Origin of the sequence: Oceaniferula marina, assembly GCF_013391475.1 — a bacterium.
In the GTDB taxonomy this organism is placed as follows: Bacteria; Verrucomicrobiota; Verrucomicrobiia; order Verrucomicrobiales; family Akkermansiaceae; genus Oceaniferula; species Oceaniferula marina.
Genome location: NZ_JACBAZ010000013.1, coordinates 1 through 57,671, shown reverse-complemented (window position 1 = coordinate 57,671; position 57,671 = coordinate 1). Strand labels below are relative to the sequence as shown.

Below are 57,671 nucleotides of genomic sequence, written 5' to 3'. Positions count from 1 at the left end.
TGGTGTCAATGTCTTCAAAACGCAGCAAAAACGAACCGCCGTGCTCGCGAGCCAAGTCGAATGCAAACTTGGCGGCATAGACATGCCCGAGGTGCAAAAGACCGGTGGGGGATGGAGCAAAGCGCGTTTTCATTCTGCCAATCTCAGAGCCCTAGGATAAGCGTTCAAACACCCCGCCACCCAGCAAGGTGCCGCCCTCGTAAAAAGCACAGATTTGCCCGGCGGTCACCGCCCGTTGGGGCCGCACAAACTCGACATCCAGCTTACCGTCATCCCGGGGAGTCACCATCACCGGCTCACTCTTCGCCCGGTAACGCGGCTGGGCCTCGATCTTACGCGGCGATGTCACCGCTTTGTTGACCCATGACACAGTGCCAACAACGCAGCTCTTGGTATAGAGCCCCGGTGTGTCCTGCTGATCCCAGCCGACAATGAGCTGATTGTTTTCGGCGTCCTTACCGACCACCACATAGGCCATTCCCTCACGCGGAGAGGCCACGCCGTGACCTTTCCGCTGGCCCAGGGTGTAGAGGTGCAGCCCCTTGTGCCGTCCCAGCACCTTGCCATCGAGATCGACAATCTCACCCGGGCTATCCGGCACATAATGGCGAAGAAAATCGCTCATCTTGACATTGCCGATAAAACAAATCCCCTGGCTGTCTTTTTTCCCTGCCACCGGCAAATCGAAGCGCCGGGCGACATCGCGCACTTCTGGCTTGAGCATTTCCCCACACGGGAATCGGGCGTGCCAGGCCTGACGTTGCTCCATCAACGACAAAAAATAACTCTGGTCCTTATTCGGGTCCGCACCACGCAAAATATCCGCCGTGCCGTCAGCCCGCTCCCGCCTCCGGGCATAATGCCCCGTGCCCACCGCCTCAAAGCCCTGCGACAAGGCATAATCGAGAAACACACCAAATTTCATCTCGCGGTTACAATACACGTCCGGATTCGGCGTAATCCCACTGCGGTATCCCTCAAGCATATAATCGACGATACGCCCACGATACTGGTCAATTAAATCCACCACCCGGAATTCGATACCCAGCTTCTTGGCCACGGCATGAGCATCCTCCACATCCTGCTCCCATGGGCACTCACCGGCAATCTCATCTTCGTTGATCCAGTTTTTCATGTATCCCCCGGCTACCTCATGCCCTTGCTCAAGCAACAACGCAGCTGCAACAGCGGAATCCACCCCCCCGGAAAGGCCAACAAGAATCTTCGACATGCCGAACTCATAAGCCCGAACACTCAAATGCCAACCCCGAATTTTCACGCTGACCCAATAATTCCTGAAAAATCCTGTGAATTTCTCAAAAAAAAGCATAACTCCCCTGCATGTCCAATTCCCAGCCGACCGGCACTGAGCCTCAAGCACTTGACGATCAGGATCAGCAGCCAGAAAACGATCCGACCAAGGGAAAATTTTCCCCCTTTGCCGGCTGCTCGATCTTTATCATCGCCGGGACCATCGCCCTAGGCATGGTGACCTTCCTGATCTGGTCCTACTTCCAGACCCGGGACATGGTGGAGTCCTTCACGGATGAAAAACCAAAATCCATCGAGATGGTTGACACCTCAGGCAGGGAAAGCGAACAGGTCGAACTCAAAAGCAAGCTGGTCGGATTCCGCCACAACGTCGAAGCCCGACACCAAGCCGAGATGCGCCTCACCGCCGAAGAGATGAACCTCGCCATCGCCACCTTTGAAATCCTGAAACCACACCAAGGAAAACTCTACATCCGCGAAATCACCGAGTCGGGCATCATCGCCGATATTTCATTTCCAACCAAATCGCGCATGCGCAGTGATGAAAATCGCTACATCAATGCCACCCTGACTATTCAGCCCGAACTCGTCGACGGTGCCCCATTCCCCAAAATCACCGCAATCCAATCCGATAACGCCGGTGAGGTTCACGAACAATTCAAACAATTCATCTCCGAGACCCTACTCAAACCGGTCTACGACGACCCCGAAATCGGACCGGTTTTTCAAGGTCTCTCGGGCGTTGAGATCAATGAGGCATGTGTCTTGCTCAAAACCGACCCCGGTTATCAGGCACCCGCAAGCCAACCGGAAGAAAGCACCGAACTCATCATCGACCGACTACTGAAAGGCTTTGCCATCATCGCCGTAGTTTTTCTTGCCATTACCACTACAATCATCATCCTTGCCCGCCGTAAAACCAAGCGCTAAGGCACGCTCCATTTATTACCAATCACAAATCACAAATCACAAATTTCCATCACCCATCACCCATTTTAATCCCATGACCATCAACGAAAACTTCCTCAAGCTGAAAGCCGGGTATCTCTTCCCGGAAATCGCCCGCCGCGTCAACAACTGGACTGAAGCCAACCCGGACAAAACCGGCGACCTCATCCGCTGTGGCATCGGTGACGTTACCGAACCCCTGCCCCAGGCCGTGCGTGACGCCATGAAAACGGCCGTCGACGAACAAGGGGTCGCTGAAACCTTCCACGGCTACGGCCCGGAACAAGGCTATGGCTTCCTGCGCGATGCCATCATCGAAAACCAGTTCGCAGGGCTCAATATTTCCGCCGATGAGGTGTTTGTCTCGGACGGATCCAAGTGCGACACAGGCAACATCCTCGACATCTTCGGCCCAGGCAACAAAATCGCCATCACCGACCCCGTCTACCCGGTTTACGTCGACACCAACGTCATGGCCGGCAACACCGGTGAAGCCGATGAAAATGGAGCCTACGACGGGCTTGTCTACCTCCCCTGCACCGCCGACAACCAGTTCACCCCGGCCATTCCAGAAGAAAAAGTCGACCTCATCTACCTCTGCTACCCAAATAACCCGACCGGAACCACTGCCACCAAAGAGCAACTTCAAGCCTGGGTCGATTACGCCAAGGAAAACGGCTCGATCATTCTCTTCGATGCAGCCTACGAAGCCTTCATCCAGGATCCGGCCATCCCTCACTCGATCTTTGAGATCGAAGGCGCTCACGACTGTGCCATCGAATTCCGCTCCTTTTCCAAAAACGGAGGATTCACCGGCGTGCGCTGCGGCTACACCGTCATCCCGAAATCCCTCACCGTAACCAGCTCGACCGGCGAAGAGGTCAGCTTACACGCACTCTGGAACCGACGCCAGTCGACCAAGTTCAACGGTGCTTCCTATCCCGTCCAACGCGGAGCCGCCGCCGTCTTCTCACCGGAAGGCAAGGCCCAGGTTTCCGCCCTGATCGAACACTACATGGGCAACGCGGCCTTGCTGCTGAAAACCTGTCAGGAAATCGGACTCAAAACCTTCGGCGGCGAAAACGCGCCTTACGTCTGGGTTCAGTGCCCGGAAGGCGTCGACTCCTGGGGAATGTTCGACAAAATGCTCGAAGAAGCCCAGGTCGTGATCACCCCGGGGTCTGGCTTCGGAGCAGCCGGTGAAGGCTACTTCCGCATCTCATCCTTCAACACCCGCGAAAATGTCGAGGAAGTGTGCCGCCGCCTCACCGCACTGGCCTAAATCTGAAAGCCGTCAGACGGTTTTCAGGGGGTGACGATTACAGTTTCACGTATTGGGCTCCTCATCGCCCCCCTTTCAATCATTAAAAACAAGCACCCCGCCTGAATCAACAAGCGGGGTGCTCTGTTTATGAAACAACCAACCAAAAAAAAGATTGAGCCCGTGGCCTAGAACCAGGGCTTTTGATTTGTAATATAGGTATTCACAAATTCCTCATCGGATTTAGTGATGTACATGATTCCTTCAATCAGCCCAATAATTCCCATTACCGGACTTGCGAAACCACAACTCACCAACGAAATCACCAGCATAATGATGCCTTCCTTTTGGTATCCCAAAACAAATTTGTGGATTCCAAGACTACCCAATATAATACCGAGAACTCCCGCCAGGATCTTTTTATCCGCTCCGGGAACCGGACCTTGAGGTGCGGCAGGCGGAGGTGACTGGGGCGCCGTCGGTTCAACAGCTTGTGATTGTTCTTGAGGTTCTTCTGACATAGCATACGAACCCTAGCACATCACCGAGGCCTCTATCAAGACAAAGTTCCAAAAATAACAGAAACGACCTAACTTTTCTTTTCCCACATCCTCATGAAACCTTACAAGCACATCGCAAAAACCACGACTCCCGAAGGCGAATCCCTCGAACTCATCGAACACGACGGCACCTTTATGATCTGCTCACAGGGGGAACAGCTGATGACCAGCTTTTCCCACGGATCCGAGGAAACGCTCGCCGAACTGGCATGCAGTCCCTTTGCTCCGGTCAAACAGCCGAAATTCCTCATCGGCGGACTTGGCATGGGATACACTCTGGCAGCCGCCAGCCGGACGATCCACAAGCAACGGGCCCGCTTTGTCGTCGCCGAGCTCACCTCCGCCATCGTCGATTGGAACCGCACCCACCTGTCCAGCCTCAATCCAGGCCTACTCGACGACCCGAGAATCGACATCCAAATCAAGCCGGTTCAGAAGTTGATCCGCCAAGCCCATGCCGAGTACCACGCCATTTTACTCGATGTTGACAACGGACCCTCGGCCTTCCACGGCAAGAACAACGACAGTCTCTACACCTTAAAAGGCCTGCGTGAAATTCAACACGCATTGAAAGGAGGCGGCCTGCTCGCCGTATGGTCAGCACGCAGCGATAAAGCTTTCACCAGAACACTGCGTAAAGCCGGATTCGACGCCCACGAACACGCGGTCGCCGCAGCCCACAAGGGAAGCAAACGCCGAACCCACACAATTTGGATTGCTCGAAAAAAATCCTATTAACCGCGACGCTTCTACTCCGACTCCCATCCATTCCGACCTTCCGACCTTCCATGAAACACACCCTACTTACCTGCGCCATCCTCCTTCCCGCCCTCAGCCTGATTTCCCGCGCTGACGACTTCACGGTTGAAGAAAAAACCTTCCAGATCGACACCGAGCTGCAAGCGACCTTTCTTCCCTCTCAAAGCCTGGCCATCCGGATTCAACCCGATGCTTGGACAGACTTCTCCATCACCAGCTTGGTCATGCAAGGCAGCGTGGTCAAAAAAGGAGATGTCCTGATCGGCATCGACAGCGAAAATCTCGACAAGCACATCGCCAAAGTGGAAAAACAACGGAAATCCGCTGAACTGACACTTGCCCAGGCGAAACACGAATTGGCACAACTCGAAATCAACACGCCAAGGAAACTCGAAGATGCGGCCCGCCTCGAAAAGGAACTGGCCGAAAACCTGAAATGGTACACTGAAATCGGCCACCCAAAAGACATCGCCGATGCCAAGTATTCCGTCAAAAAGTCCGAGCAAGCACTTTCCTACATTAAAGAGGAACTCAAGCAGCTCCTCATTATGTATAAGGAGGATGACAAAATTGAAGAAACCGAGGAAATCATCCTGACCCGCACCCAGAATGCAGTGGAGGCTTCGGAAATCGCCCTGAAAAAGGCAAAAATTGACTCCGAAAAGGCACTCAGCACCGTCATCCCACGCCGACTGCTCTCGAGCCAGCTTGCATTAAAAAATGCCCAGATTGCCAACGCCTCGGCAAAAGCACAGCTTCCACGCGAACTCGAGCTCAAGCGACTCGCCGTCGCCAAAGCCGAGCGTGATGATGAACAAGCCAAAGAGAACCTGGCCAAACTCAAAGCGGACCGGGCAATGATGAACATCGTGGCCCCAGCTGACGGTTCCATCTACTATGGCAGCATCGAACAAGGCCACTGGTCTCCCGAAGCCGCTGCTAAGATCCTCAAAATAGGTGGAAAACTTCCTGCCAAAACCACCGTGATGACCTTCATCCCGGCAGACAGCCCACTCCAGCTCTCCGCATTCGCCGGAGCCAACCAACTTCAGGCACTGCATGCCAAACCAAGTGGCACCGCCATCAGCGAAAGCAACCGCTATCAAACCATCCCCGTCAAACTCAGCCAGGTTGCCAGTCGTCCACAAACCAACGGTAAGTTCCTCGTCACCTTGGAACCATCCCTGCCAGATGGCTCACTCGCCGTGCCCGGAATGAAAGCCACCGTCAAACTGAGCAGTTCAAAAATCGACAAGGCCCTGAAAGTCCCCTGCGACTACATCAGCCAGGAAGCCGATGGCAGCTTCAGCGTGCAAGTCAAACTGGCCGACGGAAAAACCGCCTCTCGCACCGTTAGCATTGGTGCCTCAAGCAGTAGCTGGGCGGTCATTACCAAGGGACTGGAAAAAGGACAGGTCATCGTCAAGAAGTAGGCGGGCATCTTCCCTTCCCTCGAAAAAATATCACACGCCTCACCGGTATGCTGCGCACCTTTGCCATCCTCGTCCTGCTTGGATCCAGCCTCATGGCCAATCCGGATCTCGAATCCGCCATGACCAAAGGCGTCGATTTCCTGGTCGGCCATCAGAACAAGGACGGCTCATGGGGTGGTCCGACGCGCACCAAGGGACTGAACATTTTCGCTCCCTTGCCAGACGGCCACCAGGCGTTTCATACCGCGAGCTCGGCACTCGCCCTGCACGGGCTGCTCGAATCCCGTGACCAACGGCCCGACACCCTGAAGTCCATTGCCCGAGGTGAACAATGGCTGCTCGAAGTGCTGCCAAAAACACGCAGCATCAACCCGAAAGCCACCTACAATATCTGGGCTCACGCCTATGGCCTAAGGGCACTGGCCTCCCTCTACCGCTACCACGACGACCCGGAAAAACGAAAGGTCTACAAAGAGCAGGCCCTCACCCAGATCGCCAAGCTCAAGCGCTACGAAGATATCAACGGCGGGTTTGGCTACCTGGATTTCAAACAAAATACTGTGCGGCCGTCCGGTATGCCCACCAGCTTCACCACGGCAACCGCCTTGCTCGGCATGCACGATGCCGCCAGCACGATGGACCTGGAGCTACCACCACGGCTGATCAAAACCTGCATTCGCTGCATCCAGGAACAACGCAATGCCGACTTCACTTACGTCTACGCCCGCGAACACCGACGCCGCCCACGCCTGCCAATCAACCGCGCCGCTGGATCACTCGGCCGCTCCCAGGTCTGCAATGCCGCCCTGCGCAAGTTCGATGACACCGCCGTCACCGACGACGTCATCCGCACCTTCCTGCAACGACTGGTCGACCGCCAAGGCTGGCTCGATCACGGCCGCAAACGCCCGGTTCCACATGAGGCTCCGGCTGCTGTCGCCGGCTATTTTTACTACTACGGCCACTATTACGCCAGCGAATGCATCCACATCCTACCCAAAGAAGAGCAAGGCCCGTGGAAGGAAAAGCTGGCAGCCATCCTGATCCCGAAACAGGAGAAAAACGGCTCCTGGTGGGACTACCCCTTGTATAATTACCACTACGCCTACGGCACCGGCTACATGCTGTCGACTCTGGCACGCTGCCGCTAAGCCGACACCCTGTATAACCCACTGGTTTTCACGGGTTTACATTTTCCATTTTGCCCCTAATCTATGCGCATGCCGTCCGGCTTCGCACCCTTCTGGATCCTATCCTCGCTGTCCACCTTATGCCTGCTCCTTCAAGGAACAGTGCAAGGGAATGTGGTGATCAATGAAATTCACTACGATCCGGAGCCAAATACCGAAGCCGTCGAGTTTATCGAGCTTTACAACAACGGTAGCGAAAGCGTGGATCTCAGCCATTGGCAATTCACCGACGGCGTCCGTTACAGCCTGCCGGAATCAACCAGCCTCGCCCCCGGAGCCTACCTGATCATTGCCGAAAACCCCCATGCTATCCTCACCAAATTCGGAGTCAGCGCACTCGGGCCATGGACAGGAAAATTAAGCAACGAGGGGGAAACCATCACCTTGAAAAACCCACTCGGGGAAACCATCGACACCGTCGATTACGGCGTTGGCTTCCCATGGCCGCTGGGAGCCAGAGGCACCGGTTCCTCGATGGAGTTGATCCATCCCTCACTCGATAACGACCTCGGTGGCAGCTGGCGGGCATCCGGCGAGCCATCGGTCTGTGCAGGCAGCGGTGCCAGTAGCACCTTCATCTCGAAGGAATCCATCCAGTGGAGATACCACAAGGGAACATCCGACCCGAGCGACGATGACGGAGGTCTCAATTGGTGGCAGGACTTCGGCTTTGTGGAAAATAGCGACTGGGCGACAGCCACGGCACCGATGGGTTACGGAGAAAGCCATCTGAACACTTTCATCTCAGATATGTATGGCAACTACAGCACCCTGTTCCTGCGCAAAACCTTCACCGTCGGTGATGCTTCAGCCATCGAGCAACTCCAGCTCAGCCTCCGCTACGATGACGGCATCAAAATTTGGATCAACGGCAGCCCGGTCTACCAGAACCTCGCACCGGGAGAAGCGGCAAACCCGTCACCACACACGGCCACAGCCACAGACAGCCGCTCGGAATCAGATGGTGCCATTTACATCAGCCAGATTCTCGAAACTCCGGAAGATTATCTGGTCGACGGCAACAATCTGATTGCCGTTCAGATGTTTAATCAACGCCTGACCAGCGGTGATTGCCACTTTGACTTGGAGCTCAGCGAAGTCGCAAACTCAGGATCAGGGGGGGACAGCAGCCCGTCACCCATGGCGCAGAATCATTCGTATTCCAGCAAAGCGGCACCTCAGGTCCGTCAAGTGCAACACCTGCCGGAACAACCCGCAGCAGGCGAAGCCGTCGTCATCAGCGCCAAATGCACCGACCCCAACGGTATCCAATCCGTCGAACTTGCCTATCAAATTGTCGACCCCGGAACTTACATCCGTCGCTCGGATGCTGACTATGAAGACGCCTCCGAATGGATCAAACTCAACATGGTGGACACCGGCAACCAGGGAGATCTCGCCGCCGGAGATGCCATCTACAGTGTCACCATCCCGGGAAGCGTACAAGTTCACCGCCGCCTGATCCGATACCGTATTACGGTAACCGACACACTGAACCACTGCATGCGCCTCCCCTACGGCGATGACACCCAAGCCAATTTTGCCTATTTTTGTTACAACGGTCTGCCGTCTTGGTCGGGGAAAATCGACAGTGGCTCGGCTCAGGTCACCTACAGCAGCGCCGAGCTTGGCCGCCTGCCGGTCTACCACCTCATAGCCAACAACACCGACATCGAAAACAGTCAGTGGAATGGCAGCTACAACGAACAATACTTCGAGGGCACTCTGGTCTACGATGGAAAAGTTTACGACCACATCAAGTTCCGCAACAAGGGCTCCGGATCAACCTACCGAATGGGACATAACAAATGGAAACTCAATTTCAACCGCGGGCATCGCTTCCAAGCAAAAGATGACTACGGCAAAAAAATGGCCGCGGAGTGGGACAAATTCAGCATCCAGACCGGTGAGTCACCGTGGTGGCGCAACGACCGCTACCCGATGAGCGGCATGCTCTTTCAGGAAAGCCTGATGAGCAAAGTCAACAACCTGGCGGGTGCCCATGCCACCAAAATGTTCCACTTCCATTTCCGGGTCATCGATGACGCCTCCGAATCCAGCCCCAGCAGCCAATACGACGGAGATTTCTGGGGAATCTACACCGCCCAACAACACCCGGACCGTAGTTTTTTCGAACAACACGACCTTCCGACAGGCAACCTCTACAAACTAAATGTTTCTGGCAGCACCAACGGCGCCACCGCCTCCAAGTGGTACCAGGACGGCTCTCAGGTTGATGATGCTTCCGACCTCAGCGCCTTCATCACTGGCTACAAATCCACCAACAGCGCCCAGTGGTGGGCCGACAACCTCGAGCTCCCTGTCTACTACACATGGAACACGCTGAACCTAGCCCTCAATAACTCGGACCTGCGCAAAGAGCAAAATGTCATCTACTGGCACAACTCGGAAACCGACCGCTGGCACCCATCGATATGGGACGTTGACCTCCTGTTTGAAGATGCACAGCACCACAACCGTGACCCCTACGCGTGGTGGGAAGACCTGCACCGATCGCTCGATCACCCCGAGTATTTCATCGCCTACCAAAACCGTGTCCGTGAACTTCAGGATCTGCTTCTCTGGAATGGCCAATACGACCGCAGTGTCGATGAAATCGTCACTCTCCTCAGTGGCAGCTCCAGCGGAACCACCACCAACACCCTGGTCGATGCCAATCAGGCGATGTGGAACCAGCACCCGAGAAAGCGCTATCAAGGGAACTGGTATCGCATCGAGGGAAGCAGCTACTGGAATGGCTTCGCCGATATGGCCAACTACATGAGGGATTTCCCTAAACCGGGGTCCTTTGGGGGAGATCAGCTCGAATCCAAATCCCAGGCCAATGCCGACAGCTCGATCCCAGGCACACCAAGTATCAGCTACCATGGCACCCCCGGCCACCCAACATCCAATATCACCCTCGAAAGCTCCTCCTTTCAAAGCAATGGTGGACAAGTTGCTCAAATCCAATGGAGGGTCGGCGAGATCTATGACCCGAACCTAAGCCACTACACTCCAGGCGACCCATGGAAGTATGAAATCACCCCCGTCTGGGAAAGTGGTTCCGCCGCTTGGGACGGAAATACCCGGCAAATCCAAGTGCCCCCGTCCCAGCTCAAAGTCGGAAAAACCTACCGGGCACGAGTCAGGCACCAGGACCAAACCGGGCGCTGGAGCCGTTGGTCGGCTCCACTCGAATTCACCAGCACCGCCCCGGACATCTCGCTGTTCCGCAACACTCTGGTTGTCAGTGAAATTCATTACCACCCACTCGGCCCAACCACTCCGGGTGAACTCGGAGCTTCCCTGGATCCCAGCGACTTTGAGTTTATCGAACTAATGAATGTTGGCTCCCAGCCACTGGATCTCAACGCCGTGCGGATCGCCGACGGCATTAGCTTCGACTTTACCGGAGCCGACATCACCACCTTGGAGCCCGGAGCCCGGGTACTGGTGGTGAAAGACAAGGCAGCCTTCGAAAGCCGCTACGGAACCGGACAACCCATCGCCGGAGAGTTCGATAAAAGCCTCTCCAATGGAGGAGAAACACTGCGCCTGTCCTACGGTGACGGCAACAGCGCCGGCAACCTGATCCGTGAGTTCACCTACGATGACATCTCACCATGGCCCGAAGCGGCCGATGGCACCGGAGCCAGCCTGGTCCTGCAAGATCCATGGTCGCTCCCCGACCACAACATCGCCAGCAACTGGCGCGCCAGCCACAGCAATCACGGCCAGCCGGGCGTGGTCGATAGCTGGAATTTCCAAGCATGGCTACGCTCACACGGCATCCCGGATGCCGGAGCCAACGATGATCCCGATCTCGACGGCCTCCCCCACCTGGCAGAATACTTCCTCGGAACCCACCCGCTGGAGGCCTCAATGGACCAAGCCCCCAAAAGTGCCTTCCGCGACCTGAGCATCAGCGAAACAAACGAGACCTACTTCACTCTCGGATTCCAGCGAAACATGAATGCCGATGACCTGAGCTTCACCGTGCAGGAATCCGGCAACCTGATCGATTGGAACACATCCGGCACCCCCCTTGAGATTGAACGCACGCCCCTGACCCCTCCTCTGGAAAGTCTTCACTACCGCAGCGCCTTACCAAGCGAAGATTACCCAGACGGCAAACTCTTCATGCGACTGGAAATCCGCGAGCTGCCGGAATCGTAACTCCCCTCTGGAATTGTTCATTGACGCACATGATGATCAACCTAGACTAAACCTGATTTTTCCATAACGTTCCTCTATCCACACCCTACCATGAAAACTCTCCGTCTGTTCACCGCCGCCGCCCTGCTCTGCACCCTTCCATCATGCTCTCTGATCGGCAGCATTCTTAAACTCCCTGCCAGCCTGATGCGCTCGATCGGTCGCACCGCAGGCGTCAGCAGCCTGACCGATGAAGCCCCGTCACCCGTCGTCGAATCCCCGGCGATTCCCGCGCCTGATTCTGGAGAGGTTGATGCTTCGGAAGCCTCGACGACAGAAGAGTAGAAACATCCCCACTTTCCTGTTTCTCTGGTGAACTGGCAAGGGGCGGTTCATCGTATCCCACCGACCGGGCCATTGCCCCCTTTCGGACTGCGGAGGCTCGACTCCGCTTTTCTACTCGAGCACGCCACCACGCGGGTCAAGCCCCGCCTACCACAAAGCTCCGTCAAGCCGGAGCACTCCATAATACCACTCCGCAAAACAGAAAAAAGCCCTCCTTCTCACTCGGAGAAAGAGGGCCTGATTTTTTTCTGCTAGATTGAAGACCTCGGCTACTGACAAGCCTCACACTCTCCACCATTCAGCATGGCGTCGATCGAGCAGGCATTTTTTTCAGCCTCGGTGTATTGTTTCTTCTGACCGCTGGCCACACCACGCACTTCCTTCTTCACGTCGATGGTGGACTTCTCAATATTCGACGCCTGCAGAGTGCGCAGGTAGTAAGTGGTTTTCAGACCGGTGTGCCATGCATGTCGATACATGTGACTCAGCGTTTTCATATCCGGCTCGGCGAGGAAGAGGTTCACGGACTGCGATTGGTCGATCCACTTCTGGCGGCGTGCCGCGGCATCAATGATCGCCTTGTATCCGACACCAAACACGGTCTTGTGTTTCTCCTTGAGCGCTTCCGGCATATCCTCGATATCCGACAGCTCACCATCAAAGTATTTCAACTGATCCAGCATATCCTGGTTCCAAAGCCCCTCACTCTTGAGGTCATTGACAAGCTCACGGTTAAGCACAATGAAATCACCGGACAGGTTGCTCTTTACATAGAGGTTTTTGTAGTTCGGCTCGATACAGGGCGTCGTTCCCATGATATTGGAAATCGTTGCCGTAGGCGCGATCGCCAGCACATTGGAGTTGCGCATCCCGTGCTCGGCAATCTTCTTGCGCAGATGGCTCCAGTCCATCTTGGCACCACGCGGCACATCCACCGGCATACCACGCTCGTCTTCGAGTAAATCAACCGTGTCCTGAGGAAGAATCCCGCGGTCCCACTTCGAACCTTCGTAGCTGGAATAGGTGCCGGACTCAGCAGCCAGATCACTGGAAGCATTGTATGCATAATAGGCAATCGCCTCCATGAACTCATCGTTAAAGTCAACGGCAGCATCCGAAGCAAATGACAGCCCCTTCTTGTAGAGCGCGTTTTGCAAGCCCATCACTCCCATACCAATCGGGCGGTGACGGCTGTTGGCGGTTTTCGCAGCCTCGGTTGGATAAAAGTTGATATCGATCACGTTATCGAGTGCGCGGATCGCCACGGTAATCGTCTCCTTGAGCATATCGTGGTCAAGCGATCCATCCTTGGTGATATGGGTGTCGAGCACCACCGATCCGAGGTTACAAACGGCGGTTTCCTCATCGGAGGTATTCAGTGTAATCTCGGTGCAGAGGTTGGACGAATGAATCACACCGCAATGATCCTGAGGTGATCGCAGGTTGCAGGGGTCCTTGAAGGTGATCCAGGGATGACCGGTTTCAAAAATCATCTTCAGCATGCCCTTCCATAACTCGATCGCTGGCATCTTCCGGGTCCAGATTTTTCCATCGGCAGCCTGCTGCTCATACTCTTCGTATCGCAACTCGAAGGCTTTGCCGTAGAGGTCGTGCAAGTCCGGTGTTTCATTCGCCCTGAACAAGGACCAATCCTGTCGGGCCTCCATGCGCTTCATAAACAAATCCGGAATCCAGTTGGAGGTATTCATGTCGTGGCAACGGCGGCGTTCATCACCCGTATTTTTACGCAGCTCAAGAAAGTCTTCGATATCGTTATGCCAAGACTCGAGATAAGCGCATCCGGACCCACGGCGTTTGCCCCCTTGGTTCACGGCAACCAGCTGATCATTGTGCAGTTTCAGGAATGGAACCACTCCTTGGGACTCTCCATTGGTTCCCTGGATGTATCCGCCGGTGCCACGCACTGCCGTCCAGGAACCTCCGAGACCACCAGCCCACTTCGAGAGATACGCATTGTCAGCGATCCCACGCTGCATGATGCTTTCAATGGTATCGTCCACCTTGTACAGGTAGCAGGAAGAAAGCTGCGAGTGCAGTGTCCCGGAGTTAAACAACGTAGGCGTCGAGGAACAGAACCTCCGCCCTTTGTAGAGTGAGTAAAGACGGATGGCCCAGTCTTCTTGTTGCTCTTTTTCGCCACGGAAAAGCCCCATCGACACCCGCATCCAAAAGAACTGCGGAGTCTCGAGTCGGCGCGGTTTTTCACCGGTTTTATCCACGATCAAATAACGATCATAAAGTGTCTGGATACCGAGGTAGTCGAAGTCCAGGTCGGCAGTAGGGTCGAGCGCGACAGCCAACTTTTTAAGATCATAATGAGCCACCACCTCGGGAGAGATCCGCTTGATCTTCACGCCGTGATCAAGGTATTTCTTGAAGCTTTCCTGGTGTGCCGTTTTCAAAGCCCGGATCCCATCGGTTAAAATATTCCAATCGAGCACTTCCTCGTAAATATAAGTCAGCAGAATCCGTCCGGCAAATTTGGCAAAGTCCGCATCCTTCTCAATCAACGACTTGGCATTGAGAATAATGGTCGATTTCAAAGCCTCACGAGTGATTTCCGTTCCGATCGAACGCCGCAGTTCTTGCTCGATTTCCGCCTCGCTCAGACACAACTCCAATCCAATACATGAAAAGGTAATCCGCTTACGTAACTCGGTACCATCCCAGAATTCCGTGCCACCATCATCCTCGGTGACCACAATCATCGACTCCTGATTCGGGTCCTCGACCGGTTGTTCGTCAAGACGCATCTGCGCCCGCTGCGCACGGTAAAGGATGTAAGCTTCCGCGGCCTTGAAGTATCCCTGACGCATCAATTCCTCCTGCACCAAATCCTGAACATTTTCAATATGCGCAAAGGCTGAGTCGCCATTGCGAATCGTCTCCGTTACGGCATTGGACACCTTGACGGCGGCCTCAGGGTCTTCTTTGATGGAGAGAAAAGCCTTGCGCACCGCGATCTCAATCTTGGTCTGACTCCACGGCACCACGTTCCCATTCCGACGAATCAAGCGCACCGGCATCGTCTGGGGTTCTTCCGAAACAATCACTTCACCATTGCGCTCAAGCGAGCGGGAAAACACCAGTGATTTGGCAACATCATGGGCATCATTTTCAATCAGTGCCTTTTCGATCAAGAGGTAAAGATCATTGCGGGTAAGACGAAGCTGCCCACCGTCCTGCACTTGTTCGGTCAGAGACGTCGCCACACTGTTCGCCACATTGGAAACAAACATGCGGTTCTCATCGTTGAAAATTTTCTCTTCCGCCTCCTGTCGTGAAATAAGCAAATCGGTTAGTGCGCTACCAATCGTGTCAGCGACTTTCGCCAGTGAGAGTTCTTCTTCTTCGTGTCCGCGAGTAACCAGGATTTGCGGCACACGGTCACTGGTTTGTTCGCCGAGCACGGCACACCAATCAAACCGCTCCGATATCGGGGCGGACGCGCGGTCGGTGATAACTTTCTTCAGGGCGAGATCTTCTTCGAGGGATATGGAGCGGTACATTGGAGCAGGTTTGGTTAATTAGGGTTTTATTCGTTAGGGTTTGTTTTTTGTCAGGCACCCTGAGGTGCCGGGATCGGCCATGGAGGTCTTCTACGTGCTAAAAACCAACAAGGCTGATGGGTGTTCGGTTATTTATGAGAGAATGATTTAGAGCTCATCGTCATCGATGTTTCCAAGAGCTGTGGATTTCTGGTATTCAGTGACCCGACCTTCAAAGAAGTTTTGCTCCTTCTTGATGTCGATCATTTCGGCCAACCAGGGGAATGGGTTTTGAATATCACCTTTCAAGGGGGCCAATCCGCAACTTTCAAGGCGACGATCCGCGATGTAATCAATATACTGATGGAAGTCCTCCAGATTCAATCCAACCGCAGACACCGGCAGGCAATCGCGAATGAAGTTTTTTTCGAGCTTGATCGCCTCGGCCATCGTCTGGCGGAGTTCCTCTTTGAAGTCATCTGTCCAGATCTCCGGGTTCTCAGTAGCCAGATCCATCAGCAAATTGCGCAGCAACTCAATGTGGTTGCTCTCATCACGCAGGGTGTAGCGGAACATCTGACCAATTCCAGGAAACTTGTTCTGGCGATACAGACTGAGAATCATTCCGAACAAGCCGTAAAACTGAGTCCCCTCCATACACTGACCGAAGATAAAGGCGTTGCGTGCCAGCGCCTGTTTATTTTCAGTTAGAGACATATCCATATCGCGCCGCAGAGAGCGCGAGTTCGACACCACAAAGTCGGTTTTTTCCTGAACCGTGCGCACCCCTTCGAAAATCGCTTCACATTCATGCGGATTTAAGCCGAGTGAACTCACCATATACACCAACGAATCGGCATGAATATTTTCTTCATGAGCATGGCGGCGGAAGACCAGTTCCAACTCGGGAGCCGTCACCTGATCCCGGATCACGTGAATAATGTTATCGCCAACAATCCCTTCAGCAGCCGAAAAATAACCAATCCCCATCTTGATGATCCACCGCTCCACATCGCTGATCTCATTGCTGCGCCACTGCTCCACGTCTTTCTGCATCGGAATGTCCTCTGGCTCCCAATGGTTCGAGCGCATATCGGTATAAATGTCCCAGGCCCACTGGTATTTCAACGGGAGCAAACCAAAGCCACTGGGCCGGCTGCCTCCAATGACTCTCTTGGATTCCAGAATCTTGGCGGCCTTTTCCGAATCAAGCGGAATAGTAAAATCATCGAGTTGTGCGGTGGTCATAGCGGTGAAAGTGAGTGGTTGTCAGTGTCCTTGTACTGGCGTGTAAAAAGTAAACGGGTTTCGATCAAACCCATGCGAGGGGGTTTAGAGGTCATCATCTTCAAACGAAGTGTCGAGCGTAGCCGTGCTACTGTGACCTTCATGGGCTGAGGCCAAATGAATCTGCTCATCAAGCCACGGGTAAGGGCTGCGTGAATGGAAATATTGACGGGCCAATCCGCATGCTGCCAGACGCTCGTCGGCAAGGTATTCGATGTAAACGCCCAAGACATCGGCATCCAGCCCAACCTCCGAGATCGGCAGACTGGCAATCAACTCTTGCTCGAGTTTGACGGCATCCTTCATATGCGCGGCCAACTCATCCTTAAACTCCGCAGTCCAAAGGTCCGGGTTTTCTTCGACCATCTCCTTGATTAGCTTGTCAAACAAACGAATCCGGAATGCCACGTCACGCAGCAGATAGCTGAGAATTCGCCCCTTGCCCGGCAGCTTGTTCTGCATCGCCAGCGAGAAAATCCCGGCCCAGATGCTGTAGAACTGCGTGCCTTCCATGCACTGGTTGATCAGAAAAATATTGCGCACAATCGCCTGCTTATTCTCGGTCACCGTGGTGTCGGTATTCCGGTCAACCGGGCTGAGCCTGGAATCCATAAACGCAGCCTTGGCATTGATCACCTCCTTTGAGGCCATGACTCCACACTCCATCGGATTAATCGACAACGCACCATGCAAATACACCAGCACGTCATTGCGCGTGTTTTCTTCATGCACAAAACGACCGAATACCAGCTTGAGCTCCGGAGCCGTCAGCAAGTCGCGCACCGTGTAGATCTCATCAGAATGAAAAATCTCCTGTGCCCGCGCAAACGCGCCCAATGCCAACTTCACAAACGACTGACTCGACTCATCCAGCCTCGACCACTGGGCCAGGTCATCCCGAAGGGTGGTTTCCGCAGGCTCCCAATGTTCGTTTTTCATCTCCTTGTAGAGATCATACGCCCACTGGTATTTCAAAGGCAGGATATTGAAAAACATGGATTTGCGGCCATTGATAACTTTTTTAGCCGAGTAGGCCTCTTCAGCTTTTTCTCGGTCGAGTTCAAAGGAGCGGTCTCCAAGGGTGATGGTAATGGTGTCGGCCATGGGTCGTATGCAGCAGTCGGTAAGGGTGAAAAAATACTCGCGCCATAAGGCACGCATGAAAGGGTGAATCGGAGGGAAATGAGAGAACTTGAGGGGATGAGGGAAAGTTTGTGCTGAGTCCATAAGGAGAAAGACTCAGATTGGGGGCTTGCAGAGAGCTTTAGGAGGGGGTGAGTGGCAAAAGATGAGTGGGTGAAGGCAGGCGCTTGATAAAAAGGGTTTCTTGATTGTTTTGCAGCCTGAGAGGATTGGGATCCAGTCACCGCGCAACCTCATCATCATGCCCTGACAAACCCATTCTCGTCAATTTCATTTTGCTCATATGGTATCCACAAATTATTCACAATACAACATGTTGTGGTTTTTGAGGTTTCAAGAACCCAGGCACTCCTTGCCATTTTTTACTTGCGACACGACAAATCCTAGGAAAACCACCGCTTCCCGATGTCAGCTAACCAAGCGCTTGCCGTTAGAGTGGCACCCAAGGCGGGGGCAAAAAAAAATACGATCGACCAGATCTGCCAGCTCCCTCCTCAGAATTTTCAAAAATTTTCATTCCCGCCCGCTCTGAAGAGCAGAACACGCGAGATCATCCCATATTTCATGGGCATATAAATTTTTACGCCAACTGAAAGTCTTGATGATACAGGGGTCATGAAGAGGGCCGCTGACGAGCCCCAGGAGTCTCACCACCTCATGACATGCGTTTTTCAATCACCCCAAAGCGAGCATCTAAAAATGAGCCGACATTTTAGATGGTGCTCCCCCAGCGAGCAGCTAGGGTAGCCGAGCAATGTATGATGTCGAATTCTTTCAAAAGTATGGTCTCTGGAATCACCAGGCATCCCTGTTCGACAGTATGCCCGGATTTCTGTATTTCGCAAAGGACACCCAGCTTCGTATCGTCGCGCTCAATCAGCGACTGGCAAACAAACTGGGTCTCAAGGAGGCTAAAGACGCCTTGGGAAAAACAGATGACGAACTGCTTCCAAAAACTCTGGCTGCCGCTTACAAGGAAGATGACCTGCATGTGATTCAGACCGGTGAAACCATTCTGAACAAGGTGGAATTATACCAAGTAGTAAAACAGACGGGACGATAGCCGAGATGAATGAGTTCTTTGGTAAGGTGCGACGAAGGAATGGTGCGGGCACCATGACTAAGGAGAAACAAAGCCAAAGGAGTCATTCATCCGGAACTCTCATGGATCACGCAGTGCTTTTCCACATACCTCAACAACGATCAATCGTCTCGTCTGTTTTGCGGAGTGGTATTAGTCACTCGAGGCAAAGGTCTCGTCGATTGGTCCACAACCACCAAAGTACCACTCAGAGACACCTCCGGAAAAACCCCTCCGATCCCCACTTTCCAATCAAACTTCGTCCGCCCGAGATCTACATACCACCAATTCATAATCGTCGTATCAGCATGAGAAATGCTCTTTAGATCAACGGAAAAGGACAACTGCTACCTAACTGGACCCAGTAAAATCTCAGTAAAAAGTTCATAATTTGTTAAAACCATGCCTGAATAGCAAAGGAACGAGGTGATCCAGTTGAAATCACGGAAAATCAACTTCTTAAACAGCACAACACGAACAATAAAAACAACATGAAACTAAGTAAAACGATCGTAGCACTAACCCTATCCTCATCAGTGATGCTTGCTACAACCAATGCCGCTAGCGTAATAGCTGTCAACTTCATGAGAACCGTGACAAACGCACCAGCGCTCAATGATGGTAGCGAGTTTGGAATTTCTACATGGGTGGATGTCCTTGCGAACAACGACGCAGGCGGATCAGGGATAGATCAGGTCACGACAGACGGGGTTACCTTTACATGGGGAGGTGGCGCATGGTCAGGAGGAGGAGCTCCTACAGCGATTCACCAAAGTTATGTGGATAATGCTACAGCCTTTACGGTCACCGGTCTAGGAGCTTGGCTTACCGCTAATAGTGCTACAGGTTACACGATCCAAATCATGCAAGGATCAGACACTGCAAGCAATACCTTTGGCGATATCCTCCTCCGAGAGACCAATAGTGCGGGCTTGCTCTTGGAAACGATTGGGACAACTGGAGATACTAAGTTTTCTACTTCTTCCAGTGCAGGAGCCCATTCGGTAGATACTTTATATATCGATCCAACTAACACGAATGGAACTCGCACGAGTGTATCAGGAATCATCATTACGGCTGTTCCTGAGCCATCCAGTGCAGCGTTGATTTCTTTAGGGGGCATCAGTCTTTTACTGCGCCGTCGTAAGTAATCTATAAGAAACGAGGTTGATCCACTTTGTAAAAGGAGGAGGCTTCAGACCAATTTATAAGCTCTCGTCGTATGACGGGGGCTTTTTTTGTCAATCCGTGCAGACAAACTGAAATCTGAATTAGACATCGATGATCTAGGTTGGTCCATTATGAAGGAATAGCTTTAAGTGAAGCTCCTTGGCTGAAGGTTGAAGGCAATAAAACGGGGTCAATATCACTAGATGGGTAGTTCTCAATCCAGCTGTGAATCTGTTTGATATATTTATCAGTATGGTATTCAAAAAAAGCTGGTGAGGGCCGAAACCACTCCAAGTTGGGGCTGTTCTGTGTAACAATGAGCGAGAGGTCATTCGGGATCGTTAATTGATTCAACATACAGTATGAATAAATGGTGATCAGTTGCGTTGTCTCTGTTGCAATGAGGGCCGTTGGAGGAGTAATGGAAAAGAGGTTTTCAAGCATCTCCCACAAAGATTGAGTGTCATCTTGAATGCACGGGAGGTTGTAACTAGGGTGAAAGTCAACACCTAACGCTTTCATATCTTGTTCTAGCAGACCCCTGATTCGTTCTTTAGCATGCTCACAAGAGAAGTAGGCTAGCGTGCAAATTCGTCGATGACCTATTTGGGCAAGGTGCAAGTTGGAGTCTCTAATCATCTGCGTGATGACTAGTTGCGACAATGGGAGGGCGCAAGTGTTCATGTTCACCTCCTAAACAGATAATCCGAAGTTTCTTGTCCATGCACCATTGAATAAATGAGAAAGGAGCCTGAACGAGAATGTATATCTCGTAGGATCTGTTAGTGAGCATTTGTTGAGAAGACCGGGATATTTTGTTCGTTACAAATTCAGGGCAAACTTCAAAATCAACGTTCCAGCCCTTTCGAAGGTAATTTGAGGTTACTTTGTTTAGGATGACACGTGTAGCTACTTGTTCTGTCTGGTGATGTTTTTGCGTGAGGATAAGTAATGATTTTTTGTCCTTTTGACTGTTTTGGGAGTTAACGATATCCGAATTAATCAGGTAAGGTTTGGTGTTTGGTGTAGATAAGATAATTTTCTCATGCTTGAGCATTTCAATCGCATCGTGCATGACTCGCGGGCTTACATCCATTAATGCGCAAAGTTTTCGATAGCCCGGCAAATGGCTCTTCCACCGCCCATTACATATCTCTTTTTTCAGAATATCAGCTGTTTTTTTATTAAGGGGAGTACGGTCAGGTGGCTGCATATTAGTTTCAACTAGTTTCCTTAATTTAATCAGAACAACGGAAATGTAAACTTTGCACTGCTATAAAAATGTGAGCAGTGAGAAAACAGGGAAGGAGGCACTAGTGTCCCAAATAGAGTGGGTTCCATCTTCCAGTATGATCAACCGAACTTAAACGACATTTTAGATGGTGCTCACCCAGCGAGCAGCTAGGGTAGCCGAGCAATGTATGATGTCGAATTCTTTCAAAAGTATGGTCTCTGGGATCACCAGGCATCCCTGTTCGACAGTATGCCCGGATTCCTGTATTTCGCAAAGGACACCCAGCTTCGTATCGTCTCACTCAATCAACGACTGGCAAACAAACTGGGTCTCAAGGAGGCTAAAGACGCCTTGGGAAAAACAGATGACGAACTGCTTCCAAAAACTCTGGCTGCCGCTTACAAGGAAGATGACCTGCATGTGATTCAGACCGGTGAAACCATTCTAAACAAGGTGGAATTAGTCACTCGAGGCAAAGGTCTCGTCGATTGGTCCACAACCACCAAAGTGCCACTCAGAGACCACTCCGGAAAAATCCGCGGAGTCGCAGGTGTCACCCGCCCATTTGCTACCGGCACAAGTAGTCTGGATGCCCACTCGGAATTAGGACCGGCACTAAACATTATTCAGAAGCGCTACGCTGAAACCTTCCCCGTCAGCGAGCTGGCTCAAGCGGTCAACCTTTCAGAAAGTGCTTTTACTCGAAAATTTAAAAAGCGACTGCATATGACTCCCAAAGAATATCTCCGCCACATTCGCGTTCAGGAAGCATGCCACCAAATTGTTCAGAGTTCAGCCCCCTTGGCTAACATCGCCGCACAATGTGGCTTCTCAGATCAAAGCCATCTCAACCGGGAGTTTTCCAAACTCATCAAAGAAACGCCAAAATCCTACCGAATGAGATTTCGAGGAAATTAAAACACTAATCCATCACGCCGATTTTATCCAAAAAATAGACAGACGAGTCCAAGACAAAATAGATTAAAAGGGTAAGATCATGACTGCACCATCGCACAACCAATCATGACCTGGAAATTACACAATGCCATGTGGCCCGGCCTAGTCGGCAAAGAAGAAGGCTCCAGCGAGCCTCCAATCAGCTTGGACAGAATGCTCGAACTGACTGCTCGCAGTGAGGTCAACGGCGCACATTATCACGGTGTTGATATTTTTCTCTACCAACCTCACCTCAACATCGAGGCCGCCGAAGATGAGATCAAACAACTCGCCGATCACATCAGTTCGATGAATCTGAAGGTTGGTTCCGTGGTCGCCCCCATCTGGAAAGACACCGGCGGCGGAAGTGCCATGGGCGACAGCGATGATCGTGCTCGTTTTGTCGATGCAGTGCATAAGGCATGCCGATATACCAAAATCCTGCGTCAACATGGCGTCCGCGAATACGGGTCCATACGGATCGATTCCGCTACCAGTGTGGCCGACTGGTCCAAAGATCCAGCCGCCAACACCCGACTAATCGCGCAAACCCTTCAAGAAGCGGCACGAGTCGCAGAACAGTATGATGAAATCCTCGTTGCCGAAGGTGAAATTTGCTGGGGTGGCATGCATTCGTGGCAAGACATGCTCGACCTCTTAGAGGAAGTCGGCATGCCTGGACGTGTTGGTTTTCAGGCCGATCTCGCCCACACCTATCTCTACCTGCTGGGGTATAATGCCGAACAGCACGCCCTCATTCGTCCCGACAGCTCGGATCAGGAGTTTTGGCGAGCCTATCAAAAAATGACCGACCTGCTACGCCCGTGGACGTATGATTTTCATGTCGCCCAGAACGATGGCAGCGTGCATGGCACCGGGGCTCACGACAAAACGGGTCGCCATTGTAAAGCTGATGACGCCAACGGGAAGTTGGATATTGTCAAATGCTCATCATACTGGCTACTCAACAAAGATGGCAGCCCTCGTGAAGCGATTCAACATATCTGCTGGGACGGCTGTATGTTCCCCAACCAAGAACTCGAACAACAGTCAACCTGGAACACCATTCTGGCAACCATGCAGAAGGTCCGTTCCGAACTCACTCACTAACATTGAACCACTCACTTTTTATATGAAAATTGGAATGAATATGCACCTGTGGTCTACCCATATCACAGAAGAGCACTACGACGACATCGGGGAATTAAAGGCGATCGGCTACGATGGCATTGAAGTCTTTCTCGCCGACCCCGACCGTAAAGGTTATGTTGACTTGGGAAATTTCCTCCAGTCAATCAAGATGGAGGTCAATGGTTGCCTCGGGCTCGGCCCCGACCAAGATCCCATCTCCAAAGACCCTGAGATCAGGCAAGCAGCCGTCGATAAAATCAAAGAAGCCATCGATAACATGCACGCGGCTGGGGGCAAAAACATCTGTGGTCCTTTCCACTCTGCCTTTGCCAACTTCTCCCGCAATGCGCCGCAGGAAGATGAGTATCAACGTAGCGCCGAGGTTCTACACGAAGCCGCTGAACATGCAGCACAAGCGGGTATCACCCTCACCCCCGAAGCGCTCAACCGCTTCGAGTGCTATCTCTGCAACACCATGGCCCAACTTAAAAAATTGGTGGATATGGTAGATCATCCGAACCTCAGAGGAATGTTTGACCCGCACCATGCCAACATCGAGGAAAAATCCTTTGCTGAAGCGATCGACACGATCGCACCCGTGATGACTCACGTGCATATCAGTGAAAATGACAGAGGCACACCAGGAGCCGGCCACATCCCTTGGGATGAAGTCTTCGGGTCGATTGCCAAAACGGGCTACGACGGATGGTATTACATCGAGGCATTCTCAAGGGACGACGTCGATTTCGCCAATGCCATTAACGTTTGGCGAGAGTTCAACTCCCGCATGGACATCTGCCGTGACGGGTTCGCCTTTACCAAGGCCATGATCGAAAAACATCAGCGGCAATAAAACGAACAACCACAGCTCGTCATGAAATTTGGCAACGAATGTTACACCTGGTTTATGAAGGAATCAGGGAAGTTCTGGAATAACCAACTCGATCACATGATCGAAGTCACCGCCCAGGCAGGCATGACGGGGATCGAACCCATTCACTCCTGGATGGGCGATCTATCAGACCCCGAAAAACTCAAAGACAGCCTGCAAAGTCATGGTATCGAACTCGCAGCCATCGCCTTTGTCCAAGACTGGAACCAGCCAGAGGAAACGGATCAGGAAAAACAGGAAGCTCAAGAAACCATCGAGCTTCTCAAGCACTTTCCCGGGGCGGTGCTCTGCACAGTGCAAATGCCGACCGGCAGACACGACTTGAAGCAACGCCGCAAGAACCTGGTAGCCAATGTCAACGCCGTTTCCCGACGAGCTACGGAAGCGGGAGTGCCTTGCTCCTTCCACCCGAACTCACCTGAGACGTCGACCAACCGAACCGAAGAAGATTATACCGTCATTCTGGAAGGACTCGATGCCACAGTCACTGGTTGGACTCCCGATGTGGGTCACATCATCAATGGTGGTATGGACCCACTCAAAAAAATGAAGCAATACAGCGAGCTCATCAATCATGTTCACTACAAGGACTGGGACGGTCAACCTGAGTTTGCCCTCATGGGTGAGGGCAAGGTCGACCTCACAGGTATTACCCAGTGGCTGCATGACCAGGATTACAAAGGCTGGATTATTTGCGAAGACGAGGCACCCCAGGCGGTCGATGATCCTGACGGTGTCACAATCCACGACGGCCAATGGATTAGAGAAACACTCATCCCATCCATTCATTAACTTCAATAACGATCACGATGCCTATCCACTCCACCCACCAGTTTAACATGCACTATGAAGTGCATCAGCAGAGCAATACATCTCAAACACCTGTGATCTGCATTATGGGTATCACAGCCCCGGGATCCGTCTGGGAGGCGCACGTAGAGGTATGGAGTCAACAATTCCAATGTATCACTGCGGACAACCGAGGTGTCGGACAAAGCGATAAGCCGTCCGGCGACTACACCAGTGCCATGATGGCCGACGATTATGCCAACCTCATGGACGGGCTAGGTATTCAACAGGCTCATATTGTTGGATGCTCAATGGGTAGTATCATCGGTCAACAATTGGCAATCAGACACCCGGAAAAAGTCAAAAGCCTGGTTTTAATGTGCTCATGGGCTCGATGCGACAACTATGCCAAGTCGATCTTCTCACACATGCAGCAAACCAAAGCCCATCTCACTCCGGCTGCATTCATGGAATGGATCCAACTGCTCATTTTTCATAAACGAAGCTGGGACGATCCGGAAATGTTGGAATCGATGATCGAAGGTCGTGAAAACGCAGCCGAAGACCCGAACCCGCAACCGTTGCACGGACTACAAGGACAAGCAGCGGCATGCATCCACCACGACACACTCAATCAACTTGAACAAATCCAAGCACCTGCTTTAGTGATCGGTGGTGCCGAGGACATCTTCACCCCAGCTTGGATGGCAGAGGAAATTGATGCCAAACTATCAAACAGCACCCTCCACCTTTATCCGGAGTCCGGACATGCGTTTCATTGGGAAAACCTGGAGGACTTCAATCAACGGGTGGCTCATTTTATCAACAGCAACAACTAACTGACTTTCGACGCATGGCTCAATACGCAATAGGACTCGATTACGGAACCAACTCATGCCGCTCACTGATCGTCGATCTTGCCGATGGCTGTGAGTTAGGATCCGCGGTGTTCCCCTACCCGACTGGACAGCAAGGCATTTTAACCGACACGGCAAACCCGCACGTCGCACGCCAGCATCCTCAGGACTACCTGAATGGTTGTGAAACAATTATCAGGGAAGCCATCGCTCAAGCAACCTCTGCAAGTCCCGATTTTAACACCCATGACATTATCGGTATCGGCGTGGATACAACCGGATCCACAGTCATCCCGGTCGACGCATCAGGGACCCCTATCGCCTTTCAAGACAGATTCAAACATAACCTCAATGCGCATGTCTGGCTTTGGAAAGACCATACAGCGCACGCGGAGGCGGAACAAATCACAGCCTTGGCAAAACAATGCCGCCCGGAATACCTCGCCAAATGTGGTGGCACCTACTCCTCCGAATGGTGGTGGTCAAAAATCCTTCACCTTCAAACAATCGATCCCGAAGTCTTCGAGGCCGCTCACTCCTTTGTTGAACATTGTGACTGGTTGCCGGCGGTCCTTGCAGGTGATACCACACCGGAAACACTAAAGCGTTCGATTTGTGCCGCAGGGCATAAGGCGATGTACAACGAAGATTGGGGAGGTCTGCCCGACAAAGAATTTCTGGCTCAGCTCTCCCCCTCACTGGCAAACCTGAGAGACCGCCTTTATCATTGCGCCTATGCCTCAGACACTGCCGCGGGTTACCTGTGCTCGGAATGGTCAACTCGACTAGGTCTCCCGGAAGGCATTGCCATTTCTGTCGGTGCCTTTGATTGTCACATGGGAGCCGTCGGCGCTGGCGTTAAACAAAAGACCTTGGTCAAAGTCCTTGGAACATCTACCTGTGATATCACCGTAGCCCCAACTGACCTACCGGATATCCCGGGACTTTGCGGGCAAGTTCAATCATCCGTTATTCCCGGCACCATGGGAATCGAAGCCGGTCAATCCGCCGTGGGAGATATTTTTCTCTGGTTCGTAAACCAATTGGTTCCCGAAAAATATGGATCCACCATGGATGAAAAATTTGCTGCGATGGAAGCTCGTATAGCTCATCTTGGCGCGGGAGCATCCGGATTGTTAGCTCTCGACTGGAATAATGGCAACCGCTCTGTTTTAACCGATGTCCGCCTCTCTGGCTTAGTGCTCGGACAAACGCTACATACCGAAGCTCACGAAATTTATCAGGCCTACATCGAAGCCACAGCCTTCGGTGCCCTCACCATCATCAAGCGGATGGAAGATCATGGGCTGTCCATCGACGAAGTGGTTACGACAGGCGGGCTTCCGCTGAAAAATGCCACCCTGATGCAAATCTACGCAAATGTGCTAGGTCGACCAATGAAGGTATCCATGAGTGAACAGACCTGTGCTCTGGGTGCCGCCATTTTTGGGGCACTGGCATCTGGTCATTCAGAAATCAAGGAGCTACAATCCAATATAGTCACTTACCACGACACCGTTTATCATCCTGATCCTGAAAACCACGCCATTTATCAGAAGCTCTACGCCCTCTATCAAACCATGCATGACGCTTTTGGTGACTCCCAGTGGCAAGGCTCACTCGCCCATGTGATGAAAGAACTCATATCCATCAGGGAAACACAACGCAAACACAACTAATTGATGAACCTTGATCTAAAACAGCAAGTTGTTAAAGCCAATCGTGCGCTTGTCTCATCCGGACTCGTATCGCTCACATGGGGCAATGTAAGCGCCATCGACCGCGAATCGGGACTCATTGCGATCAAACCCAGTGGTATCGATTACGCCGATCTCAACACCGAGCAACTTGTCATTCTGAACCTGGACGGGCAAGTCGTTGAGGGCGACTTACGCCCCTCGTCCGATACCAAAACCCATCTGGAACTCTACCGCAACTTTACATCCATCGGAGCTGTCGTTCATACCCACAGCCCGTGCGCCACGGCATTTTCCCAAGCCGGTATCCCCCTGCCCTGTTTAGGAACCACTCATGCAGACCACTTCTACGGAGAAGTCCCAGTCGCCAGAGCCTTAACCGAAACTGAAGTTAAAAACGACTACGAACACGCCACGGGCGTAAGCATTGTTGAGCGCTTTCGTGAGCTGAATCTTGTGCCGATGGAAGTTCCAGCCGTTTTGCTTCAACACCATGCTCCATTCACCTGGGGCCAAACACCGTTAAAGGCACTGGAAAACAGCATCGCTCTCGAAATGTGCGCCAAGATGGCTCTGATGACCTGGCAACTCAATCCGCAGTCCGGTCCCATCCCAGAACATATCCTCGAAATGCACTACTCCCGCAAACACGGTGCCAATGCCTACTACGGGCAACAGGATTAATACCAGATAGCAACAGATGGGATGATTGCCTAGAATTCCACCACTAAAATGCGAACCCGTTAATGGCTGTTCATCGATCATCACCGCTGTGCCACCCCCCCATACCAAAAACAACCATCATCAAATCACCCACACCACGACCGGCACCATAAACCCACTCACCAAGCAGAGCACTCTGCTCATCATTGTCCATACGCAGCGGCAAACCCGTGCGCTCCCGTGACCATTCACAAAAATTAAAATCCACGGCATCGTCGTATTTGCCGTTCGTCGAGAGCACCTTCATTGCACGGCCCTTTCGACGGCCTCACGAGCTTTGGTCGCATTAGGTCAGGTTAGCCTTTGGGCCTTGGTTTGAATCGAAGCAGACGATGCAGAGGTCGTTACGATGAACAAATATGCAGGGCAATTATACCACTCCGCAAAACAGACGAGACGATTGATCGCTGTTGAGGTATTTGAAAAAGCACTGCGTGATCCATGAGAGTTCCGGATGAATGACTCCTTTGGGTGTGTTCTTGAATGTTAATTCCAGTTAGCCTAGATCTGCGATGGTTGCCCCCCCGGCCACTTTTGGAGTGTGCGATCTCTGCGCCTTGGGGGTCGTGTTGACTCCTTGCAATGTAGAAATAATGTTAGAATGTTCACCCTTGGAGATTTCTGGGTTCTTCACCTTTTTAAGATCGACTATTTATAACTCTTGCTCGTTATACCAAGTAGCAAAACAGACGGGACGATTGCCGAGATAAATTTCTGTTTTGGCAAGGCGCGACGATGGAATGGTGCGGGCACCATGACTGAGGAGAAACGCAGCCAGAACAGAAATTTATCCGGAACTCTGGTAGACCACGAAGTGCATTTCCTCACAGCTTTAAAACTTTCAATCGTCTCATCTGTTTTGCGGAGTGGTATTACTACTCGTTGGGAGCACCTCCCCACGCCTTATTGGGCTCAGCTCCAAGCCAAAGTTCCAACGTTCCACCTTTGGCAAAATCTTTGTGATAAAACCAACAGGTATCCAACGGCTTACCATTGAGTTTGGCTTTCTGAATATAGGTGCTTTCTAACGAATTATTATAAGCTTTCACCGTAAAAGTTTTGCCGGAATAATACCTAGGATCAAGTTTGATTGTAATTTCATCGAATTCCGGTGCCGTGATCTCATAGATAGGTTCTTTGGAGGAAGTCCCACGCAAACTGAACAAACCAAGTTTCATGAGAGCGCTAACGCCTCCCATCTGCCCCTGATCCTCGTCGTGACCACCATAACCGACATTCGGATTGACCCCGCCGTAGGCCTGACGGCTAACGCGACGAACCCAGTATTGGCTCAACCATGGGTGTCCTACGTAATTAAAGACATGCGCATTGGAGCATCCCGGCTGATTGGCATAGCTCACTTTACCCTTTCCGTAGGTATAGACAAAGTCGGAAGCTACTTCGGATTCAAAGGCTTGATTGAGTATGTCGGCTAATATCTCGTTTCCACCCATCAGCGTGCTCAACCCCTTGATGTCATGAGAGACACCAAAGGTTCCCTGCCAGTTATTGGCTTCGACCCACCTGCCATTCAGTAATTTTTGCTTGGGGTCATAGAACGTCTTCCAGTGATTGATCACGGGCTCAAAGGCGATGACATCACCACCGTGTCCCATTTCCTGCGCCATTTGCGCCAGCGCCCAATATTCGAATGCATCTTGAACAGAACGTCCGGCATGCTTGCTGATGCGGGCGGGATGATTCCGCATCATGGTTTCGTAGGCATCCTTTTCATCGATTTTGTTCAGTAACCCTTTCTGCCAGGTGGCTGTGATAAGGCTCGTTGCAGGTCGCCCCCCCATAATTCCGGTATAACCGCCTGCACTGGGGCCATTAGGCAGACGCCCACCCACTTTCGCATACTGAACCATTGAAGCTGAAAACTCATCAAGCATTTCCGGCCACCCCAGCCCCCAGAGCGTATTGAGATTCCACATGGTTAGCCACAGTGCGTCGGAGTTATACATGTGAAACTTCGGTTTACCTTCTTTATCCTTTGGTAAGGTCTGGATAACCAAGGGAACGACTTTATCTTTTCCTGCCTTACCCATGTAGGAGGGATAATCACCGCTATGATCATCAATTTTATGACGACCTAACAAAACATGCCAAAGGTCGGTATAAAACTTCACCCGTGTCTTTTCCTCGCCGCCCTTGACCGAAATCTTTCCCAGCCATTGATTCCACTCATTGCGTGAGTCTTTTCTTACTCGGTCAAAGTCCCAGTGAGGGCACTCGGAAGCTAAGTTACGGCGGGCGTTTTCAATACTGGTATAGGATATGCCAATTTTCACCTGAACCTCGTCATTGGCGGCTACATCGTAGGCTAGCGAGACGCCCGCCTGTTCTTCAGGCAAGTTCTTAAAAAGGTATTTTCGTTTATCCTGACTTAGCCGCCCTGACGGGATGGGGTTCGTAAATTCTTGAATGTTATTAAGCTTCTCGGCTGCCCCTTTCCAACCATCCATGCGCTGCACGGGTCGATCAAACTCCATCACGTAGAAGACATGAGACAACTCCGGCCCACCCCACAGGCGGTCGGTCATGCCATGAGAACCTTCGATACAGGTCGGGCTGACCAATTTGGCCTTACCATCAACGTAGCTGGCGGCTCCAACAAAACCACCCAACTGAAGTAGCAGCTTTGCCTTGGCTGCCTCCCGATATTTTAATCGATAAAAAGCAGTACGGTCAGTCGATGTGTATTCCACCTGTGTCTTATAGCGATCAAGGAAAAGCTTATGGTATCCAGGTTCGATAACCTCGGTGTCATGCGAAAAAGGTGATTTCCATTCCTTCTCGCCAAGGTTGGCGTTCACCTCACCAGTGATTGGCATGATGTTAATACCCGACATGATCCATGCGTGGATCTGCGCGAAACCTAGAATTTCGGTGCTGTTGTAGTTGTATCCGCCGCCGCCTTGGTTTTTGTTGCGGGTATAGGCCGATGCGCAAACCATACCGAACGGGCGACTTCCCGGAGTGCAGAAAAACCAGCGCCCGCGTCCGGTTTCAATCGTCGGATCAACGTACGACACAAAGTCGCTGAATTCTTTTTGTTTTAATAGCGGACGGGCATCCGGATCATAATAGACTTCCAGCTCAGAAAGGCCAATGTGCGAGCCAATGCCATCCACGACCGACAATGTAAGCCCTTTGACGGTGCGTGGTTCGAAAACGACGGTGATCGGAGAACCATCGTTAGGAACCGCAACGACATGCTCTTCAGAGCCATCGGAAAACTTGAGCACACAAGCAGCCATGTGCTCGTTCTGTGTAGGGCGGTCATAGAGCACGACCTTGTTGATTTTTTGAGGCGTTTTCCAGTTCAATTCCAGTTTCGGATATTGAATCCAGCCATACCACGCATTGGGGCTGTGACCGATCCACTCCCCGCTGCCAGATTGTTGTTTAATTCCATCAATGACAGCCATCGGGTGCTTGCCCTCCCCCTTGACAGTAGCTAGCGGTGCAAGGTTCTTCGTATTCTCTCCCTGGGCGTCCGCAGACCAGAGAGCCAATAACATAGAGGTCATTACATACAGTTGATTACTTTTCTTTTTCATTTGAGATAAAAGAGTGCCGCCGCACCGATGAGTCCAGAATCGTTAGGATGCTGAGCGGCGACAAGGTCAACCTGGTCCAGATCACCCCAGATGAACTTCGCCACCGTTTTGCGAAAGCTCGCCAGGACCAGCTCCGGAGAATTCATTAAACCTCCTCCAACGACAATCCGCTGCGGATCATACAGATGGATAAACGACACCAGCGCCTCGCCCCACATGCGGAAACAGTGCTCTTGCACAGCACAGGCACAAGCATCGCCGGATGCCGCATGTGCCAAGAGTTCCTGAAAGCCGATTGTATCCACATCAAGCCCCTGCATGCTGCTCTCAAGATACAGGGCATGACTGCGTATCAGTTCAGGAAGCACCCAGCCGGATGCTTCACTCTCAAGACAGCCCACGGCACCACAGGTACACTGTCGCCCTCCGGAATTCACCAAGATGTGACCGCCTAGAATTCCACCACTAAAATGCGAACCCGTTAATGGCTTACCATCGATAAGCACCGCTGTGCCAATCCCCGTGCCAAAAACAACCATCATCAAATCATCCACGCCACGACCGGCGCCATAACGCCACTCACCAAGCAGAGCTCCCCGGGCATCATTGTCCATACGCAGCGGCAAACCCGTGCGCTCCCGTGCCCATTCAGAAAAATGAAAATCCACGGCGTCGTCGTATTTGCCGTTCGTTGAGAGCACTTTCATCGCACGGTTATCAACCAGTCCCGTGCACAGGACACCAAGCCCCTCACAAGACTCCAGAGTAATCTGCAACTCCACACACATAATCCGCAGGTGTGCCACCACCTCATCGAGGTGCCTCTCAAGCGAGCCCCGTGCATCGGACGGGCATGTAGAACTGGCGACAACCTTGCCATCGTCAACCAATCCGTATTTCGTGCGGGTTCCCCCGAGATCGATTGCTGCAATCATATCAGGTTCTAACGTAGGCTTTCAAAGTGGCACACTCTTCACCGACTGACTCACCGTGAGGGCGGATCGTGTAGGCACCCACGGCTGCGGGCACGATAAAGGTCTCGGCATAGTGCACCACAAAAGGTTCAAACGCATCGGTCGGACTTTCGACAATGACTTCGCGTCCTTCGACTAAATTGAGAACGTTCACCCCACCTTGGGTATCATGGGGCACTGTATCTGTGAACCAATGACGCCGCGTTTCGATAAACTCAAGCTCGTGCAGTCCAGTGCGCTCCTCGCGCCAACCTTCACCACTGTCCAACGGCTCAACCTGGTTGACCAGATTTTCTTTGACCCACTGTTCATCTCGCTCCCAAACGATATTTTCCCCGCCGCGCTCGACATTAATCGGGCGTGGCAGCCCATCGAGACCAAGCCGCCCCCAATCCCACATTTTAAAAGTGAAAATATACGGTGTGGCTGATATTTCGAGCACCATACCGCCCCCACCGCCACAGTGCACCGTGCCAGCAGGAATGAGAAAATGGTCGTGTTTCTTGGCAGGCAAACAATTAACGTATGCGCTATCGTCAAAGTGTTTTTCACCGCGCTGAGCAGAGCGGAGATCTTCCATCATCGCCTCAGGATCGATGCCTGCCTTGGTGCCAAGATACATGGTGGCATCTTCAGCGGCATCGAGGTAATAGTAAGACTCATCCTGCGTGTAGTTCATCCCGAAGTGATGCTGAATATATTCAGCCAATGGGTGGACCTGGAAAGAGAGATTACCCCCTTCGATGGTATCAAGGAAATCAAAACGGATCGGAAACTCATCCCCAAAGCGTGCGTAAACCTTGTCACCCAGCAATGCCCTAGGTTCCTGAAAGACCACATCGATCGAGGGCAGCTCCATGAGCGTTTCTCCAAACTTCAACAGCAGTGAGTTTTCCTCCGGCACACAGTCAAAACCCCAGCCATAATTCTTAGCGCTTCGATCCATGTCGCAAGCCTCCTTAATCCACTGACCGCCCCAAGGGGCAGGATCAAAAAACGGCACCACGCGGAACGGCCGGCGTGTTGCTTCTTTCAAACCTTCTCGCACCGCTTCGCCATCTGCCATACGAGGCTCATCTGGCTGGTTGGTATCGAGCACGAAATCCCAGCGCGCCATCAGATCACGCTTCAATCGGTCGCAAACCCTCCAGTCCGTGAAATAGGCACGCTTATACTGTAAACTCCATTTTAAATCGTGATTGTCGATGCCGAGATTGGAGATCTCATCACGGCGCATACGCAACTGAGCCTCCCAACGGGCGAGATCAGCATAGACCAGAATGTCCCCTGGATGAATCAGGCTCGCGCCGCTGCCAAGCACAACAACCAGACAGCTCTCGGCCTGCTCGATTTCCTCTGCCAGCTGGTCAATCTTTCGCGGATCCATCAAGTCGCCCATTTGCAAATGGTTCATGCATCCAAAAACAGGGTCATCTCCACCATTCAAGGGTGCCACTTTGGCATCAATTTCTCCCTTGGAAAGAAACGCCTCTGCGCTGCGAACGATCTTTATCGCCCCCAACGATTGCATGGCCACCACAATCTCGTCCTCTAATACGCCAGTATAACATTCCACTGTCATCACCGTACGTATCGCTCTGCGGTCAGCGACAACGGTTTCCAGCTTCGCACAAACAGCTGCCCATCCTGACACGCAACGACCGGCCCCACTGGGAACTTCTACATACGGCTGTTTGTCATAATTCGATTTCATAGAATAATCCATCGTGCTCTTTCTCAATCTATCGTGGCTGGTCTGAACCAGCGCAACTCACCAATGGATGCACCTGAAGCGGGGAACTGACTTCCGAAGCCCAGTTTGGAAGTTTTTCCAATTCTTGAGCTTTAAAGCTTCGTAGCGAATACCGGAAACTCACCCGGCCCGGCTGTGAGGCTGGAAAATTGGTATTCCAATAGTTATTGATCGGCCAGGCTAACAGAAGCGGATTGGCTTCTCTGCAATTTTCTCGAATATCACGGCCAAAGTTAAAATCCCCAAACTGCACCATCGGAGCATCCGGAGTGAACAACGCTAACCCGTGCTGTTGGTCACAAATTGCAGCATAACGATCAGTCGTCACCCAACCACGCGAACTTCCTTCCAATTGATCCGCATCCAATTCTACACCTTGCCCCACAGTATCGAAGTATCCTTTCCAACCGGTATCAAGGCAAACAGGGAAAGCAAAATAAATCGACTCTGGAGTATGGCAATCCGATTTCACCATCTCTATCTCCAAATCAATCCGGGCTGTGTGACTATGCAAGGTGACCCGTTGTTCCAGCATCTCAGTCCCCCGTGCCTGTAAACATTGAACCAAAGTGACACTGCCACCCTGTTCTTCAACTCGATGCGACAGCACACGCTCCGGCGTTTCTCTGATCACCTTCCAGTCGGGACGCCAACATGAACGGAAATAGCGTTCGTCTTCAATATCCCGTTTATAATAGGCTTCATGACGATCATCAAACCGGGCATCGGGGCGTTCGTGAACAAACTCAAAAAATCCTAAGGTCGAATGATCTGCCAGCAGTTGCCACTGACTCAGTTTATCCATAACACTCAATAAACGACCGGTGCTGGAATGATACTCAATCCGATGAAACGGGCTCTCAATATAAGCCACAGCCTCACTACGGTCTTCATTGAGAATGGTTTCAGGACGAACATTTTCTTCTGGCTCATCCATCACACCATGACTCACTAAAGAGGATGGCTGATACGGACTCAAACCACTCAATGGCAAACGTTTCCATTCACCCGGTTCAAGATGGACCGGCCCCACATAGGAATCGTCAGATCCTTTGGCAAAGCGCGCCCGATAAGCAAAACGCTCACAGCGAAGTCGCTTGCGATCTTCATGCCATGATTGAGGAATAGTAATCGGCCCATCGAAAGCCTCCGATGATGGGTTATAGACAAGAACGCCTTCCATAGCTCCACGGCTTTGAAGCGGGTTTTTTGCTAAAGATTCCAAGGCATCAAAAAGTAAAAACGAAGCGCGTTCAATAGCCTCACTGGCGTGTCGCTGCTTGAGGATCAACTGAGATCGCACGTGCGCGCTCGGATTCATCACCGAGTGGTCCGACCCCCAGGTGTGTTCATTGTATCGCAAGAGATGCTCAACCGCCTCCTGTCTCATGGTGTCAAGATTCTGACACTCATAACCTTGCTGACGCAGACCATCGGCAAGAGCCAGGCTCTCTGTCGCCTGCTTATGAAGTGCAGTATCTGCGGCCGTCGAACCACAACCAAAATTCCAATAATCCGTCCAATCTCCCCGTTTCACTTCAAGCTCGTGAGATGGCAGAGCATTGAATCGATCCAAAACATCCGTTGGCGTTGCAAAACGAATGCGGGGTTGTCCTCCAGCGTCATTCCACTGTTGAATTTGTTGAGCTAGCTCTGGGTTAGGTGGCGAATTATCCCATGCTTCAGGTGGATTGGTTGCGGAAATCCAGACAAAGGGGTAATCATAGTTCTGAGTTTTTAAAAACTGCTGCAAATCCTCAATACCAGCCTTGAATGTTTCTGGGTTATTTTCATCCACCTTGGCAAACTGATCAAACATACTGTAGTGCAATCCGTTGAAGACCGTTAGTTTTCTCCCACTCGGAGATTCCCAATCAAAGATCCCCGGGCGCGGCATCGGAGCCCCTCCACAATGCGCGTTAATCCCCATAAAAAAGGCTTCCACTCCAGAATCCAGCAACAAATCCGCTACCGGCCATGGCATGCCATTGACGTCATGCTGCAATGCCGTTGTAGGAACCACACCTAACTTGTCTTTCAAAACCTGCAAAGGCTTCATCAGTTCAGGAAGTAACCCCTCCCCAAGCAATGGAGTCATCCCAAACGGAAGCGCACATACATCAATCCTACCACTGAGGTAATAATTTCGGAACCGATCAATTTGCTCGTCACTCGCCTGACTCAACCAGTCCAGTACCGGCCAAGTCACCTCACAAGTCCACTTCGGAGCTGAAATCTCAGGCCACCCATCCGAGCCGTCCAACAGGTCCAACGCCTGATCAATAAACTCAAGGTGCAGTTGTTCTACGATAGGTTGGCTATGCGTATAGCCTAAGTCGAGATGACTATGATGAATAACGAGTATTTCTTCGAGCTGTGACATAATAAATTCTTATTGTTCAGGTAATTTTTTCAACCAGGTGTGGTAAAGCGTGAAACTCATCACGGAAAACACCGCAAAACAAACCGCGGATTCTAAATACCATTTCCCCAGAAAATAGACGGGTGCCATATAAAGGCTATAAATAGCCACACAGCCGACAACGAGGTTCAACATCGCACGGCCAAATGGAATCGGCTCATTGACAGGCTGTCCAGAGGACATGGCGCGCAACCGGATTTCCTTCCACAAACCAAAGGGTCTGACTCGACAGTAAAAGGTATCGATGCATTCAGGTTCCACAGGCTTGGTCAATAAGGATGCCAAAACACAGGTAACTAGGGATATCGCCAAAATCCCGTAGGTAAACATGTCATCGGGGATGGATTGCACCATCGCATCCGCGCTGGCAAATTTTTTATACAACAGCATCAAGGCGGGGATCAACCCGGACACACTTCCTATCGCAAACCCCCAACCATTCATGCGCCCCCAATACCAACGCAAGGCCAAGGGGATCACATAACAGGCCAACAGCCCTCCTAACATCCATGTCCAAATGGCATTCAGCGAGCTGTTCTCAGCGAAAAAATACCCGCAAATCATACAGCCACCGACAAGGATGCCCGACGTCATATACGACACCACCATCGACTGCCCCTCATCACCATCACCCTTCGATGTTAAAGGCTGCCAGATATCACGCACCATCATCGAGGCCGTTGCATTCACTTCCGAACTAAACGTGCTCATAAAAGCGGCGGCCAAGGTGGCAATCACCAGCCCTTTGATCCCAGGAATCAATAGGCTGGATTTCACAAAAAGAGGGTAGACGCTATCTGGATCAAGCAAGGCCGAATCCCTAAACAAGGTTAATCCCAAATAGGCCAATCCGGCGATCACGATCCAGCGAGGAATAGCAAGAACCGACCATAGCCCAGCCTGCCAGGCGGCTTGTTTGGCATTCCGTGCCGCCAAATATCGCTGCTCACCATATCGACCACCGGCACCGCCAAAACAACCAATCAATCCAACCAGCGACCATGCCAAGGCTGCGCCACCAAAATCTTTCCAGCCATTGTAAACCTCAGACGACTCAAATGCCCCAAGCTGAGGAGTCGCGTCATAACGAAGCGACTTCCAATATTCTGTTGTTACCTCGGTAGCTCCTGAGCCACTGGCTACCGCTTGATGCACTTCATCAGCCGAGTAATGCATCATGCAGATCACTCCAATCATCACAGAAACAACCACCAGCAGGACATTCTGAATGAAGTCGGTAACAATAACTCCCCGGAACCCGCCGATCATGACATAGACCCCTGTCACACCGACAATCGTCAAGGCACTAGCATGCCCGGGAAACTCAAAAATTGTCGCGAATTTATGAATCACCACATAGGCCATACAGAGCTGGGCGATACTAAAAACCGTAATCATCAAGGCAAACCCGGTTCTTGCAGCCTTCGCCCCGGTTCCTTTTCCAAAACGCACCACATTCAACTCAGCCGCCGTCATCACACCGGTTCGGCGAATCCAGATCGCCGTAAACGACATCAACACAATCGATGACGGCATCCACCAAATCATCGTGGTCCACCACGATTTCATTCCAAGCACCATCAACATCGAAATCATCCAAACCGTCCCATCAACCGAGTAATTCGTCGATGATCCCGAACAAGCAAGCATCCACCATTTCTGCCGATTATCTCCTAAAAAATAAGATCTTAATCCGCTGGATGATTCCCGGGCAAACCACAAGCCGGCCCCTAAGGTCACCGCAAAATAGAGACCCAGAACCAAGAAATCAATGATTGTCATAACGAATGAGTGCGGTCAGCTCCATCAATAGGACTATGGTTGCCGGGTGAAACGAACGGTCTCACCCTTCGTTGTTTTGATGGTAAAACGATCACCTTTCAAGGTCTCACTTCGTTGAGCCCCTTTAAGTTGAACCTTACTTCCCGGCCATGGATTGATCAACGTGCAGTCACGTCCTTGTTCACTGGTCACCTCAACATAGCTCACCTCCCCCTCTTTGAGCTCGCTGGAAACCAAAAAAGCCCCCCACGTCCGGATAGTATGAAAGCGGACATCTTTATCTTTCGGCCAGACAGGAAAAACCCGGATCACGGACTCATTGCGTTTTACATCCCCGATCGGAACGTGAGACATACACAGCATTTCGTTGATCGTATTCGGGACCGTTGAAAAATTCTCAATTCCATGGGGGTTGCCACGCTGAAATCCGTTCGCGTAAGTATTTTTCGTGTATTTGCGCAATTGATCAAGAATCACATCGGGATCATAGCCCACTCGCACGGCAGCAGGAAAAAAACTATTGGATCCGTTGTGATCTATCCAACGACTCATGATATCAATAGTATTATGAGCCACTTCTAACCACTTATCATCACTATCGAGACCAATGCAGTTTGCGGGATAAATATGTTGAATCCCCAGTGTATTATTTCTCCACCAAGCAGTCCCTTTTTCAGTATAGCGAAACACCGTTTTGCCATTTTTCTCCTGCGTGCTCCAATGACTCAAATGACTCATCATATGCTGCCATTTTTCCTTCTTATCCAAATCGACCTTGAGAGCAGCACTCATATCAAGTGCGAGGTCCATCGCATTTCGCACCATCCCGAGCGAAAGGATGGGGTTCAAATTTTGTCCCGACCCTTCGTGAATGGCATCTCCAACAATCACATAACGTCCCTTTTCATAAACCAAATAGTCTTCCCAAAACAATGCCACCTCACGAACCAAAGGGTATACTTTTTTGGCATACTCTACATCATAAGAACTACGCCAACGCTGTGCTATGTTCACCAAGGCATACGCTGAATTCGAACGCTGTTGAAAAAACAACCCACCCAGTTCCGCATTCGGACCTTTGGCATATTTAGGGCTCCCCTTTGTCGTCTCAATACCACATGGACCAATGCCGACGGGAAATAAGACACCCCGTGTCTTGGTCACGTTTTTTGCATACCACTGCCCGCGTTTCAAAAACTCTAACATAGGAGTATCCTGAGGATCCCCTTGTTCCATTCGATTCGCTCCATACATGGCGTAAAACGGAGCGTAATGATTGTAATTCAAATGATAATCACCATGCCATCGAGGTTGATCTGAGGTATCCCAACCAAAAATCGCAGCGGGAAACCTAGGATTACGGCTGCATGCTCCTATCCCATACAAACTCCGATAATAGCCCAACTCAAGCACGGGATCATCCAACTCGATCCAAGAACGCTGCCAATAACCAGCCCACCACTCACGATGTCCTTGCTCAATGGCACGAAGTTCCGCTTTTTTCAACGCAGCTACATTTTTTACCACACGTTGCTTATAATCCGGGGCATCAAACAAACTATCCATCGCTAACAAGATATCAACAGGCTTCCCTGGGATGAGTTTAAAATGCCCCTGCACCCAGTGCTCGGCGCCACCCAGCTTACGTGCCGCTTCCTTGCCATTAACGTAAATCACCAGAGAAGAGCCATCGAGAACTCCAGCCACATGAAGCCATGTTTTTTTAGGCAAAGGCTTCGTTTCCACATATTTACCTCCAACAGCAAAGCGTAGTTTTCCTGCGGATAGTCCCATACTCACTCCCTTGCTCCACTCTCCGCAACTAAGAATATAATTGGCATCAGATGCTGCCTGATCAATGTAGATCCACGAGGCTACACTGATATCCCCTACTGGGAGATCAAGCGCACCGACGTCCACCCGGTTCTTTTTCTCTCCATTGAGTTTCAACGCTTTCCCGCTCTTCCCCTGAACCAAAGTGACTCCATGAGATTGCGGTAACGGCTTTTCAAATTTCCACTGCTGCAATGGTTTCTTGTCCAAAGAACCCGACATCACACCTGAGATGTCCGCTTCCTGTAACGCAAAATCATAGATTGCCAACTCATCGATGGCTCCATGAAATCCCCAGCGCCCCCCTTGCATTTGCTCGTGTCCAATGGCCACCCGAAATGCTTGCGTCTTTGCTGCCTCTTTTTTCACTCCTGCATGATTCTCCCCGATCTCTGAACCAAGCACCTTCATCGCCACGGCGGCTCCCGAAGCCATATCAACCACATTGGAAGGAAACGACCGGGCCGCAACAAACATGCCATCTCGATTTTCGACCGTGGATACCGAACCTCGACCTTGCTGCACCTTAAGCTGCGGCTTGACCTCGACTTCCCCACCCTTCGCCTCAAGACGAATCCACAATAAATTTCGATCAGCAATCACCCGGCTTTGCTGGCTTACCGTCAAGTTACCAAGGCGAAATGTAGCTTCTGCCCTAGGATCTCCGAGTGGCATATTAAGCTGGTACTCCGCTCCCTTGAGTGCGGGGATATCGAGAACCAGTTCACCGAATGTCACAGGGCTCGAGTTGCTGTAACCATGCTGAAGTCTCCACAAATCGTTTTTGCCCAAGTGAAATTGCTGACGTTCGGGAGCCCCCCCGATCGCGACCTTCATATCGCCGTTCCCCAGTAAAGGACCGTCCACAGCCTGTGCAGCGGGAGTGAGGGTCGGCACCTTGACAAATTTTAATGTCGCATCAGGCAAATAACCTACGTCTTCAGCACCAAAGGCACACGACATCGACAGAACACTGCTCCCCAAGAGGAAACACAACAAAGATGATGGAAAATTCATGTTTAAAACATACTCACAAACGTCTTCCCTATAAACGACTAAACTATGCAAAGGGTGGACATTTTAGGCAAAGAAGAAGCTGACCTCATCAGCGTGAGGTCAGCTTCAAGATACAGGATTATAAAGTGTTTCTACATGCGGCGGCGAAGAATCAACGTGAGTCCACCCAGCCCCAGAAGAGCGGCGGACGAAGGCTCAGGAATTGCCGTGATCGTCGTATTGGTACCGTCGTTTGCAAATGCCAGAGTAAGACCACTGTCCGCAGTTACCGTTCCTATTTTACCGGTGGCATCCAGACCGTTGGCATCTGCCCATGCGGTAAATCCTGCGGCGTCGGTGATTACAGCATCGATGATGATGGAGCCACTGGCACCAACTACGTGTCCTACACTTCCGCCTCCGTCATTTTTCAGGAATCCGAAACCCGTGTTCGTTGCATAATCGAGGCTTCCGTCCAACACTTGAAAGGTGTTGGTTCCCTGAGCAATCTTGAGGTTGCGCCCACCCATCGTCACCGCCAGGCCGCCTGTGATGGAGATCGTCGCCGACTCGCCACCAGTATTGTGCCCCAATCGTCCCAGGACCCGGTCGGCACTGTGATAGCCATTGAGCAACAATGTGTCACCTGCACCGCTGGTTCCGTGCAGAGTGAGATCCCCAATCTTGGCTCCGCTATTGGTGCCCACAAAAATACGACCGGCGTTGGTGCCAACACCATCGCCCACGTTCACGTTACCAGTGATACTCCAAGTATAGGGGTTTCCGTCGTTGTAAACAGCATCTCCGCTCGCGTTATCACCGTCAGCAAACACCATGTTCGTGTTTTCTCCCAAGGCCACCGTGGCGGCTTGCCCGATTGCAGCTGCGCCAAATGACATGGCTATTAGTAGTGTTATTGATTTTATGTTCATCGTGTTAGTTTCTCGTTGGTTGTTTTGTTGGTTTCACCTAGATCAGCCACTGCTGTGCAGCCAAGTTTTCAAGTATCTAGTTGTAATCATATTACCCAATAAAAAGGCGCCTCAAAGACCCATTCCTTGCAACAGCATGACAATTCTTGCAAAGATTCGCAACGTATCCTCACCACCCCATCACACGGAAAAATAAGCGAGACTTTCCGGGCGGCACAGTCATCGTTATCGAATTCACGGGTGGTGTCGCCTCAATACCGGATAGCACCTCATTCCAGAGTGGTTGCAAATCCGAAGAACTTTCAACCCGGTAAGTCCAGTCAGCAGAGCTTAGCCAGTTGAGGGTGATCTCGGTGCTGCCGTCGGCAAGTGTATTCCTTTTTTGAATGTAGGCCTTTAGTGGCCAGCTGTCGCTAACAAAATTTAAAGCTACATGATCGAGCGCAAAGTCGTGGTGGTTGCCATCATCACCGGTTGACTGGGTGCTACTGGTGAAACGCAAGGTCAAAGTCTGACCTGCGAGCGAGACGGGCACTTCGGCCTGAAGCCGGAGTTTGTGCCAGCTGCCTTCCGTTCCCCCCTGGCCCCATGCGCCAAGGTGGCTGGTTGATCCATTCGGTGGTCGCAGCGACGGGTCGGTGGCCGAATCGCGATCGAACAACACCTGATCACCTGCGAGCAGTTCGACCCGGTAGTTGAGCCACTTCTCATTGATCCGGTCAGCGACGTGGAAGGAAACGAGGTAGGTGCCTGTAGCGGCCGGCCCGAAGTCCTGGCTGATGCTGATTGGATCTCCCGGGTCATTGGCACGGATGCCGCGGGCATGCGATCCGTCGGGCAGCGGGGAGGATGTCCAGGCTGCTAGATCGTCGAAGGTAGAGGTGCCACCGTTGACGGTCCAACCGGTGATACCGGATTCAAAGGACAGGTTTTGCCCGCCCACTGGCGTTCCGGAAATCGAGGACGGTGAACGCATGAGCCGGTTCTGCGCCTCTTCGGAGAGTGCATGCTCACCCGGAAAGAGGCGGATCGTCTCATCGGGTGAGGTCGCAAAGCTAAAGGTGGCGCCGCTTACGACTTCCGCCGTTTCGCCGTTCCGGTAAAGGCGCGCGGCTTGTCCAGGCCACGGGTTGCGGATGATGCAATCACGCCCCTGTTCGCTGGTCAACTCAACGAACTGTACCTCGCCAGCCCACAGCGAGGAAGAAACGAGAAATCCTCCCCAGGCGCGCAGCCGGGTGAAACGGGCATCGCGCTCGCGCGGCCAGACCGGGAAGAGGCGGAGGATCGACTCATCCCTTGCGGGGAACGGTCCCGTAGGGCCGCTATAGCCAACCGCCACGCGGCTCATGCAAAGCATCTCATTAATGGTGCTCGGCACAGTGGAGAAGTTTTCGATCCCGTGCGGGTTGTTCACCAAAAACCCGTTCGGGTACATGTTACGCACGTAAGTGCCGAGTTGATTGAGGATGACGCGCGGCTCGTAGCCAATCTGCACTGCGGCGGGAAAAAAACTGTTGCTGCCGTTGGAATCATTCCAACGCTGCATCACCTCGATGGTATTGCGCGCGTACTGGACAAGATTCGGATCACTTTCATAGTTGATCGACCCGGCGGGGAAGATGGGTTTGATACCAAGCGTGTTACTACTCCACCAACTGGTACCTACCTCGCTGTAGCGGAAGACTTCCAAGGAACTCCCGTCGGGGGCTTTTTTGAAATGGGTGGTGTAGCCCGAAATCTTTTCGAGGATATCCTGCCAGGCAGCCCGCTTGTCGGCGTCGCGGTCGAGCTCGTTGCTGAGGTCGAGAACGAAATCGAAGGTGTTACGGATCAGGCCGAGGCTCAGGATCGAGTTGAAATCCGCTCCGCTGCCCTCGTGGACCGAGTCGTTGTTGATGACATAGCGCGAGTTGGCGGCGTCCCAAACGAGGTAGTTTTCCCAGAAGGCGGCAACCTCTTTGGCAAAGGGATAGACTTTCTCACCATAGGCTGGATCGTAGCTGCGGCGCCAACGGTCGGCCATGTTCACTAAGCAGAGGGCTGCGTCGGAACGCTGACCGAAGGTCAGCACACCCTGCTCTTTGTTCGGAAACGAAAAGGAGCCATGGTTGTAGGTGGTGTCAATGCCCTTGGGGCCGATGCCCACTCCGAAGATGACGCCCCAGGGATCCGTGCCAGAGCCGAAAATGTCGGTCGCATACCCTTGGGCTCGACTCATAAAATCGAACACAGGGGCATCGTGAGGCGTAAGCTGTTCAAGGCGATTGCCCGAGGCCAGCGCGTAGAAAGGCGTCTGAAAGTTATAGTTGGTGTGGTAATCACCGTTCCACCTCGGGTTGTTGGTGGTGGTCCAGCCGAAGATGGCCGGCGGAAACTCCGGGTCGCGCGAGCAACTGCCCATCCCGTAGTAGCTCCGGTAATAGGCAAGCTCAATTTCCGGATCGCCGATCTCGATCCAGGCCTTGTCCCAGTATCCGGCCCACCATGCGGCATGTGCGGCGATGAGCCCCGGGATGTCGGATTCAAGCAAACCCGCACAGCGGACGATGACGTCATCCCGCGGGGTGGTGCTCTTGAACAGACTGTCCATGGACACCGCGACCCAGACAGTTTCGCCAGCGGCGATGGTTAGGGCAACCTGGCCCGAGGTGCTACCGCCGAGAGTTGTCATGGCGCAGGCCACCTTGGTCGGGATATCCACCACATCAGCCCCAAAGGCGCGTTCAATCCACAACACGCCGCCTGAATCTCCACTGGCGGAAACCGATCCGCGACCACTGTGGGCGGTCAAACCGCACACCACTTCGAATGAGCGTTGCTCGGCAGTGAGTCCGATCAACAGTAGATTCTCCTGTGCCAGGACTCGGCTTTCCATCCGCAGCACTCCGTCACCGCGGTCAAAGTTCAGGCGCGTAGTGGCATCAACCAGTGACTGGTTCACCTGGTAAGAGGCACCCACAAGATCGGCTGTGCTCAGCGTGAACGTGCCGACCGGTTGGGGCGCGGCGTTTCCATTTCCCTGTTGCAGTCGCCAAAAGTCGTTCTTGCCGAGGTGAAAAACCACTGCCTGGGGCGGCCCCGAGATCGCCGCGAGCATATCGCCATTGCCCAGCAAAGGGCCATCGACCGCGAAGTTCGCCGGGGTCCTTGTCGGCGGACTGGTCCATACGGATTCATACTTCCCGACAACGTCTAACACTTCAGATCCATACAGAGGGGCAGACGCAACCACCCACAATAAGGCGCCTATAATAAGGGTCAGGATGGTGCCCGTTTGTAGCCTATGCATGTCTAAAACCCTAAAACAATCCAAGCTCTTGCACACAAGCATTCCTTGCAACAGCATGACAATTCTTGCAACCCTGACAATTCCTGCAACACTGACAAGTAAGCCTAGCCTACCCGTACATAAAAACAAACCGGACAGATGAAAAAAAAGTTATATCAAAAATCATTGAGAAGTGTGGCCACTCTCATAGTCATCATGGCTATATCCCTACAGCTTGGGGCCATAGGCGCTGCAACAAAAAAACCTAACATCATTTTTATCTTCTCGGATGACCACGCCATTGGCGCCATTGGCGCCTACGGGGAAGGTCGATGGAAAACACCTCACATCGACCGTCTGGCAAAAGAGGGCATGCGCTTTGATCGGACATTCTGCGCAAATTCGATTTGCACACCAAGTCGGGCGACGGTTCTAAGTGGACAGCACAGTCACAAGAATGGAGTCTTGCAGCTAGCTCCACATTATGTGTTCGATCCAGCCCGAGGCAATGTTCAGGAATTGATGCAGAAAGGAGGCTATCAAACAGCACTTTTTGGTAAATGGCACCTAATCAGTCCTCCCACGGGCTTCGATGAATGGGAAATCATGACCGCAAGTGCGGGACAAGGAACCTACTACAATCCACACATGAAACGTAGTGGCGGACGCAAAGATTACACGCCACAGGGCTATGCCTCAGATGTCATAACGGATCTGAGTATCGATTGGCTGGAAAGACGTGATAAATCAAAACCATTCATTCTCTTTTCTCATCATAAAGCACCGCACGGAGACTGGCTACCGAACATGGATAAGTATGGTAATGCCTATAAGGATTTGCTTATCCCAGAGCCGGCTACCATGTGGGAAACGTTTGAGGGCAGAGGCAAGGGATCTCCATCCAAAGTGTCTGCGCACACCCTGAGCAAAACATGGGACAAGGGCCACCTGATGATCAAACCACCTGGCGGATTAAATCAAGCTGAAATAAAGCAATGGAAATCCATCTACGATGAAGAAAATCAAGCCTATTTCAAGAAGCGTAAAACAAAAACATTGAGCAAAAAAGAAGACATTCGCTGGCGTTTTCAAAGGCTGGCGCGCAATTATTATCTTACGGTATCATCACTGGACGATTCCATAGGACGCCTGCTGGACTATCTTGACCGTAGCGGATTGAACAAGAATACGATTGTCATTTATTCGTCTGATCAAGGATTCTTTGTGGGAGACTACGGGTGGTATGATAAACGCTATATGTATGAAACCTCTATGCGTATGCCCTTGATCGTAAGATGGCCAGGAGTAGTCAAACCAGGCTCTGTGGACACACACCTCACACAGAATCTTGATTTTGCGCAGACCTTTCTGGATATAGCTGGTGTAGATACTCCTGATTATATGCAGGGCCGCTCGCTGCTGCCACTGCTTAAGGGGGAGCAAGCAACATCAAAATGGCGCGATGCTCTCTATTACCAATACTACGGCAAGAAATGGAGCCTCCCCTCCCATTACGGTGTACGAACAGACCGGTATAAGCTCATTCGATTCTTTGACAAAACGCGCGAACATTGGGAGCTCTACGATTTAGAAAATGATGCAGAAGAATTGAAAAATGAATATGAGAATCCTGAGTTTTCAGCTACCCGCAAACATCTCCATATGAAACTGGATGAGATGCGTAAACTATACGAAGTACCCGATGACACCGCAGCCATCATGAAAGCTGCAAGCAGAAGAACGCCCCCGAAAAGAGAAAAATAATAGAATGCCTTAAGGGGCACCTCGATGCTTTGCAAAGAGTGGTCGACTTTGAAAAAGAAAAACCGAGAAAAAGAAAAACCTGATCACACCAACGCAAGATCAGGTTGATGACGGACTAAGGAACAGCAATAGTCAACAATAAGCCCAACCCCGCATACGCCGTTTCTTACAACGGGTTGACAATTTCTGCACCCCTGCAAGTATTCCTTGTATGCTCGCACATAAAAAATTCAATGTCATGATCATCCTGGGATGGAACGACCCGGAATGTTTTGATGCGATCACCTCAAAAGCTCTCGAATATAACTGGCACCTCGAACTCCGAGCTTATTACACAGGATCCGTTCCCGAACGCTGGGACGGCGATGGAATTATCTATTCAAAAGGCATACGACCCAAACTCGATGACTTTGTGATGAAATATTCAAAACACTGTCCGGTGGTTGCCTTAAATTCTAATCTTCCAAAAGGTCTGAACATACCAGTTGTCAGTCCGGACAACTACGCCGCAGGCAGCTTGGCTGCAAAGCACTTGATCAGCCGCGGATATAAAAACTTCTCCTATTACTCTCCCAGCAAGGGGGCCGTCTCCGACTTACGCCAAGCCGGATTCAAAGACACGATCCAACAAGCCGGATTCAGCTTTCATCCATTAAAAAGTAAAAGGACAAATGCCGCCAACCCATCATGGTCCACGCAACAACCCTATCTCACTAAACAACTGGATCAACTCCCGCCGCAAACCGGGATTCTCGCACTCGACGACCTAACAGCATCCGATCTGATTGAGATTGCATTAGAATCCGGCAAAAAAATACCGGATGACTTTGCCGTCATAGGCCTTGGAAACGACCGTGCCGTTTGCGAGTGTGCACAAACCCCGATCACTAGTATCAACCTCAGAAGCGAAGAAGTATCCAACCAAGCCGCGGCCTTGCTCAACCAGCTTATGATCAAGCGATCCAGCATTGCAACCAGCAGCAATATCCCCGTAGGAGAATTGGTAGCACGGGAAAGCAGCGATGCCACTGTCGTTCACGACCCTCGTCTCAAGCAGGTCATTCATTTTATAAAGACCAACATCCGCCAGCCGATATCTCTCGAACAGGCCGCTGATGCTGCAGGCATATCACACCGCACACTCTATAACCTGTTTCGTCAAGAACTGGGAAATACACCTGCTGATTACTTACGAGAGGAGCGCACCCTGATTGCAGCACGTCTGTTGAAAGAAAATCCAGAACTCACCATTCGTGAAGCAGCCCGACTAGCTGGATTTTCCTGCACACGCACACTTAGCAGGAATTTGGATCTTTCCGGTCGTTCTTGAAAACGATTTTTTCACCAGCAGCATTGCCTCTCTATCTATCCAGAGATGTGCTTTAGCTTGGCGGATGCCAGCATCACGGCAGCCTCCGCTCCGCTCGGGCTGTGCGGATCTGCGGAAATCCTCCTCCGGATTTCCGGTAGGTGGGAAACCCGCGATGCGCGGGCATGGTGCGCTCGAACCCGTGGGTCTCCGCTCGCTGTGCTCGCTCCGGAGGTTCTCATCCAGCTGCCGCCACCATTCCAGGCTGCTCTCACCGGGCACAAAAAAAGCACCCCTTGTAGGTGCAGTCTGAATTAAAAAACAATGGAGGCGGGAGCGGGAATCGAACCCGCGAAGCCATCCCTTGAACAAAATGAACAATATAGAACGTAACTACAAGGATTGCGGGCACTATAAACAACATAAACGTTGCATTTTGTTACCAGTATGTTACCAGCCCTATCATGCCAACGCTAAGTAAAAAGAAGGGATCCCGCTACTGGCACGCCGCCTTCCGAGTGCTTCAGGAAGACGGAGAAAACAAACTTATCTCACGGACCACTCGCAAGACGAGCCGGAGGGAAGCTATGCATGTGGCTGTCGCCATGGAAAAAACGGCTCAAGCTGAAGCTGGTGCAGGAGAAGAAAAAAGCCGCCGAATCCTCTCTGTCATTACCCGAGCAACGGAAGATGCTGAAAGAGGCATACTCAACTCAACAAAAGGTAGTGCATATATCGCAGAAATCATCAAAATTGCTACTGGTGAAGACCTGCAGACCTACACCATCAAAGAATGGGTGAGTGAATGGCTAGCCAGACAAGAAGGTGTATCTATAGCCACCGTACGGGCCTATAACACATACACAAAACAGTTTCTCAAATGGCTTGGTCCACGCGCTGATAATACACTTCAAAGCCTCACCACAGCAGACATGCGAAAACTAAGACAATGGTTTCTGGACGGGGCCGGAGGTAAGCGAAAAGCGAGTGTAAATACGGCTACACAGAAAATGAAAACGGTTTCATCCATCTACATCGAAGCCATGAAACAAGGGATTACCAACTTCAACCCTGTCGCTGCACTAAAAGCCCTACCCCAAGAGGACAGTATCACACGCAAACCATTTACTCTTCAAGAAGTCAAATCTCTCATTAATCATGCCCCCTCAGATGACTGGCGAGGTTTGATTCTCATGGGAGCTTTCACTGGCTTACGTCTCACCGACTGCGCACAATTGCCATGGGATGCCGTCAACCTCAAAAAAGGTGAGATTGTGACCATGCCTAGCAAGACAAAACGCAAAAGGACAATCGTTCGCATCCCCCTTCATCCATCCCTAGCATCCTTCCTTAGTAGCAGACCTACCCCCATAGACAACACCGCTCCAGTTTTTCCGGAACTTGCAGTTCAATCAGGACCAGGGCGAAACGGTCTCTCCATACAATTCACAGAAATTATGGATAAAGCCAACGTCAGCAGAGGCAAAGCCTCAACAACAGGTGGACGCTCCAGTTATGAGCGCAGCTTCCACAGCCTGCGCCACACACTTACCAGTTGGCTTGCTGACTCCAATGTATCCCCGGAAATCCGCATGGAGATTATTGGACACAAATCACAAGACGTCCACAGCCTTTATACACACCTCGGTGATGAAACATTGCAAAATGCCATGTCCGGAGTGCCGGGATTGTAATCCAACGGCATGCCTCCCAGTACTTCCACAAGACGTAAATCCCATATGCAACAGCCGGATCGGTTACCAGTTCACCCCACATTTCTATATAGAGTGTTTCGCGCTGAAGAGTAACTGACTCGTCCATAGCTATCTCAATTCAATCTCCATTGGCAACTCCGCAACTACCAATCATGTATTGCTCACTCCCCCTCCATGGAGAACTCAATAAGATCCATTAACCGAGTATTATTGTTGGAATCCTCGTGTCGCAGAGCTTGGATTTTTTGTTGAATGCTCTGTCTCCTGCTAGCTGACAGCGACTCATAGATAGCAGACTTTCCTAAAACACTCTGCACAATGAAATTTCTGACAACTTCCGACTTATCATTCAGCAGTTCTGTCAGCCCCACGTCAACAAACGCCCAGAACGACTGTTTTTCAAGAATTCGGAGAAAACTAATCTTCCCATATGGCGAAGAACTTTCAAACACCTCGCGCAGCTCAACAAACTGATCAACTGACATCATTCGAGGTAGCAAAGGCACGATCACAGCCCTAAGCCTACGATTCTCCGTAAGCAGTGATCGTATATCCAATTCTCCGACTCGCTCTTCAGCACAAGAAGCCAATGCTCTCAGACAGTTAAGCTTGGTCAATTTTGATCCAGTCCGAACACCTTCTATGAAATGATCCGCATCCTCACTTCGGGCATAGTCTGCAATGAAATAAAATACCTCCCCATCTTGAGTCTTATATATCGAGTATGCATCAGCTTGATAAAATTTATTGAGATAGTATTGCCCGAACAGGCGCAAACTTTGGTTCCTATCCATCGCCAAACTACCGAGCTGCCCTTGTGTTGGTCTAATACCGGCACTCACTAAGCTGTAAAAATAGCGACGTCGCACAAAAATGGATTGATCACTAGCCAGTCGCCCCTGCTCATCATCTGTAAGACAAGGAATCTCTACATTATTCAGCAACTGAAGCCGGTTAAATGGTTCAGGGTCATCCAACACCCAACGGCGCAGTTTTCCTCCCGTGTTCCCTGATAGAGAAAAAAGAAACCGCCTGAACATAGGGGAAAATTCGAAATACTGTGAATGCTTTAACAAGCGGATTCGTTTTTTCAAGTCCCTCCTGATCGCAGCTACCCCTTGATCACTCTGAAGTCGTTCTTTACGGAACAAATAAAGGATCAAACGCTGGTTCGAATAAATAGATTCCAATGGAAGCTGATGAAAATTTTCAATGACCCAGTCTCTAGCTATATCTCGAACCTGAGACACCCAATCGGACAATCGCAAAAGAATCCGGTTCTCATCCCCCTGTTCATATGCAGTAATCAGCTCATATAAACATTTTTCCCGAGTATAACCCGACTGATCAATAGAGCCTATCCAATTGAGCAGGCGCTTATCCGTCTTGCCCAGTGTGTCCTTCACCTGATCATATTGCCATGTACGAAGTTCAAAATCATCCCACATGAGATCGATCGTAAAACCCTCTGTATCCACAGAACATTGACAAGCATCTTCCGTTGGCATCTCAACACTTTGTCGACGTAATCTATTTCGTATGCGGCGGAACAAGCTCATTCATTTACTCCTACAATTTCACAGTCCGCGTACGTTAGCGACGTAATGAGACTCATTCAAGGCACACTCTGTTTTCATGATAAACCGTTGCCATCTACTACTACATTTAGCCTCTATATATTTCCACGCAAACACATTTTCAGGGCAGTATCTATATATCAGCAACAGTATTACCAATACCGCCGCCCTCAAACTGGATGTCTATGATCGGGTAGTTGATCATGCTGTGATTCTTCTATGGTTTTCCCAGTGTGAGATGAGTATAATTTATTGCTAGAAAGCTTTAACATTCTGTCACCAAGTCTATTACCTTGTAGGCAGTGTTAAAAGTCATCTCGCATGACATAGCGTGAACTCCTCGGGTTGTGCCAATCATTCAGCCAACGATTTACGTCATCAGCACCAATGCCTGCTAGAATTGCTGACCGCCTATCGAATAGCACCTTTAAATGGTATCTTCTCTCAGGGAAAATATTAGTCAGCTTCAACCAAATCAAAAGTAGCTGAGTCATCATCACAAATAGACGAAGCTTATGCAGGTATTCTAAATTGCGTTGGCTGTTGTGAGTGCTCATACTCAGTTTAATACCAGAAGAGTTGCGTGTTGTCTCCGATGATTGGTTTGCTTTACTTCTATACATATTGTTGTTGGTAGTGTTTTTGTATCAGTATCAATTACTGACCGTCAATCACCCTTTCCCTTGGCGGAGCACATCCCGTAATCCTCTCACCCTCGCAGGATACAAATCCTGCACTTCACACTTCAGAGCCCGGGACAGTACCAATAGTTCAGCATCGTTAACCCTGCGCAGTTGGGCCTCTATCTTCGACAAGCCTCCCCGGCTCAAATCCCAGCCCGCAACCTGGATCTTCGCCACCAACGTAACACTTAACACTTTTCTGGAGGGATTCTACGGAGGTTTCACAGGCAACTACTCGGGGGTGGGCTATTCAGCCGCGCAGGTAAATGCAGCTATTCAGCGAATCAATTCCACCTATAATCAGCTTACCCAGATCGCGGCCCAATACGGTGCACGTATCCCCAGCCAACCTACCCGGTAATAAGGGAGAGCAATGGGACAGCAAAGAAACCCAGCCAATACAGATTATGAAAACGATACTTAAAATAACGATCCCAGCCATCGTGATCACCTTGCTCTGGACAGGCTCAAACCACTCGGTCAGCTCACAGATCAATATGACAACAGTCCAAGCACGGCACGGCGTAAAGTGCAGTCGCTGCAATGGCTCCGGGTGGTTTGGTAATCAAAAGTGCCTTCAATGTGGTGGCGACGGGATAGTGGGTAACTAGTGCGCCAGACACTCGCACTGCCGGGCTAGGTAACAGCCCATCATATCAGCGCGGGAGTCATTAGTTTTAAGTAGCTTAACACTTGAAACATGACCAATCGCTCAACAACAGAATGTAATCAGACAGAACTGCCTTTTACAAGCAGTCAAAGCCGTAAAGTTGAAGCCCGTTTCGACGGCGGCGACATTAGTTCTGATGGAGGCCTGCTGTTGCCACGCGAAGTGGACAGGAGACTCGACGTTCTTCCCAGGGCAGCCAAGCTTCTGGATGATCCTCGCGAGACAGGCAAAGTCCGCCACAGTGCCCAAAGCCTCGTCAAGCAGCGGGTGATGGCACTGGTCCAGGGCTACGAGGATCAAACGACCACGATTTGTTGCGCAACGACAACCTGCTGCAACTCGCCACCGACAAAGTGACCCCCGCTGGCCAGCCCACCCACGCTCTGCCGTATGGAATAATGGGCGGACAACCGTCAATGAGCGACTGGCACAAGGCTGCTGTCGAAGCTAATGCGTTAGGAAAAAACACCACAAAAGATACTGCTCGGAACTTCATTAGCCGTAAGATGCAGAAGCCCGATGACTACAAAACCACTGACGGGTCGGTGGGGAAGCAAAAGCGCGTTGCGTGCGGTGACAAATGGCAGTTTCTGGAGGTGGCCGACAACAGAGGCAGCAGTAACAATCGGATAGATATACCCGCTAAATGAACTCAAAAATCCGTCTCAGAGGGCTCTCCATGACTCAACCGTCATGAGTCATGGTTTTAGCTCCCATGACTCACATGGCTCAAGCCTACTCAGCAGTGATTGAGTCATGACAAACCCCTTGTAACATAAAGGATCGATCACATCCTCACCTCTACACCTACAAAACTCACTGAATCATGGGGATAGATCCATGACTCACCCCCTCCCCCTCTCTATAGAGGGGGAGGGTTGAGACATGAGATCCGGGAGAACTGAGACAAATAGCAAAAACTTGCTATCGACTTACAATTCATCTTCTCACTGCCGATCTCTGCGCCCGCCGATGATTCCTATACCGCTCTGATAATCACCACATCCACACAGACAGATCTTCAAAAAATAATTTGTGATTTCCGCTGTACATCAATCTCCACATCCTTTAAACTGTCAGTAAATAATCCACCCCCCTCATGACTCCTGACGACCACCACCAACTTAACACATTTTTCAGCACCTTTGATATTCATTCACTAGGCGAAGGCAACATCAATGCCGGTGTCAACACGCTTGCTACAATGCTCTTCACCGTCGCCAACATCTCACGTCCCGGAAGCGGTATTTTGAACCCAGACGGGAGGCTCATCAAGGCAGGCAACTCCCTGCTTATATCCGGTTCCCTGAGTTCGAGTCTGATTACCGATGACGTAATCACCGAACTACGACTCTGCCAAAACAACATCACCGCTCAACTTGAACGGGTCAAAACCACAAAGGCTCGTGAAGATACGGCTGACCGACCAAAATTCATCAAGTTCGCGGAGAAGAACATAGTCAATCAATCCGAAAACATGCTGTTATCTATGCTGAAGGAGGAGCATGGAGGTATGTCATCGATCGTAGACAAATGGGCAATCGTTTCTCTATCCCCACCAAACCCTGCGATTGATGAAATTGTCAGTAGCCCAAAAATTGTAGTCAGTGCCTCTACCCCGGCCGAACTCTCGAACCTACTTCAAGGAACCCACCTGAGTCACCCACTGGCACTGCATGGCCTCAATCACACTTCCAATACCGAGCGCATGTCAGACCTCTGCACTGGACTCATGAGCGGCAGGCTTGCGGATGGTGATAATGGTAAAACCGCGCAAGGCTACCTGATCATCACCGACTCCGATGGCATGCTCCACACACTGGCCAAGAACGCCGATGAGCACACCACATGGCTCGGACACATGCTCTGGTTAGTTGATGGCAATGCTGGTCCCGAGCTACCGAACTATGACCCCACAGCATCCCCCCTTGGCAATGTTGCTGACAAATTTAAAAGCGCACTGTCCCGGGCATTCGGTAAGCGCCTCAACCACAAATCAGAATACCCGGTCATCCACGAGCTGGATATGAAAGCGGCGCAGCACAGGTGGGTAGAATTTCTCAAGGGCATCGAAGGCTCACTTCCCGGTATCAGCGGCCATGCACGTAACCTGCTAGCGACCTTGGTGTTCGGTGCTCTTGAGCTTACTTCTCGCTACACACCTGCTGCCGGCAATCCTAACCCGCTGTCTGGCATTGAGGCATTTGCACGGTTCCTTATCCACAGAATGGTGAACGCCAGGAGCGTCATGACTTACTCTGCGAGAGAAGCCCGCAACGACCAGTTAAAAGAAAGAATCCAACAAAAGCTCAAAGACGGTCCACATACGGTGAGAGATCTCACACGAAGATTTAGCAGACTTGCAGCAGAGACATGCCGTCAACTACTCCATGAGCTTGAGGAGGAAGGCAAGGTCACCGATATCGATGGGGAATGGTCCCTAACTAACTCAACAACCCAACCACTGACCTTAGAAATATGACTACGACACACCCCCCCTCAGTCCACGAACAGATTACCGAACCCGTATACAAGGTACTGACCGAGTTCATGGACAAATGCTCCGACGATCCTGAAACCCGGGAAGCCATGCTCTCATCACTCACTCTTTCATTCTGGCAATTAGCATCTCGTGGAGTAATGCGACAAACCCCGTCGATCATTCTGGTCAATGCCAGTAATGAGCAAGGACAAGATCACATCCTCAAAGCTGTCCGTAAACTCTGCAACGAAGGCAAAGTCGAGGAACAGCAGAACACCGAAGCAATGAAACGAGCTCCGGATGCCATGCTCAAAGCAGCACTCACAGAGCAACAGATCCGGGCAAACCCGGCTTCGGCCCATTGCAAATCCTGCTGGCCTGAGATCTACAATAAAGAGAGGGTCGTTGGTTTTGGACAGGGCAATGTATCTGATTACGCCCGTGCTTGGCATCCCCAGCTGGGACTTATCACAGACAAAAAGAACTCCATTGTCCTGAAACTCAATGGGGAATCGGACTGGGAAACATTCCGTCATGACCTGCACAATGAACCTCAAAAACTAAAGAGCCCAGCTGGCATAAGCACTGAGCTTGATCTTCTGGTAAAGTCACTGACGCTAAACGGGGCCCTGGAAGCCGAGCGGTGCGACCATGAGCTTGTTGATGCCGTTCTCGAACTCGGCATCCCCCTCTTCTTTCTACCCCACACAACCAGCAAACCCATCAATATTCCGAACTATCCGGCATTGAGCTACTTCGCACTAAAACTGGACACAACTGCAAACATGTTACCCTGTAGTGCTCCATTAGTTCCTCAAGACAAGTGGTGTTCGTATTATGGTGACTGGATATTTCAACGCCTGTCACGTTTACCTCAAAACTACAGGTTCTGCATTCTTGAAACCGTTCATCAACTACAAATTGCGTGCGAGACATTGGTCTTGTATTCAGGACCAGCCAACGGCGAGTCTACACCCGATACCCGGGCACTGGCCCGTAACCTGTTTACCACCGTTCTGAGGAATACGGCACTGAGTCTGGCGTTCCTTGCCTGGCATGGACATGGTATCGAGCTATCCTGCTCTCTGAGGACTGCACGCAAGGTTCTGAAAGTATTGCGAGAAGATGGGGGCTCAGTTTCCCGGCGCGATGTGCAGCGGTCCGTGGGCTTTAACACGGCAGCAAAACGCGACGAAGTACTGGCACAATTGGAGAATCAGGGTCTGGTGACGCTGGATGATAATCTGGTGAGTGCCACGCACATGCACGAGTTCATTGCCAACATCCGGCAGCAATTGCCGATGGCAACCAAAACCTCAGATCCTTCCTGAGCAATAATTTGCCCGGGCTGATTGTCCGTGGTCAGCTTACCGCCTACCCTGTCCGGGTAGGCGGTTTTTTTTGTCAGTCAGAAAAACAACCGAGACCACATTACACGACAAAAATTCAGGTAGCTTGAATAAGCTCGTCGCTTTTTAGCCACCTGAAGAATTCATCTATCAGAGCTTCATGCTTTTGTGGTGCAGTTACCATCGTGGTCAAGCGCCCCAAACCGTAATTGTAGTGG

42 protein-coding genes (1 of these 42 running past the window's edge) are annotated in these 57,671 nt (G+C 51.3%); 23 read left to right on the top strand and 19 right to left on the bottom strand.

Annotated elements, in window-relative coordinates; all coding sequences use genetic code 11:
• Positions 1–133, bottom strand: the start of a protein-coding gene (gene gluQRS / locus HW115_RS18060; RefSeq protein ID WP_178934711.1) for a tRNA glutamyl-Q(34) synthetase GluQRS. 719 nt of this gene lie to the left of the window's left edge; 133 of the gene's 852 nt are visible here — the first part of the coding sequence; its start codon is at positions 131–133; its stop codon lies off the left edge, out of view.
• 18 nt (positions 134–151) lie between these two features.
• Positions 152–1,231 carry a tRNA 2-thiouridine(34) synthase MnmA gene (mnmA, locus tag HW115_RS18055; RefSeq protein WP_178934709.1) on the bottom strand — a complete coding sequence of 360 codons (1,080 nt, stop codon included), beginning with the start codon at positions 1,229–1,231 and terminating at the stop codon, positions 152–154.
• A 110-nt stretch (positions 1,232–1,341) separates the two neighbouring features.
• Here mnmA and HW115_RS18050 point away from each other — a divergent pair, with 110 nt between their 5' ends.
• Together HW115_RS18050 and HW115_RS18045 are read left to right on the top strand one after the other, a co-directional pair.
• Positions 1,342–2,202, top strand: a complete 861-nt coding sequence (locus tag HW115_RS18050; RefSeq protein WP_178934707.1) for a hypothetical protein — start codon at positions 1,342–1,344, stop codon at positions 2,200–2,202.
• 73 nt (positions 2,203–2,275) lie between these two features.
• Positions 2,276–3,502, top strand: a complete 1,227-nt coding sequence (locus HW115_RS18045) for an LL-diaminopimelate aminotransferase (RefSeq protein ID WP_178934705.1) — start codon at positions 2,276–2,278, stop codon at positions 3,500–3,502.
• A gap of 167 nt (positions 3,503–3,669) precedes the next feature.
• Here the strand turns inward: HW115_RS18045 and HW115_RS18040 are convergent, their stop codons facing one another.
• Positions 3,670–4,002, bottom strand: coding sequence for a TM2 domain-containing protein (locus HW115_RS18040; RefSeq protein WP_178934703.1), 333 nt, complete (start codon positions 4,000–4,002; stop codon positions 3,670–3,672).
• 93 nt (positions 4,003–4,095) lie between these two features.
• On the opposite strand from HW115_RS18040, the gene HW115_RS18035 reads away from it, so the two are divergent.
• The 5 genes from HW115_RS18035 to HW115_RS18015 all read left to right on the top strand — a co-directional run bounded on the left by HW115_RS18035 (position 4,096) and on the right by HW115_RS18015 (position 11,926).
• Positions 4,096–4,779 (top strand): spermidine synthase family protein, encoded by a 684-nt coding sequence (locus HW115_RS18035; protein WP_178934701.1) that lies wholly within the window; start codon positions 4,096–4,098, stop codon positions 4,777–4,779.
• A 50-nt stretch (positions 4,780–4,829) separates the two neighbouring features.
• Positions 4,830–6,233, top strand: coding sequence for a biotin/lipoyl-binding protein (locus HW115_RS18030; RefSeq protein WP_178934699.1), 1,404 nt, complete (start codon positions 4,830–4,832; stop codon positions 6,231–6,233).
• Between the two features lie 47 nt (positions 6,234–6,280).
• Complete coding sequence (locus tag HW115_RS18025; RefSeq protein ID WP_178934697.1) at positions 6,281–7,384, top strand: prenyltransferase/squalene oxidase repeat-containing protein; 1,104 nt, start codon at positions 6,281–6,283, stop codon at positions 7,382–7,384.
• Between the two features lie 63 nt (positions 7,385–7,447).
• A complete protein-coding gene (locus HW115_RS18020; RefSeq protein WP_227021651.1) occupies positions 7,448–11,602 on the top strand; it encodes a lamin tail domain-containing protein in 4,155 nt (1,384 codons plus the stop codon).
• A gap of 90 nt (positions 11,603–11,692) precedes the next feature.
• The gene (locus HW115_RS18015; RefSeq protein ID WP_178934693.1) at positions 11,693–11,926 is read left to right on the top strand and encodes a hypothetical protein; all 234 of its coding nucleotides are present in this window, start codon (positions 11,693–11,695) and stop codon (positions 11,924–11,926) included.
• A 269-nt stretch (positions 11,927–12,195) separates the two neighbouring features.
• On the opposite strand, the gene HW115_RS18010 is transcribed toward HW115_RS18015, so the two are convergent.
• The 3 genes from HW115_RS18010 to HW115_RS18000 all read right to left on the bottom strand — a co-directional run bounded on the left by HW115_RS18010 (position 12,196) and on the right by HW115_RS18000 (position 17,826).
• Positions 12,196–15,456, bottom strand: coding sequence for a ribonucleoside-diphosphate reductase subunit alpha (locus HW115_RS18010; RefSeq protein WP_178934691.1), 3,261 nt, complete (start codon positions 15,454–15,456; stop codon positions 12,196–12,198).
• Positions 15,457–15,603: 147 nt separating this feature from the next.
• On the bottom strand, positions 15,604–16,683 hold the full coding sequence (locus tag HW115_RS18005; RefSeq protein WP_178934689.1) for a ribonucleotide-diphosphate reductase subunit beta: 1,080 nt from the start codon (positions 16,681–16,683) through the stop codon (positions 15,604–15,606).
• 84 nt (positions 16,684–16,767) lie between these two features.
• On the bottom strand, positions 16,768–17,826 hold the full coding sequence (locus HW115_RS18000) for a ribonucleotide-diphosphate reductase subunit beta (protein ID WP_178934687.1): 1,059 nt from the start codon (positions 17,824–17,826) through the stop codon (positions 16,768–16,770).
• A gap of 859 nt (positions 17,827–18,685) precedes the next feature.
• Between HW115_RS18000 and HW115_RS17995 the strand changes: the two genes are divergently transcribed.
• The gene (locus HW115_RS17995; protein ID WP_264373149.1) at positions 18,686–18,928 is read left to right on the top strand and encodes a PAS domain-containing protein; all 243 of its coding nucleotides are present in this window, start codon (positions 18,686–18,688) and stop codon (positions 18,926–18,928) included.
• 509 nt (positions 18,929–19,437) lie between these two features.
• On the top strand, positions 19,438–20,097 hold the full coding sequence (locus tag HW115_RS17990; protein ID WP_178934683.1) for a PEP-CTERM sorting domain-containing protein: 660 nt from the start codon (positions 19,438–19,440) through the stop codon (positions 20,095–20,097).
• 148 nt (positions 20,098–20,245) lie between these two features.
• Here the strand turns inward: HW115_RS17990 and HW115_RS17985 are convergent, their stop codons facing one another.
• Together HW115_RS17985 and HW115_RS17980 are read right to left on the bottom strand one after the other, a co-directional pair.
• Positions 20,246–20,755 carry a substrate-binding domain-containing protein gene (locus HW115_RS17985; RefSeq protein WP_227021650.1) on the bottom strand — a complete coding sequence of 170 codons (510 nt, stop codon included), beginning with the start codon at positions 20,753–20,755 and terminating at the stop codon, positions 20,246–20,248.
• Positions 20,748–21,329, bottom strand: coding sequence for a helix-turn-helix domain-containing protein (locus tag HW115_RS17980; protein WP_178934679.1), 582 nt, complete (start codon positions 21,327–21,329; stop codon positions 20,748–20,750). The genes HW115_RS17985 and HW115_RS17980 overlap by 8 nt, the downstream gene beginning before the upstream one ends.
• 204 nt (positions 21,330–21,533) lie before the next feature.
• Between HW115_RS17980 and HW115_RS17975 the strand changes: the two genes are divergently transcribed.
• The 7 genes from HW115_RS17975 (at position 21,534) to araD (ending at position 28,336) form a co-directional block, all read left to right on the top strand.
• Positions 21,534–22,268: an AraC family transcriptional regulator gene (locus HW115_RS17975; RefSeq protein WP_178934677.1), complete on the top strand. Its 735-nt coding sequence runs from the start codon at positions 21,534–21,536 to the stop codon at positions 22,266–22,268.
• 105 nt (positions 22,269–22,373) lie between these two features.
• On the top strand, positions 22,374–23,396 hold the full coding sequence (locus HW115_RS17970; RefSeq protein WP_178934675.1) for a TIM barrel protein: 1,023 nt from the start codon (positions 22,374–22,376) through the stop codon (positions 23,394–23,396).
• 40 nt (positions 23,397–23,436) lie between these two features.
• The gene (locus tag HW115_RS17965) at positions 23,437–24,270 is read left to right on the top strand and encodes a sugar phosphate isomerase/epimerase family protein (protein ID WP_227021649.1); all 834 of its coding nucleotides are present in this window, start codon (positions 23,437–23,439) and stop codon (positions 24,268–24,270) included.
• A gap of 21 nt (positions 24,271–24,291) precedes the next feature.
• Positions 24,292–25,101, top strand: coding sequence for a sugar phosphate isomerase/epimerase family protein (locus HW115_RS17960; protein ID WP_227021648.1), 810 nt, complete (start codon positions 24,292–24,294; stop codon positions 25,099–25,101).
• A gap of 17 nt (positions 25,102–25,118) precedes the next feature.
• Positions 25,119–25,937, top strand: a complete 819-nt coding sequence (locus tag HW115_RS17955; protein ID WP_178934671.1) for an alpha/beta fold hydrolase — start codon at positions 25,119–25,121, stop codon at positions 25,935–25,937.
• A gap of 14 nt (positions 25,938–25,951) precedes the next feature.
• Positions 25,952–27,634 (top strand): ribulokinase, encoded by a 1,683-nt coding sequence (locus HW115_RS17950; RefSeq protein WP_178934669.1) that lies wholly within the window; start codon positions 25,952–25,954, stop codon positions 27,632–27,634.
• 3 nt (positions 27,635–27,637) lie between these two features.
• Complete coding sequence (araD, locus tag HW115_RS17945; protein ID WP_178934667.1) at positions 27,638–28,336, top strand: L-ribulose-5-phosphate 4-epimerase AraD; 699 nt, start codon at positions 27,638–27,640, stop codon at positions 28,334–28,336.
• Positions 28,337–28,406: 70 nt separating this feature from the next.
• Here the strand turns inward: araD and HW115_RS17940 are convergent, their stop codons facing one another.
• The 9 genes from HW115_RS17940 to HW115_RS17900 all read right to left on the bottom strand — a co-directional run bounded on the left by HW115_RS17940 (position 28,407) and on the right by HW115_RS17900 (position 45,925).
• Complete coding sequence (locus tag HW115_RS17940; protein WP_227021647.1) at positions 28,407–28,616, bottom strand: hypothetical protein; 210 nt, start codon at positions 28,614–28,616, stop codon at positions 28,407–28,409.
• A gap of 634 nt (positions 28,617–29,250) precedes the next feature.
• Positions 29,251–31,941: a GH92 family glycosyl hydrolase gene (locus HW115_RS17935; protein WP_178934656.1), complete on the bottom strand. Its 2,691-nt coding sequence runs from the start codon at positions 31,939–31,941 to the stop codon at positions 29,251–29,253.
• Positions 31,938–32,876: an ROK family protein gene (locus HW115_RS17930; protein WP_178934654.1), complete on the bottom strand. Its 939-nt coding sequence runs from the start codon at positions 32,874–32,876 to the stop codon at positions 31,938–31,940. The genes HW115_RS17935 and HW115_RS17930 overlap by 4 nt, the downstream gene beginning before the upstream one ends.
• 1 nt (position 32,877) lies before the next feature.
• Positions 32,878–34,641, bottom strand: a complete 1,764-nt coding sequence (locus tag HW115_RS17925; protein WP_227021646.1) for a class I mannose-6-phosphate isomerase — start codon at positions 34,639–34,641, stop codon at positions 32,878–32,880.
• A gap of 16 nt (positions 34,642–34,657) precedes the next feature.
• Complete coding sequence (locus tag HW115_RS17920; RefSeq protein ID WP_178934652.1) at positions 34,658–37,051, bottom strand: glycoside hydrolase family 38 N-terminal domain-containing protein; 2,394 nt, start codon at positions 37,049–37,051, stop codon at positions 34,658–34,660.
• A gap of 9 nt (positions 37,052–37,060) precedes the next feature.
• Positions 37,061–38,872 carry a sodium:solute symporter family transporter gene (locus HW115_RS17915; protein ID WP_178934650.1) on the bottom strand — a complete coding sequence of 604 codons (1,812 nt, stop codon included), beginning with the start codon at positions 38,870–38,872 and terminating at the stop codon, positions 37,061–37,063.
• Between the two features lie 33 nt (positions 38,873–38,905).
• On the bottom strand, positions 38,906–41,722 hold the full coding sequence (locus HW115_RS17910) for a LamG domain-containing protein (protein WP_178934648.1): 2,817 nt from the start codon (positions 41,720–41,722) through the stop codon (positions 38,906–38,908).
• A gap of 131 nt (positions 41,723–41,853) precedes the next feature.
• Positions 41,854–42,600 (bottom strand): PEP-CTERM sorting domain-containing protein, encoded by a 747-nt coding sequence (locus tag HW115_RS17905; RefSeq protein WP_227021645.1) that lies wholly within the window; start codon positions 42,598–42,600, stop codon positions 41,854–41,856.
• 202 nt (positions 42,601–42,802) lie between these two features.
• Positions 42,803–45,925: a glycosyl hydrolase family 95 catalytic domain-containing protein gene (locus HW115_RS17900; protein ID WP_178934644.1), complete on the bottom strand. Its 3,123-nt coding sequence runs from the start codon at positions 45,923–45,925 to the stop codon at positions 42,803–42,805.
• 138 nt (positions 45,926–46,063) lie between these two features.
• Here HW115_RS17900 and HW115_RS17895 point away from each other — a divergent pair, with 138 nt between their 5' ends.
• Together HW115_RS17895 and HW115_RS17890 are read left to right on the top strand one after the other, a co-directional pair.
• Positions 46,064–47,668, top strand: a complete 1,605-nt coding sequence (locus HW115_RS17895) for a sulfatase family protein (RefSeq protein WP_178934642.1) — start codon at positions 46,064–46,066, stop codon at positions 47,666–47,668.
• 211 nt (positions 47,669–47,879) lie between these two features.
• A complete protein-coding gene (locus HW115_RS17890; RefSeq protein WP_178934640.1) occupies positions 47,880–48,998 on the top strand; it encodes a substrate-binding domain-containing protein in 1,119 nt (372 codons plus the stop codon).
• 35 nt (positions 48,999–49,033) lie between these two features.
• Here the strand turns inward: HW115_RS17890 and HW115_RS19850 are convergent, their stop codons facing one another.
• Positions 49,034–49,219 carry a hypothetical protein gene (locus tag HW115_RS19850; protein ID WP_227021644.1) on the bottom strand — a complete coding sequence of 62 codons (186 nt, stop codon included), beginning with the start codon at positions 49,217–49,219 and terminating at the stop codon, positions 49,034–49,036.
• Between the two features lie 363 nt (positions 49,220–49,582).
• On the opposite strand from HW115_RS19850, the gene HW115_RS17885 reads away from it, so the two are divergent.
• Positions 49,583–50,671, top strand: coding sequence for a tyrosine-type recombinase/integrase (locus HW115_RS17885; protein WP_178934638.1), 1,089 nt, complete (start codon positions 49,583–49,585; stop codon positions 50,669–50,671).
• 182 nt (positions 50,672–50,853) lie between these two features.
• On the opposite strand, the gene HW115_RS17880 is transcribed toward HW115_RS17885, so the two are convergent.
• Positions 50,854–52,200, bottom strand: coding sequence for a hypothetical protein (locus HW115_RS17880; RefSeq protein WP_178934636.1), 1,347 nt, complete (start codon positions 52,198–52,200; stop codon positions 50,854–50,856).
• A gap of 1,452 nt (positions 52,201–53,652) precedes the next feature.
• On the opposite strand from HW115_RS17880, the gene HW115_RS20350 reads away from it, so the two are divergent.
• The 4 genes from HW115_RS20350 (at position 53,653) to HW115_RS17860 (ending at position 57,435) form a co-directional block, all read left to right on the top strand.
• Positions 53,653–53,979 carry a transposase gene (locus HW115_RS20350; RefSeq protein WP_178934634.1) on the top strand — a complete coding sequence of 109 codons (327 nt, stop codon included), beginning with the start codon at positions 53,653–53,655 and terminating at the stop codon, positions 53,977–53,979.
• A complete protein-coding gene (locus HW115_RS17870) occupies positions 53,934–54,272 on the top strand; it encodes a hypothetical protein (protein WP_178934628.1) in 339 nt (112 codons plus the stop codon). Before HW115_RS20350 ends, HW115_RS17870 begins: the two co-directional genes overlap by 46 nt.
• 449 nt (positions 54,273–54,721) lie before the next feature.
• Complete coding sequence (locus HW115_RS17865; protein ID WP_178934632.1) at positions 54,722–56,104, top strand: hypothetical protein; 1,383 nt, start codon at positions 54,722–54,724, stop codon at positions 56,102–56,104.
• The gene (locus HW115_RS17860; protein WP_178934630.1) at positions 56,101–57,435 is read left to right on the top strand and encodes a hypothetical protein; all 1,335 of its coding nucleotides are present in this window, start codon (positions 56,101–56,103) and stop codon (positions 57,433–57,435) included. The genes HW115_RS17865 and HW115_RS17860 overlap by 4 nt, the downstream gene beginning before the upstream one ends.
• Positions 57,436–57,671 lie beyond the last annotated feature (236 nt).

What these genes read in the sequence shown, in the direction of transcription:
- mnmA (WP_178934709.1), bottom strand. Translation starts at nt 1,231, where the DNA reads ATGTCGAAGATTCTTGTTGGCCTTTCCGGGGGGGTGGATTCCGCTGTT.
- HW115_RS18050 (WP_178934707.1), top strand. Translation starts at nt 1,342, where the DNA reads ATGTCCAATTCCCAGCCGACCGGCACTGAGCCTCAAGCACTTGACGAT.
- HW115_RS18045 (WP_178934705.1), top strand. Translation starts at nt 2,276, where the DNA reads ATGACCATCAACGAAAACTTCCTCAAGCTGAAAGCCGGGTATCTCTTC.
- HW115_RS18040 (WP_178934703.1), bottom strand. Translation starts at nt 4,002, where the DNA reads ATGTCAGAAGAACCTCAAGAACAATCACAAGCTGTTGAACCGACGGCG.
- HW115_RS18035 (WP_178934701.1), top strand. Translation starts at nt 4,096, where the DNA reads ATGAAACCTTACAAGCACATCGCAAAAACCACGACTCCCGAAGGCGAA.
- HW115_RS18030 (WP_178934699.1), top strand. Translation starts at nt 4,830, where the DNA reads ATGAAACACACCCTACTTACCTGCGCCATCCTCCTTCCCGCCCTCAGC.
- HW115_RS18025 (WP_178934697.1), top strand. Translation starts at nt 6,281, where the DNA reads ATGCTGCGCACCTTTGCCATCCTCGTCCTGCTTGGATCCAGCCTCATG.
- HW115_RS18020 (WP_227021651.1), top strand. Translation starts at nt 7,448, where the DNA reads ATGCGCATGCCGTCCGGCTTCGCACCCTTCTGGATCCTATCCTCGCTG.
- HW115_RS18015 (WP_178934693.1), top strand. Translation starts at nt 11,693, where the DNA reads ATGAAAACTCTCCGTCTGTTCACCGCCGCCGCCCTGCTCTGCACCCTT.
- HW115_RS18010 (WP_178934691.1), bottom strand. Translation starts at nt 15,456, where the DNA reads ATGTACCGCTCCATATCCCTCGAAGAAGATCTCGCCCTGAAGAAAGTT.
- HW115_RS18005 (WP_178934689.1), bottom strand. Translation starts at nt 16,683, where the DNA reads ATGACCACCGCACAACTCGATGATTTTACTATTCCGCTTGATTCGGAA.
- HW115_RS18000 (WP_178934687.1), bottom strand. Translation starts at nt 17,826, where the DNA reads ATGGCCGACACCATTACCATCACCCTTGGAGACCGCTCCTTTGAACTC.
- HW115_RS17995 (WP_264373149.1), top strand. Translation starts at nt 18,686, where the DNA reads ATGCCCGGATTTCTGTATTTCGCAAAGGACACCCAGCTTCGTATCGTC.
- HW115_RS17990 (WP_178934683.1), top strand. Translation starts at nt 19,438, where the DNA reads ATGAAACTAAGTAAAACGATCGTAGCACTAACCCTATCCTCATCAGTG.
- HW115_RS17985 (WP_227021650.1), bottom strand. Translation starts at nt 20,755, where the DNA reads ATGATTAGAGACTCCAACTTGCACCTTGCCCAAATAGGTCATCGACGA.
- HW115_RS17980 (WP_178934679.1), bottom strand. Translation starts at nt 21,329, where the DNA reads ATGCAGCCACCTGACCGTACTCCCCTTAATAAAAAAACAGCTGATATT.
- HW115_RS17975 (WP_178934677.1), top strand. Translation starts at nt 21,534, where the DNA reads ATGTATGATGTCGAATTCTTTCAAAAGTATGGTCTCTGGGATCACCAG.
- HW115_RS17970 (WP_178934675.1), top strand. Translation starts at nt 22,374, where the DNA reads ATGACCTGGAAATTACACAATGCCATGTGGCCCGGCCTAGTCGGCAAA.
- HW115_RS17965 (WP_227021649.1), top strand. Translation starts at nt 23,437, where the DNA reads ATGCACCTGTGGTCTACCCATATCACAGAAGAGCACTACGACGACATC.
- HW115_RS17960 (WP_227021648.1), top strand. Translation starts at nt 24,292, where the DNA reads ATGAAATTTGGCAACGAATGTTACACCTGGTTTATGAAGGAATCAGGG.
- HW115_RS17955 (WP_178934671.1), top strand. Translation starts at nt 25,119, where the DNA reads ATGCCTATCCACTCCACCCACCAGTTTAACATGCACTATGAAGTGCAT.
- HW115_RS17950 (WP_178934669.1), top strand. Translation starts at nt 25,952, where the DNA reads ATGGCTCAATACGCAATAGGACTCGATTACGGAACCAACTCATGCCGC.
- araD (WP_178934667.1), top strand. Translation starts at nt 27,638, where the DNA reads ATGAACCTTGATCTAAAACAGCAAGTTGTTAAAGCCAATCGTGCGCTT.
- HW115_RS17935 (WP_178934656.1), bottom strand. Translation starts at nt 31,941, where the DNA reads ATGAAAAAGAAAAGTAATCAACTGTATGTAATGACCTCTATGTTATTG.
- HW115_RS17930 (WP_178934654.1), bottom strand. Translation starts at nt 32,876, where the DNA reads ATGATTGCAGCAATCGATCTCGGGGGAACCCGCACGAAATACGGATTG.
- HW115_RS17925 (WP_227021646.1), bottom strand. Translation starts at nt 34,641, where the DNA reads ATGGATTATTCTATGAAATCGAATTATGACAAACAGCCGTATGTAGAA.
- HW115_RS17920 (WP_178934652.1), bottom strand. Translation starts at nt 37,051, where the DNA reads ATGTCACAGCTCGAAGAAATACTCGTTATTCATCATAGTCATCTCGAC.
- HW115_RS17915 (WP_178934650.1), bottom strand. Translation starts at nt 38,872, where the DNA reads ATGACAATCATTGATTTCTTGGTTCTGGGTCTCTATTTTGCGGTGACC.
- HW115_RS17910 (WP_178934648.1), bottom strand. Translation starts at nt 41,722, where the DNA reads ATGAATTTTCCATCATCTTTGTTGTGTTTCCTCTTGGGGAGCAGTGTT.
- HW115_RS17905 (WP_227021645.1), bottom strand. Translation starts at nt 42,600, where the DNA reads ATGTCATTTGGCGCAGCTGCAATCGGGCAAGCCGCCACGGTGGCCTTG.
- HW115_RS17900 (WP_178934644.1), bottom strand. Translation starts at nt 45,925, where the DNA reads ATGCATAGGCTACAAACGGGCACCATCCTGACCCTTATTATAGGCGCC.
- HW115_RS17895 (WP_178934642.1), top strand. Translation starts at nt 46,064, where the DNA reads ATGAAAAAAAAGTTATATCAAAAATCATTGAGAAGTGTGGCCACTCTC.
- HW115_RS17890 (WP_178934640.1), top strand. Translation starts at nt 47,880, where the DNA reads ATGCTCGCACATAAAAAATTCAATGTCATGATCATCCTGGGATGGAAC.
- HW115_RS19850 (WP_227021644.1), bottom strand. Translation starts at nt 49,219, where the DNA reads ATGAGAACCTCCGGAGCGAGCACAGCGAGCGGAGACCCACGGGTTCGA.
- HW115_RS17885 (WP_178934638.1), top strand. Translation starts at nt 49,583, where the DNA reads ATGGAAAAAACGGCTCAAGCTGAAGCTGGTGCAGGAGAAGAAAAAAGC.
- HW115_RS17880 (WP_178934636.1), bottom strand. Translation starts at nt 52,200, where the DNA reads ATGCCAACGGAAGATGCTTGTCAATGTTCTGTGGATACAGAGGGTTTT.
- HW115_RS20350 (WP_178934634.1), top strand. Translation starts at nt 53,653, where the DNA reads ATGACCAATCGCTCAACAACAGAATGTAATCAGACAGAACTGCCTTTT.
- HW115_RS17865 (WP_178934632.1), top strand. Translation starts at nt 54,722, where the DNA reads ATGACTCCTGACGACCACCACCAACTTAACACATTTTTCAGCACCTTT.
- HW115_RS17860 (WP_178934630.1), top strand. Translation starts at nt 56,101, where the DNA reads ATGACTACGACACACCCCCCCTCAGTCCACGAACAGATTACCGAACCC.